Origin of the sequence: Solibacillus sp. FSL H8-0538, assembly GCF_038003525.1 — a bacterium.
GTDB lineage: Bacteria > Bacillota > Bacilli > Bacillales_A > Planococcaceae > JBBOPI01.
Genome location: NZ_JBBOPI010000001.1, coordinates 1326102 through 1383772 on the forward strand (window position 1 = coordinate 1326102; position 57671 = coordinate 1383772).

Genomic DNA, 57671 nt, shown 5'->3' on the forward strand with positions numbered 1-57671 from the left:
ACAGAAATGGTTTCCGAGACAGACCGCATACAAGCGCTACTCATTGGAATCGGCATTAATGTTAATCAACAAATGAGTGATTTTCCAGACGAGCTACAATCGATTGCGACGTCGATTGCAATTGAAGAGGGCGAGAAAATTGACCGTGCACAGTTTGTTGCGAATGTACTAGAATTTCTAGAGCAATATAGCGATCATTACATAAAGCACGGTTTTGGTTTAATTAAAGAATTATGGGAAAATGCTTCCGGTACAATCGGCAAGCAAGTGAAGGCGACGACGCTTCGTGAAGTTGTTGAAGGAGTAGCGGTCGGGATTACGGAAGATGGTGTTTTAGAAATCCGTTTGCCGAATGGAGAAATTCAAGGTATTTATTCAGCCGATATTGAAATAAAAAAATAATGTTACGAAAATGATTTACTGTACGTTTTCTTCCAAACTTGTTATAGTAGCCGTAGGACAGTATCAACTGTGAACTGTACCTTTTGTAATACAAACTACAACAACATATCTGCCTTGATCTTATATGACAGGGACGGAAGAAAACACGCGTTTAAACCTATCTTCACGTATGACGCTACCCTTCTGTCTAATTTTAGATAGAAGGGTATTTTTTTGTGTATAGAAAAGTACAACATTCCTATATACAAAAGAAAGGACATCAACTCGCACTATAGTGGTGCGAAATGTGTCTTTCTAATGTTTTCTTCTTAAAAAGAGGAGGAGCGTAATGAAAACAACTAGTGATTTTCTCAAAATGAAGAAGCAGGACGAAAAAATTGTCATGATTACTGCCTATGATTATCCAAGCGCAAAATTTTCAGAAGATGCCGGTGTCGACATGATTTTAGTAGGCGATTCTCTTGGCATGGTCGTGCTCGGCTATGATTCAACAATGCCAGTAACAGTGGAGGATATGGTGCATCATAGTAAAGCCGTTCGCCGCGGCGCACCAACTACATTTATTGTGGTGGACATGCCATTTGGTTCTTATCATGGTAATATAAATGACACTTTAAAGACAGCGGTTCACATGATGCAAGCGACGAATGCCAATGCGCTAAAAGTAGAGGGCGCGGGTGAAGTAGTCGACGTTATTAAAAAGCTTACGAATGCTGGAATTCCAGTCGTAGCACACCTTGGTTTATTGCCGCAATCAGCTGGCGTACTTGGGGGCTATAAAGTACAGGGCAAAACAGCGGAGCAGGCTGTACAACTAATTGAGGATGCGAAAGCATGTGAAGAGGCGGGTGCGTGTGCAGTCGTTTTAGAATGTATTCCATACCAGCTAACAGAGGCCGTTTCTCGCGTGTTAACAATTCCTACAATCGGTATTGGAGCAGGAGTTGAAGCAGATGGACAAGTACTTGTATTCCATGATTTATTACAATATGGCAAGCATCATATCCCGAAATTTGTTAAAGGCTTTGCAGAGGTAGGGATTGAAATAGAGCGTGGCATTAACGGTTATACAAAGGCAGTGAAGGCAGGCACATTCCCTAGTGATCCACACCGTTTTACAATGAATGATACTCAGTTGAATCAATTATACGGAGGCGTCAATTAAATGAAGGTAGTCCACACAATAGCTGAATTAAAAGAACTCGTATCAGCGGCGAAAATAGCAGGGAAATCAATTGGTTTTGTGCCAACAATGGGTTATTTACACGAAGGTCACTTAGCATTAGCTACCAATGCAAGCAGGGAAAATGACATTGTGGTGATGAGCATTTTTGTCAACCCAACACAGTTTGGACCAACTGAAGATTTCAGCTCGTACCCACGTGATTTACCGCATGATACTGCACTTGCAGAAACAGTGGGCGTAGATATCATTTTTGCACCGAGTGTCGAGGAAATGTACCCAACTGACGGTGGTATATACATTCGTGCAGGAAGGCAAGCTGAAATTTTATGCGGCGCTACACGTCCAGGGCATTTTGACGGCGTACTGCAAGTTGTAGCAAAGCTCTTTAATTTAGTCCAGCCAAACTATGCGTATTTTGGACAAAAGGATGCACAGCAAGTAGCGATTATTCAAACGATGGTACGTGACTACAACTTCCCACTAGAGCTACGCATTGTACCGATTGTGCGCGAAGAGGACGGCTTAGCAAAATCAAGCCGCAACGTCTATTTATCAGCACAGGACCGTACAGAAGCACCGGCTATTCACGCCGCACTACGCTTAGCTCATGACCAGATGTTAAAAACAGGGAATGTGGGACAGGCGGTGGCGATCGCATCAGCGTATATTGAAGAACATACATCAGGCAGTATTGACTACTTGCAGCTTTTATCCTATCCAGATTTAAGTGCTATTAATGACAAAACGGAACAAGTGCTACTAGCGACTGCAGTTTATATTGGCAAAACACGTTTAATTGATAATGTCATCTTTTCATTAAAAGGGGAAAAAGCATATGTTTAGAATGATGATGAATAGTAAAATCCACCGCGCGCAAGTAACGCAAGCAGATTTAAATTATGTTGGTTCAATTACAATTGATGCAGATTTACTAGATGCAGTAGGGATGCTCCCAAATGAAAAAGTGCATATTGTTAATAATAACAACGGCGCACGCTTTGAGACGTATATTATTGCAGGAGAGCGCGGTTCAGGTGTGATTTGTGTAAACGGTGCAGCAGCCCGCCTTGTACAAAAGGGCGATATTGTCATTATTATTTCTTACGTCTATGTAGACAACAATGAAGTAGCCGACCATCAGCCAACCGTAGCAATTATGGGCGAAAATAATACGATTAAAGATATTATCAGCTACGAGCCAGAAGCAACAGTTATGTAAAAAAAAAGCCGAATTCAGCAGCTTAACGACTGAATTCGGCTTTTCTAATTGTTATGCTGGAATCGCGGGTACTTTTCGTAAGCTGCTCGCAATTAGGACATAAAAAATGATGCTAATCAAAATGAGAAATGTAATGAAGGAAATAAATGTTAAATCATTGAAAACAGTTAGTAGAGATTCATACAAATCAAAAATGACAGTTGCAATTGGTACGAAAACGAGACAGCCAATGTACGAATAGCCGCCGATTGTCCCAAATCTGTAAAACATCATGTTAATGAATAGTCCGAACATTAACGCATTTATTAGCAATACGGCATCTAGTAAAAAGGTTTGCATGAACGGGTGTTCTACATTGAAAAGTAAAATAGGATGGATTAATATCGCATTTTTAATGTTAAGTGAGCTGGATAATAATGTGATTCCTTCGTGGAATAAACCAATAATTAAAGCACCAACAATACTCCATGTTACAAAAAACAATCCAATAATCGCAATATATTGTACTCGATTCACACCAAGTTTTAAAAAATAGGGCATCGTTTTGTTTATCAGTTTAGAAGCCATAATGGAGTAAAAAATATAAACGGGAATAGAAATTGATAATAAGAAATGAATATTTTCACTGAACGCATGGTTTAAAAAGAAAGACAATAAAACAATGCTAGTGATAATGCTCCAGAAAATGATGTTTTGTTTTTTATAGCTAAGAAATAGAACATAAAAACTTCCCTTTACTATATTCATACATACAAACCTTCCTTCTGCTGTTTACTTAAATACACTAGCATGTCGTGCAATGAAACATTTTCGAATTTTAAGTCTGTTTGTTCAATGGATTGCCCGTTTAAATAAATGATTGCTGTCAATTCATTCATAAATGTGTGTTTATAAATGACTTCGAAAGGTTCGATCACTTTTTCCACGTTTTGAGGTGCACCCTTTACGGCAATAACATAGTCATTCCACTCATCAAAGTTCTTTTGCAATAGCAATTTTCCTTCTTGCATAATGAGTACTTCATCAAATAAATTGCTTGCTTCATCAATTAAATGCGTGGATAAAATAAAAAGTCGAGGATATTTAGCCTGCTGACTAATCAAAAGGTCATAAAATAAACTTCTTGCAGCTACATCTAGACCAATATATGGTTCGTCAAAAATTGTAATGGATGTATTACTCGCAAAACCAGTAATGATACCTAGAGCCGAAACCATTCCTTTTGAAAGATTTTTAATTTTATCCTTTTTGTTTAGAGCGAAAAGCTGAATGAGCTCTAATGCTAGCTCCGCATCCCAATTTGGATAAAAGAAGCTACTAGCCTTTAAACTTTGCCCTATCGTCAATTCCTCCTGGAAGTTTCCAGTTTCCGCAACAAAGCATATATCCTTTAAAATACGTGAATTATTAAAGACGTTTTTGCCATTAACAAGGATCTCCCCATTTGTAGCAGGAATGAGCCCAGCTAGTAAATTTAAAAATGTAGTTTTTCCGGCACCATTATGGCCTAAGAAACCGATAATTTTTGGACCTTCAATTTTAAAGGAAATATTTTTTAATGCTCGCTTTTCCTTGTAAGACATACTCACATTTCTCGTTTCGATTATCATACGTTATCCCCTTCGTAACATATTGTTTAATTCTTCTTCCGAGATGCCAAGTCTAGTTGCTTCATTTTTCAATGGTTCAATGTAGTTAAAGAAAAAACTTTCTTTTCTCTCCTCGATCAAAATAGAGCGAGCGTCAGCACTGACAAACATACCAACACCTCGTTTTTTGTAAATTATGCCTTTATCTACTAATTCATTAACCCCTTTGCCTGCAGTAGCAGGGTTTATCTGATATTCCTTGGCAAATTCATTCGTTGACGGGATACGATCTTCAGGCATTAATATTTCATCCAAAATAGCATCCTCAATACGCTCTCGAATTTGCTGGAAAATGGGCTTTTCATTGCTGAGCGATTGATTCACAATACACCTCCTAGTTATTTGGTTAGTTGGTTGTGTAACTAACTGTATAACTATTTCGTTTTTTCGTCAACTATTTTTTGATAATATTTCCATTAGTGGTATTTGATCCTCGGGATAAAAAACCTTTATTTTACATTTTTCTGCGTAGTTTTTCTAAGATATATTTTTCCTTATGCGCCCAACTAAGTCAGTGATATATACTAAAACAGGCAACAGATGATTAGAATAAGGGAGTGTTTTTTTGACAACATTTAAAATTCCAACGATTGATGACGTGGCACGGCAAGAAGCGAGCCGTTACATTGATTCATTAACAAAGCCACAGGGGGGAGTCTTGGTCGCTTAGAAGAACTTGCCATTGCGGTTGCAGGTATGACAGGACAAGTAAAACTTGATTTACAACCTGGTATTTTAATATTTGCAGCAGATCATGGCATTGTTGCTGAAGGGGTTTCGGCTTTTCCACAAGAAGGAACGGTACAAATGGCGTTAAATATGGTCGATGGTGGTGCGGGCATTAACGTGTTCGGTCGTCAAATTGGTGCGGACGTAACTGTTTATGACGAAGGTGTGTTAACGGATTTTGACACAGATGGCGTTGTAAACAAGAAAGTACGTCGGGCAACAGGAAACTTTGTAAAAGAACGTGCAATGACGATTGATGAAGCAAAACAAGCGGTTCTTGTTGGGTACGAAGCGGCTAAGAGAAAGATAGCGTGCGGTGTTGGCTGTTTAATCGTGGAGGAAGTAGGTATTGGTAATACTACACCAAGTAGTGCATGCTTTGCTGCGATGACAAAAATCGATCCGAGTGAGCTTGTTGGACGTGGGACAGGTATTTCGGTCACGCAACTTGTACATAAAGCAGATATTATTCGTGCTGCAATTGGCTTCCATAGTGCTGATGGACAAAATGGTTATGAGCTCCTTAGTCAAGTGGGAGGGTTAGAAATGGGGGCAATGGCAGGTGTGATGATTGATGCTGCTGAAAATCGCGTGCCAATTTCACTGGACGGCTTTATTTGTATGGTTTCTACTTGTATTGCTCGATTACTTGCACCAGGCGTTGAAGAGTATATGATTGTCGGTCACCGCTCTATGGAACCAGGTCATTCAAAAGCAATTGAATTTCTCGGCAAAGATCCACTTGTTGAATTAAACCTACGTCTCGGTGAAGGTACCGGTGCAGCGATTGCCTATCCGATACTTCTAGCAGCCAATGCGATGATTAAGGAAATGGCAACGTTTGAAAGTGCTAACGTTGCGAAGAAGACTGAAATTTAATGAAGCGCTACAACAAATAAATATAGAAAGAAGTCTGTCCAAATGGTTCAGACTTCTTTTTTTTAATCATATGATGTGTTAGTAGTTCCAGTTGCCAATTTGAAGTTATGACGGACGGTTGAGGACATTATTCAGTATACCAAAAACGAATATGAGAAAAGTGTTTGACCAGGCTTTATCATTCCATATTAGGAGGGATTGTTTAATGAAAAACTTGATTCATATGATCATAACAGCAGCAATTTTAGTCTTTATTTATTACGTAACACATGGTCAACTAGATTTAAATGTACTGCTATTTATTGCAATTATTATGTTGATTCTGATTGTGTCGAGTGTACTCGCGACAAAAATGCATCCGCAACATGCAGAGAAACTTGGACTCATAATAAGCTTTTCTATCATCGTATTGTTTGGGCCCTGTTTTGCAGTATATGGAGCATTAGGTGACCTGGCGGAGCCTTTAACAAGCGAGGTGTTTATGCGCTGTATATTAATGTTTTCAATAGCGCCGATTATATGGTTAGCTGCAGTTATTCTTTCTTACCGTCATTATTTTATTCAACATTAGAATTATTACAAATATTTCTGGATTTAGCATGGATGTTTGGGAAAGGATGAAAAATTATCAACAGTATTGAAATGTTTTTGTCACATTCACAGGGATAAGATTGATTAGTATAATAAAATTTGCTAAAAAAGTACTGGAATATCATGAATAGCTCAGTTAATTTATTAATGTAAAATAACATTGGGAAATGTTTCAAATGTAATTTGTTATATATATAATTGTAATAGTTTTGAAATATTAGAAGTGTACAATTAAACCTAGGTAATAAAGTTGCGGTTTATACTGCGAAAACTAGGAGGATTGTACTCATATGATGTTAAAAAAGGTTTTGGCTTTAGCAAGTGCAATAACATTTAGTTGTGTACTGTTTGTCAATACAACTTTTGCTGCAACCCATACAGTAAAATCCGGTGAAACACTTGAAAAAATTTCTGAGAAATACGAAACGACAGTGGATGTACTACTTGACTTAAATGATTTAAAAAGTACGGAAGAAGCAGAGTTAGGATTGGTACTACAGCTCCCAAGTCATATTAAAAATAAACCAGCCGTTCAGATTGACGAAGAAGAAGAACTAGATGTAGTAAAAACGTTCAAAGTATCTGCATCCGCGTACACAGCATATTGTACCGGATGTTCAGGATTTTCAAGAACGGGCATTAACCTACGAAAAGATCCAGGTATTAAAGTCATTTCTGTAGATCCGAAAGTCATTCCACTAGGTACAAAGGTTTGGGTGGAAGGCTACGGTATTGCGATTGCTGGGGATACAGGTGGCTCAATTAAAGGCAATAAAATCGATATTCTTGTTGCAGATAAAGCAACAGCCTACAAATGGGGACGCCGAACAGTGACGGTGAAGATTTTAAAATAATTTGCTAGGCAGCTTAAGGGCTGTGCCAAAGGTGGTAATATAACCTTTTGGCACAGCCTTTATTATTGTCTATGGAAGTCAATTTCTTATAAACGTCAAAAGGTAGAATGAAAGCATCATTCTCTCATTTAACACCGATCATTTTCTTGTATACTAAAAGGAACGAATTACAGGTGGTGTTTCCAAATGAGTGCAACCCAAACATCCCTTGAGCCTATAAATCGCACTTAAGAATCCAAGAAGTATAGTAAAGGAGAGAACATGATGACAAATTCCGTATTATGTATTGGCGAGCTGCTAGTTGATTTTTTCAGTATGGAAGTGGATGTAGATTTAAATAAAGCGCAGCACTTTGAAAAACAAGCAGGTGGTGCCCCTGCGAATGTGTGCGCGGCAATTGTGAAACTTGGAGGTAGAGCTGTTTTTGCTGGGAAAGTAGGCAATGATGCATTTGGTCATTTTTTAGAGCAAACACTAGTGGATGCAGGGGTAGGTATAGACTTTCTTGTGAAGGATGGCGAAGTTCCAACAACACTCGCTTTTGTATCAAGAGTAGCAGGGGGTGAGCGCGACTTCTTATTTAATCGCGGTGCGGATGCACAGTTCACACGCGCAGATGTGGATGAAACAACTTTCATTCAGTACAAACTTGTTCATTTCGGTTCGGCAACGGCACTATTGAGCGATCCATTTTATTCGGCATATACGCATTTTTACGAGCAATTTCATGCGCAGGGCTCATTTTTATCATTTGATCCCAATTACCGTGAAGATTTATGGAAGGGGCACCGTACGGAATTTATTGAGAGGTGCCAGCCATTTTTACAGCGTGCTCAATTTGTGAAGGTAAGCGAGGAGGAACTGGAGATTTTAACAGGTCAATCATCGCTCTCAGTAGGTGTCGCGCGAATGCATGATTTAGGCGTTAAGTGGCTTGCCGTGACATGTGGAGAGGCGGGTACGTATTTCTCAGACGGGGATACGCTCGTGCAAATACCTTCTATTAAAATAGTGTCCATTGATTCCACCGGTGCGGGGGATGCGTTTGTTGGGGCGATGCTCTGTCAGTTTGCGCAACAAGCGGAGCCAGGAGCAGTGAAGCAGGAAAAGTTACTAAAAATGGTGGCGTTTGCGAATCGAGTTGGCGCTAAAGTTTGTGAAAAAGTTGGTGCCATCACCGCGCTCCCAGAACTAGCAGATGTGCTAGAATAGACTGGATAGGAGGGTTAACTATATGAAAATAGCTTTATTACTAGGTGCCATTTTTGCTTTATTTGCTGTCGCGCTCGGGGCATTTGGCGCACACGCACTGAAAGACAAATTTGCAGAACCACGCTATGCGGAAACATGGGAAACGGCTGTCCGTTATCAAATGTATCATGGGCTCGCATTATTATGTGTTGGAATTATGGATGATGTATTTGGTGGGATGGTAGGCCTTACATGGGCAACATACTTACTAGCAGCAGGTGTCATCGTATTCTCAGGTAGCTTGTATGTGCTGTCAATCACAGGCATTCGTAAGCTTGGTGCTATTACTCCAATTGGTGGGGTTCTATTACTTGCTGGCTGGGGTTGTGTCATTGCAGCCATTTTATAAATAAGAAAATGTTTACTGTAAATGGTCTTTATATAGTACATTTTAATTTGCAAATCATTCATTGCGTTCCATAATTTTACATGATATCGTGAAACTGAGGTGAAAGTTGAATGAAACAATTTGATGTAGCAATAATCGGCGCGGGTCCAGGGGGCTATGTGGCAGCCATTCATGCGGCTAAAAGAGGGATGAGCGTAGCGCTTGTAGAAAAGGGAAAGGTAGGCGGCGCATGTTATAATGTCGGCTGTATTCCGTCTAAAATTATGCTTGAACATAGTAAGCTTGTTCAGGAAATCCAGCGCGGCAAGGACTGGGGCATTACTGTTCCCCTGGTAAACATTGATTTCCCGAAATTAATGAAACGTAAAGATATTGTCGTACAGCAGTTATTAGCTAATATTGAAGGTTTTATTGAAAGTGCAAAAATTACGATGTACCGTGGTGAGGCAAGCGTATCAGCTGATCGGATCGTGTACGTTGGTGAGGAAGCGTTTGAAGCGAAAAATGTTATACTCGCAACAGGAAGTCGACCTTTTGTACCGCCATTTAAAGGGATTGAAACGGCTACCTATTTTACGACGGATACTTTTTTTGATATCGCACAATTACCAAAGCAGCTAACAATTATTGGTGGTGGAGTTATTGCGATTGAAATGGCGTTTAGTTTAGCACCACTGGGAACAAAAGTTACTGTGTTAAACCATAGCGCGGACATTTTGCAAACCGAAGAAGCAGATGCACGCCCAATCATTAGAGAAAAAATGGCGAAACTAGGGATTGAGCTTGTATTAGACTTTAGTTTTGAAGCAATTAAGGGCCATGAAATACATACATCAAAAGGCGTTTATACATACGAAAATTTATTATTTGCAACAGGGCGCCGTCCGAACGTGGAAATCGCGGAAAGTTTAGGCCTTGCGATGGACGGACGTTTAATTGCAGTGAATGAGCATTACGAAACGAGTATTCCCGGGATTTATGCAATTGGGGACTTAGTTGGCGGCTACCAGCTAGCACACTCTGCCTCGGCGGAAGGCAAGCATGCAATCGATTCGATGCTAGGGGAGCACCCTATACCTGTCAATCAAACCAACATCCCACGCTGCGTCTATACAAATCCTGAAATTGCAACATTCGGCTTACTTGAGCATGAAGTGTCAGAAGAAGCCATCGTCACAAAAATAGCACTCCCAACAAATCCGAAAGCATTGATGGAAGGCAATACAGAAGGCTTTATAAAGCTGATTACTGCAACATTAGGCGGCCGAATTTTAGGTGCCTGCGTAGTTGGAGATGGGGCAACGGAAATTCTGAATTCTATGCTAGCGGTGAAGGTGGCAGGTGGAACTGCGAAGGATTTAGAAGGTATGATTTTCCCACATCCGACTGTGAGTGAGCATATTGGTGATGTTGCTGGGGCGGTGTTTGGATTGGGGATCCATTTTTAAATAAATCTAAGAGTATAACATAATATTGAATATTTAGTATGCATGGAATAATGCTTAGAGTTGTATTTTTATCTGTCATCGTAATTATTTTTTTCAAAGTGCCATTTCTAACCCAAAACTCTAATTTCTACTATACTCAACTAGTAATTTTATCAAAAGGACGTGTCGATATGTCAGACGAACAGCGCTTAATTGCGCTTGAAAAAGAAGTGGAAGATGTGTTGTTTCGGCTAATGGAGTTAGAGGTAATAGAAGAGATTGCAGAGATGAGCTTTGTATTTGCGGGGTTACTTGCATCACTGCAGGAGCATGAGCTAATTAGCTTTAAGCTTGATATGTTAGTAAATCCGGAAAATTGTTACCCAGAAACAAAATTGTTACTTGAAAGTTTGCACGAGGTGAAGGAGCGTTATTATCGTCGCCGTAAGTTGTTAACACACCGAGATATTTTGAAAATTTGGTTGCGTAAAAATAGTCGTTACAAATCGGAGTTTTTACCGACGATGTTTTAATATAAAACGTTGCGAATTATGTATTCGTAGCGCACAAAGGCTTGGTTCTCGTTAAACAGAGCCAAGCCTTTGTGAATTATTTAGATGATGTTTTTTGTAAAAATGCTTTAGTCCGTTCATGTTGTGGATTGTCGAATAATTCGTCGGGATGATTTGCTTCGATAATTTCGCCGCCATCCATAAAGACGACTTTATTCGCAACTTCTTGAGCAAAGCCCATTTCATGTGTAACGACGATCATTGTCATATGTTCTTCAGCGAGGTCCTTCATTACTTTTAACACTTCGCCTGTTAGCTCCGGATCGAGTGCAGAGGTGGGTTCATCGAATAATAAAATTTGCGGGTTCATCATAAGTGCTCGCGCAATGGCTACACGTTGTTTTTGACCGCCAGATAGATTGGCAGGGTAGACATGCGCCTTGTCTGTTAAGCCTACTTTTTGTAAGAGATCTTGACTGCGTTTTTGAATCGCTTCAGCAGATTCGGTTTTAAGTAAAGTTGGTGAGATTTCTAAGTTTTCCTTCACCGTTAAATGAGGAAACAGATTGAAATGCTGGAATACCATGCCCATTTTTGCGGTAATTTTTTTTACCTCTTGTGGCTTTGCGTACACACCATCTTTTACTAAATAATCGCCCTCAACAAGGATGCTCCCGCCGTTAATTTGTTCTAAATGAACTAAGCTGCGTAGCATTGTACTTTTTCCTGAACCAGAAGGCCCAATGACGGCAACTACATCATTTTTTTCAATATTAAATGAAATTTGTTTCAATACTTGTAATTGATCGAACGATTTTTTCAAATTCGATATTTCGATAAGAGCCATCGTATGCACCTCTTTTATTCAAATTTAAAGCGTCTTTCCAACCATTTAAAGAAGATCGTTAACAGCAGCGTCATGACTAAATATATAGCACCAGCGATGAAATATGGAACGATTGTAAAGTCACGGTTTACGGCTGTTTGCGCGAAATGGAGCAATTCAGGAACGGCAACTGCATAAAGAAGGGCTGTATCTTTAATCAGTGTCACGGATTCATTCGATATAGCAGGAAGCGCCACTCGGAACATTTGTGGCAAAATAATGCGCGTTATCGTTTGCCATTTAGTTAAGCCTAACACTTGTGCAGCTTCGTATTGACCTTTATCAACCGAGAGCAAGCCACCACGGAAAATCTCAGCAAAATACGCTGCATAATTTAATGAGAAGCCTAAGCATGCTGCTACAAAACGGTCCAATACTAAATATTCACCAATGCCCGGAATCATCGGTAATCCGAAACAAATGACTAATAATTGTAATAAGAGCGGCGTCCCACGCATGACGTAAATATATGTATGCGCTGACCAAGAGAGCGCTTTAAAGCGACTTTTTACAGCGAGTGTCAATAAAAATCCGAATGGAATCGAGATAAGAATCGCAATAATGAACAATAGAACGGTCATTTTGGCGCCTTCAAGCATCGGTAAAACCATTGTATTAAAATAGTCGGACATCAACGTTTCCCTCCCAAAAAGATAAGTGTTTCATTAGAAAAGACACAACTCGCCCAAAATAGGCGAGTTGATGTTCTTTCTTATGTGGTTAAGATATTTATATTTTCATAACCATCGAGGAAACTCTTATGTGTGCAAGTATTTGATTTGTTTATTAAGGGTCTTTACCAAAACATGTCCTTTACTTTAAAAGAAAGTGTACTACTTTAAAGACACATGGAACGGAAGGCGGCGACTCCTACGGGAAAAGCGTGAGCCTTGAGACCCCGCACGAAGCGTTTAGGAACGAAGGGCTAAGAACGCCACGTCCTGTGGCAACGCCTTCGTGACCAACATCGTGTTGGCCCGAGGAGGCTTAAGCCACGCCCGTGGAAAGCGACCGCCTGGAGTGGAATGTGCTATCAAGTTCAGATTTTGGTGTAGAGCCTTTATTTTAAAACTTTATTTTCGCCGAACCATTTTTTAGAAATTTCGGCTGCTGTACCGTCTTCATTCATTTTATCTAAAGCAGCTTGTAATTTTTCGAGTAATGCTTCATTACCTTTTTTCACACCAATACCATATTGTTCAGGTGCTAATGACTCATCAAGAATTTTAAATGTATCTTGCTCTTGCGTCATATAGTATTCTCCGACAACTTCGTCAATAATCACTGCTTGAACGCGGCCTGTTTTTAAATCCGTTAAAGCTAATACATTATCTGAGAATTCTATTACTTTTTTTACTTCGCTATGAATCGGATTTGCATTTAGTGCATCCACAGCTGAAGAAAGTGCTTGAACGCCAATTTCCGTACCTGCTAAATCACTTAATGAAGTAAGTGTTGAATCTTTTAATGTCATGACAACTTGTGAGTTTTCTAAGTATGGTTTTGTAAATAATACTTTTTCTTTACGCTCATCCGTAATTGTGTAACCATTCCAAATTAAATCGATACGGCCACTACTTAATTCTGTTTCTTTCGTTTTCCAATCAATTGGTTGGAAAGTTACTTCTACGCCCATATGTTCAGCTGCAGCGCGTGCATAGTCAATGTCGAAGCCAACGATTTCATTTTTTTCATCACGGAAGCCCAGTGGTGCAAATTTATCATCAATACCGATGATAATAGTGTCCTTTTCGGCTACGTCATCCGTTGAAGTTGACGTTCCGCAAGCTGTTAAGACAGTGAGTAATGCTGTAAATGCAAAAAGTAATGTTACAATACGTTTCATTTTTATTATCCCCTTTGTATATGTATTTTTCTGCGAATTCCCTTTAGTGTGCTAAATCACTAATACGTTAAAGAGTATCATCGCAAGTTTATTATGTCAATGGGAGATATGATAAGAATTAGGGGATAGTATACTTTGAAGTTGGCACTGCAAAACATGCTTCTCTCTAAATAACTAGAGCGAAGCATGTTCGTTATTCATTAATGTCATAAATTAAAACGTCAAATAATTGTTCATTGACATAAAGTAAAATCGCCCATTGTCCGGGCTGTAGTATTTTCACATGAGAAGGGGCATGTGCATCAGCTCCATTTACTGGTCCGCTTAGGCCGATTGTCCAGCCATCTGTTAATATGGGGTGGACTATTTGTAAATCTTTATGAACTCCAACAACTGTTAGCTTTGTATCTAGGTTTTGCTCGATCCCCCAAACATGCCACATCCACTTTTGTGTTGTTAAACTTGGCGCGTCTACACCGATCACACCTGACTTATTTTCATTGCCGATAATTCCAGCCTCTCCAAATTTCATTGCTTTTTTATCCCAGTCTATTGCCTCGAAGTCACTTGGTTGAACATAAGCGGGAATATTTTCAGGTAACGAGATTTCTGATGGTGCAGTTTCATTTGGTGTACAGCTAACTAGAAAAATCAGTAGGAGTAATAAAGCGGTTGGTATCCATTTTATCTTCATGCAAATCCTCCTCTTAGATTGTTATTATGTCTTGCATTCTATTTGAATACTGAAATTATTAATGCAGATGTTTTTTTTTCATAAATGCTGTAATTGGAGAAATTAACCTACAACTTATTTGAAATTAAGCGTCAATGGCACTTATTTGCGGATAAGTCGTATATTAAATTCGTCAATTCTCGTTTTTCAAAAAAAAAAATGATTTAATAAAATTCGTGAAATAAAAAGAGATGGACCGTAGCAATCCATCCCTTCATTTTATTTCTGTTAAGGAAATTATAAAATACCGCCATGTGGATAACTTACAAAAAAGTAAATGCAACGTCTAGGCTAAAGCGCCAGCCCCTCGAGGTCGCGGTCTGCCCTCTGGCGAAAGTGGTGGAGCGTTTACTTTCGCTTCGGGCTCGCAAGCAGCTGTCGGGGCTAAGCAGGCACTTTAGCGCTTTTGTTCATAGTTTAAAACGGCTTGCCGCAGCATTTAGTTGGGTTGCTACGTCTTTTAATTCGTGCATCATCTTGACGATTTTATGCATTTCTTGTACTTGCTCGTCGGCACTAGCCGTTACTTCTTCTGCGGAAGCTGCGGATTGTTCCGAAATGGCTGCGACCGTTTGCATGCCGGTCATGACAGATTCTTTTTGTTCAAGCATGATGACTAGTTTATCCATTAAACCTGAGAGCTGCTGCTGAATTAATTTAGCTTGGAGCGATTGTTCATGGAACGCTGATTCTGTACTTGTTACCGAATCATTTTGCAATGCCAACAGCAGACTGTTTTTCTGTACGATGACAGCCGTTTGTTCCGCTTCTTGTAAAATACTCGTCACTGTATGCTGCACGGTTTCAGTTTCACGGTGGGATTGTTCTGCAAGCTTGCGAACTTCATCTGCGACAACTGCAAAGCCTTTGCCATGTTCGCCAGCACGAGCAGCTTCAATCGATGCGTTAAGCGCAAGTAAATTTGTTTGTGCTGTAATGCCTTGGATTGAACTCATCACCTGATCAATATTGGCAATTTTTTGTGCTAGGTTTTTCATCTGTTGTTCTAATTGTGCATTTACATCATTCGTATTATTGCTATGTTCTCGTAGCTTAGTGACTTCTGCCATACCTGATTGTGCTTGTTCCCCAGTTGCTTTTACTTGTACCATCATATCTTTAGATAGAAGAGAAAGCTCGTCAATCCGGTCGCCTAATAGTGATAGGTGCATATTCGATTGCTCAATTTCCTCGGCTTGACTTAGCGCACCCTTGGCAATTTCGTCAATTGCCGTTGAAATTTCTGCACTACTTTGTGACATTTCTTCCATTACGCGGTTCATTGTTTCGGCCTGTGCGTCTACCTGGGTAGAGGAAGCACTGACATCTGAGACAACCTCATGCATCTGGCTACGCATCGCATTATAGGCTAAGCCAACTGCACCAATTTCATCATTTTGTAATTTATTCGCATCCACCGAAATCGTTAAGGCTCCTTGCGCTGCCTGCTGTAATGCATGCTGTACATTTTTCAGCGGCTTTAAATTACGGTAAATAGAGAAATAGGTAACCGCTGCTAGTATTAAGCCAATTAAAATACTAGCGGATAAAGACATTTTTAAAATTGTAAAAAACGTTGTTAATATTGTTGATTTCGGTAAGAGTGTTTCAATAATCCAGTTGTCTTCACTAGTACCTAATTGAATCGGTAGGAACACAGAGTACGCATCTTCATCAAACGTTGTGGAATGTGCATAGGAGGACCAAGATTCACCACGTTGAATTGTTTCATTAATGCCGTCCCAGTCTGTTGTAATTTCCGTAATACTTTTCATAATATTATTTGCATCGTGGCTATCCGAAACGATAGACCCCCCAGATGAAATAACACGCTGAATGGCTGTTTCTGGAGTGTTTTCATGAACAATTGGATCTAAAAAATCGAGTGAAAAATCAGCAATACTCACGCCGATAAACAAATTGTCTACTATAATCGGCATCGCTACTGATACCATGGAAATTGTGTGGCCATTTAGCTCATAATCATACGGCTCTATTATATACGTTTGGCCTTTCGCTTTAGGCTCTAAATACCATTCGCCAGCTGCGGCATCTTCGATAAAGTCAGCGTGGATGTCAACGTTTACACGATTTATATAAGTGGCATACATTAAATCTTCTCCAATATATTGCCTGTCTGCTTCGGTTACAGAGGAGAAATTGCGACTATCTAAAATAACCGCGTAGCCTAAAATCTCTTCATTTGATTCCAGTGCCTGCGTTTTATAATCCAAAATCGTTGCGCCCTTTAATTGGTTTTGTTTATATAAGGAAGCAAGAAGGTCTCGATCTGCCTGTAACGAACTGATTGTCTCATTGAACTTTTCTTGAATGAGTAGAGCACTGTTTTTTGATAAAGCCTCAACGTATTGCTGCTGATCTTTTTTGCTAATGTCATACACGTACTGATTAGTGATGATGTTAAATAGAGTGAATAATACCAAAAACACACCAATTGTTATTAAAGATAAACGTAAAACTAAACTTCGTTGCTTTTTCATATAGAGCACCACCTATTCTGTATTGAAAGTTAATGTAATAGATATTTCAAAATGTCTATTTAAAAAGAATAATATGTAAAAAATATAGCATTTTAGTCCGAAAATGTAAATAATACGAAAATTCATAGATGATAAGTGTTGTCTAAAATCTACTTGCAAAAACCACATCTTATATGTATAATGAAGTTTAGGTGCCAAAACCTTCGTAGAGCTTCGGCTTTACAACAAAAGCTTCCGCTAACAGCACGGATTCGCTGGGAAGCTTTTGCAGCGAGCAGGGAGATGAGCCCCTGCTCTTTTTTATGGTTATGTTTAATAACCGTGTTGATATTGTGGAATTAAACTTCAGTAGTGAAAACATATTACAATCGTGCCTAGTACGCTTGGATTAGCTAGTTACACAACAGGAGCCTTTAATAGACCCTTTTTTAAAGAGAAGTTAAACAAGTTCGTTCAATTACATATAATTTATAAACGAAATCCCCAAGCTGCGACAAATGGCTCGGGGATTTTTTATATGGAAAGACACAACTCGCCCTAATTTGGGCGAGTTGTGTTTTTCTAATTATTCTAACGAAAACTCTAATTCTTTCGGTGGCTCACCTTTTTTATTCATGAGGCGCATGCGAATTGGTTCAATTTTTAAAATGACCATCTGCTCTCTTTCTTTGAAAACTAGGCTAGCGAAGAAATCCATTAATTTTAGTTTCAATGCCGCATCATCAAATTCAGTTACTTTGCCTTCAATTTCAACAAAAGCATCACCAAAGCCTTCATTTTCATAGCCATATAAAATATGTGTATATGGATTTGCTAATAATTCGTCCACCTTATCAGAGTTTTTATCTGTTACGGTATACAGCACGAAATCTTTATTTTTGAATGTCATATACCGGCTAAACGGCTTCCCATTACTCACTGTCGCCATTGTTCCAATATGGGAGTTATTGAGGACTTCTAAAATTTCTTTTTTTACCGATTCCATTTCGATCATCCTTTCGATGTAACATGCGTTTATCTATTTCCTAACAGATGAAAAATTAAACGGAATATTGTCTACATGTTTTGCATGACCGGATAACGAAAAATATGATAAAATGCCGTTATAATTAATTGAACTGTGAGTTGAGCGCAATGATGGAAAGTCAGAAATATGCAATAGTTGATTTAGAAACGACAGGGCACTCGCCGTCAAATGGTGATCGGATGATTCAAATCGCTATTGTCATTATGAAAAATTGGTGTATTGAAAAGACTTTTACAACATTCATTCACCCAGGAAAACCAATTCCTTTGCTTATTCAAGATTTAACGAATATTACGGATGTTGATGTTGCGGACGCCCATCCATTTGAGGTGCATGCTGAATATATTTATGAGCTGCTTCAAGATGCGGTATTTGTTGCACATAATACCGATTTTGATGTGACCTTCTTACAGTCGGAGTTTATACGTGCCGGTTTACCGAAGTGGCATGGTAAAAAAATTGATACAGTTGAACTAGCGAAAATATTATTTCCGATGTCTCTGAGCTATAAACTTAGTGATTTAGCGAGCGATTTAAATATTCCGCTTGAAAGCGCGCACCGTGCGGATGATGATGCCAAAGCGACGGCTCTTTTATTGAAGAAATGCTGGGAAGAGCTACTTAACTTACCCCAGCTTACTTTAGAGCAACTGCATAAACGTTCATTCCGTTTGAAAACAAATTTATCGCAGCTGTTTTTTGAAGCCCTTCATGAAAAACGCAAAAAAGTAGGGGATTCGAAGGACCATGTGTATTTTAATAAACTGGCAATCCAAAAAATGGCACCAACACCGAGTTCAAGTGTGCCCGAATACCATTATCCAGAGACGAATGCGGAAAAAATGGAGCTTTTGTCTTGTGCGCTACCAAATTATGAAGAGCGCCCACAGCAATTTCATATGATGGATACCATTTGGCGTAGTTTTAATAATAAAACGGAGCAAGTTATTGAGGCGTCAACGGGGATTGGGAAAACTTTGGCCTACTTGCTGCCTTCGATTTACTATGCCAAAACAAAAGGTAAAAAGGTTGGTATTAGTACATATACATCACATTTACTCGACCAACTATTGTATAACGAAATACCGAAGCTAGAAGCGGTATTAGGTGAAAAAGTGAAAGTTGCACTACTGAAAGGAATGAATCATTACGTGGATGTCACGCGCTTTGAGCATATGTTAAAAGTGCCAGATGATTCGTATGATGAGACATTAACGGTTCTGCAAGTGTTAATTTGGCTTTCTAAAACGAAAACAGGGGACTTAGATGAGCTCAATGTAACAGGTGGGGGACAATTACTATTAGATAAAATTCGTAAAATTGAAGTGCCGAAAACGAAGATGCCGCTGTATGATTTTTACGCGCGTGCGTTGCAAAATAGTCGTCAGGCGGATGTTATTATTACCAATCATGCAATGCTACTCGCTGATTTAGTACGCCATGAACAAATTTTTGATAATATCGGCGGATGGATCATTGATGAGGCGCATCAATTTGTGCAAGCTGCTATTCAGCGCGATGAAAAAATCTTCTCCTACACAAACTGGAAGTATTTATTCGGGCAAATTGGGAATTACACAGATGAACAGTTATTTTATTCCTTACAGCGCGCGGCATTAAAAAAACAACGTGTAGCGAAACAAACATTGCTACTGCTTGAAAAACGCTTCATGCAAATGACGACACAGTTTGATGGCGCAATTAATCTACTCGTTTCGGATATCCAACAAGCTCTGAAAAACATGAATAAGCACGACTTGAAACCAACGATTTTCCTACAAGATTTAGACATTGATTTTAAACGCATTGGGCAAGTTTCAGCGGCGATTCAAAATTGGATTGATTTGGCAGAAGAGGTAGCGGTTCAGTTTGAGGGTGGTGTTGACGAGTTAGCACCAGAACACCAGTATTTACTGGAGCAATGGCAATACTGGATTCGCGAGTTTAAGTTAAAGGCATCGGAATGGGATGAGGTATTCCTTATTCAGCATCAGCATTATTCAGCCTGGATTGAAGTAGATCGCCGCAGTATTCCTGCTAGTATTCAGCTCTTTAAAAAGCCAATTAATGTGACGACAGTGATTCAGCAATTATTTGACCCAATTCGAGAACATGCATCGATTATTTGGACATCTGGTACGCTAACAGTGCCAAATAATGAGCGTTTCATTACGGACCAGCTCGGTATAGACCTTACTGTTCCAATCGAAGTGTTGCAGGCGTCACCAAGTTATTATAGCGGTGCGCAAGCCTATGTGGTAACAGATATGCCGGATATTCAAGCCGTATCCCAGACGGATTATATTGAGGCAGTAGCACATGCCATCACGCGCACCGTTCGTACAACAGAAGGGCGCTGCTTTGTCCTATTTACATCGCAAGACATGCTGCGTAAAACGGTGGATCTCATCCAAGAAAGCGAGCTACTCAGAGACTATATGTTATTTGCACAAGGTGTGACAGCAGGAAGTCGCATGCGTTTACTGAAATCCTTTCAAAAGTTTAATCATTCCGTGTTGTTCGGGACAAATAGCTTCTGGGAAGGGGTAGATGTACCGGGTGACGGACTTTCAGCAGTTATTGTTGTGCGTTTACCGTTTTCATCACCTGATGAGCCGACATTTAAGTCTCGGGCGCATTTTTTACAATCAAATGGCCGTAATTCATTTGCGGAATTATCATTACCTGAAGCGATTATACGCTTTAAGCAGGGCTTCGGTCGTTTGATTCGTTCAAGCGAAGATAAAGGGGTATTCATCGTGCTTGACCGACGAATTGATACAAAATCATATGGTGGGGAGTTTATTCGTGCATTACCCCCGATTTCTATACAAAAACTACCCCTCACATCTATGGTACAAGAGCTCGGAACTTGGTATAATGAAAAACGATGAGGAAAGAAAGCAGGTTGACAATTATGAAACAAAATTTTTACAAAAGCGCAGTTAACGGCAACCATCCGTTACAATCTGTGAAATTACAGGTGAACGAATGAAAAACTGGCTTATTTTTGGTGCTGTATTTATTTTATCTTTGTCACTTGTCATTTCAGTTTTAGTACTCTGGAAAGCCGATGCTCCATTCAACGATATGGAACAACAAGCAGAACAGCTAGCACTTGATACAAAGGCGCTTGCTGTTGTTTCAGAATCCTACATTTACAATGGTAATAAGCCGTACACTACCGTATTCGGGGTAGACGAATATGGTAAGGAAAAAGCAATTTTCGTCCCAATCAGTTTAGAAGAGAATTCGATGCAGGAAGTATTTTTGCAGGACGGTATTACAAAAGAACAAGCATTAACCGTTTTAAGTAATGAAACGTCCGTAAAAGAAATACTTCATACAAAATTAGGCTTTGAAGAGGCGGGCGCGGTATGGGAAATTACTTATACTAACGAAGCTGAAAAACTTAATTATGTCTATATTTTGTTTGAAGACGGACAATGGTGGAAACGCATTTTGAACTTGTAGAGGAGAATAATTCAATGAAACAATTATTAGCTAACCGTGTAAAAACTTTAACACCATCTTCAACGCTGGCGATTACAGCAAAAGCGAAGGAACTAAAAGAGCAAGGCATTGACGTAATTGGTCTTGGAGCAGGCGAACCTGACTTCAATACACCGCAAAACATTTTAGATGCTGCCGCAATCTCAATGAATAAAGGATTTACAAAATACACTCCAGCAGGCGGTCTTCCTATATTAAAGCAAGCGATTATTGACAAGCTTTCACGTGACAATAACCTTACATACAAAGCAAACGAAATTATCGTTGGTGTAGGTGCAAAACACGTGCTTTATACGCTTTTCCAAGTAATCTTAAATGAAGGTGACGAAGTAATTATTCCGATTCCGTATTGGGTTTCTTATCCTGAGCAAGTAAAATTAGCGGGCGGTGTACCTGTTTATGTGGAAGGTACAGCTGAACAAGGTTACAAAATTACAGCTGAGCAATTAGCAAACGCTGTAACAGATAAAACAAAAGCAGTTATTATTAACTCACCATCTAATCCATCTGGTATGATTTACTCGAAAGATGAATTAGCGGAGTTAGCTAAAGTTGCCGAAGATAAAGATATTCTAATCATTTCTGATGAAATTTATGAAAAGCTTGTATACAATGGAGTAGAACATTTCTCAATTGCGCAACTTTCAGAGCAGGTTAAAGCACGTACAATCGTTGTCAACGGTGTGGCAAAATCGCACTCAATGACTGGTTGGCGTATTGGGTATGCAGCAGGGAACGCATCAATTGTAAACGCGATGACGGACTTAGCATCCCACTCTACTTCAAATTCAACAACAACTGCACAATATGCAACAGTTGAGGCATATAACGGCTCTCAGGAGACAGTAGAGGTTATGCGTCAAGCATTTGAATCACGTTTAGAAGTAATTTTCCCTAAAGTTGCAGCAATCCCAGGATTCAAAGTATTAAAGCCTCAAGGTGCTTTCTACTTACTTCCGGATGTATCAGAAGCAGCTGCTAAAACAGGCTACGCATCAGTAGATGACTTTGCAAGCGCGTTATTAACGGAAGCAAATGTTGCAGTAATTCCAGGTTCAGGCTTTGGTGCACCAGCAACAATGCGTTTATCGTATGCAACATCATTAGAATTATTAGAAGAGGCAGTTCGTCGCATCGACACATTTGTAAAATCAAAATGGCAAGACTAAGACGTACTGTGCTCTAGATTTTGGAGGGCAATATGAAAAAAATTACGATTCAAGATATGCCTATGCATATCGGCGAAACAGTGAAACTAGGTGCTTGGTTAGCGAACAAACGCTCAAGCGGCAAAATTGCTTTCCTACAATTACGTGACGGTTCTGGCTTTGTGCAGGGCGTTGTTGTAAAAGAGGAAGTAGGCGAAGAGCTTTTTACAGTAGCAAAAGGCATGACACAAGAAACTTCAATGTATGTGATTGGCGAAGTAAAAGCTGACGAGCGTTCAACGTTTGGTTGCGAGCTTAGTGTAACGGGAATTGAAGTCATTCACGCGGCTATAGATTTCCCAATCACACCGAAAGAACATGGTACAGAGTTCTTAATGGACAACCGTCATTTATGGTTACGTTCTCGTAAACAACATGCGGTAATGAAAGTACGTAACGAAATTATTCGTGCAACGTATGAATTCTTCAACGACAATGGATTTACAAAAATGGATCCTCCAATTTTAACGGGTTCAGCTCCAGAAGGTACTTCAGAGCTATTCGCGACAAAATACTTCGATGAAGATGCCTACCTTTCTCAATCAGGTCAGCTATATATGGAAGCAGCTGCCATGGCATTAGGAAAAGTATTTTCATTCGGACCAACATTCCGTGCTGAAAAATCGAAAACTCGCCGTCACTTAATCGAGTTCTGGATGATCGAGCCAGAAATGGCTTTCGTTGAATTTGAAGAAAACCTAGAAGTACAAGAGCAATATGTGTCGCATATCGTTCAATCTGTACTAAAAAACTGCAAGCTGGAATTAGAACGTCTTGGTCGTGATACTTCAAAACTTGAGAACATTACAGCACCTTTCCCGCGCATTTCTTATGACGATGCGATCAAATTCCTTCACGAGCAAGGTTTTGACGATATTCAGTGGGGGGACGATTTCGGTGCACCACATGAAACGGCGATTGCCAACACATATGACAAGCCGGTGTTCATTACTTGCTATCCAGTAGGGATCAAACCATTCTACATGCAGCCACATCCAGACCGTGATGATGTTGTCCTTTGTGCAGACTTAATTGCGCCAGAAGGTTACGGCGAAATCATTGGTGGTTCTGAGCGTATTCATGACTATGATTTATTAAAATCACGTCTTAATGAACACGGTCTATCAATGGATGCCTATGCATGGTATTTAGAATTGCGTAAACAAGGTTCAGTACCTCACTCAGGCTTCGGTCTTGGTTTAGAGCGTACAGTAGCGTGGATTTCAGGAACAGAACACATCCGTGAAACAATCCCGTTCCCACGTCTGCTTAATCGTCTTTATCCATAGGAAGTAACCTAAGTTCGCCACATCGTGTGGCAAGCGTACCGGTCCAACATCCTATTGGCCTAAAAATTCATAATTAATTGCACTCTAAGGGGTTGCCCGAATTCATTTTCGGGACAGCCCCTTCATTACCTTATTTTAGTCAAAGGGGGATTCTAAATGAATACTGCATATAATCGAATCCGCGTTTGGACTGAGCAGGGGAATGTTACGATTCCTCAGCTTTTTTTTCAGTTTTATCGACAATTAAATGTTGCTGATGATGAAGCAATAATTGTGTTACATTTATTAGCATTTCATGCAGAAGGTGTAGAATTTCCGACACCTGACGATTTAGTAAACCGTACTCATTTTCAACCGAATGCCATTTCATTAATGCTGCAGCGTTTAATGCAAAAGGGCTTGCTTGAAATTACTCAAGGGGTAGATGCGGCTGGTAAACTAAATGAAAAATTTTCGCTCTATCCGTTATGGGAACGCATTTTAGATCATATAGAAGCATCACAACAAAAAGTTGCACAAATAGGTGAGAAAAATGAAGAGGCGGCAATTTTCGGCTTATTTGAACAGGAATTTGGTCGATTACTGTCACCAATTGAAATCGAAACGATTGGAATGTGGATTGATGTAGATCGCCATTCTGTTGAAATTATTAAAGCGGCACTTAAAGAAGCGGTATTGGCAGGGAAAGTGTCATTGCGTTACATTGACCGAATATTATTTGAATGGAAAAAGAAAAATATTACGTCTATTAAGCAAATTGAGCAGCATACTGAGCAGTTCCGTCAACGGTCAACCGTTACACACCAGCCCCAACAGCCACCTGTACAAGATATTGCTACGAAAAAAGTGTCATTCTATAATTGGCTAGAAGAGAGAGAATAGGAGGGCGAGCCTTGCTAACAAAAAAACAATGGAAGCATTTCTTAGATGAAATGGACCGCATGTTTCCAGAGGCACATTGTGAGCTCGTACATGATAATCCGTTTGAGCTAACAATTGCGACCCTTTTATCTGCCCAATGTACAGATGTTCTAGTGAATAAAGTAACGAAAACATTATTTCAAAAATATAAAACACCGCATGATTATTTAGCTGTCCCGTTAGAGGAATTACAGCAAGATATTCGTTCAATCGGATTGTACCGCAATAAGGCGAAAAATATACAGTTGCTGTGCATGAAGCTATTAACAGAGTTTCAAGGTGAAATTCCAGCAAATCGTGAAGCATTAGTATCGCTACCTGGCGTAGGACGTAAAACAGCGAACGTTGTACTATCTGTTGCTTTTGATATACCAGCTATGGCAGTAGATACACATGTAGAGCGCGTATCAAAACGTCTCGGTCTATGTCGCTGGAAAGATTCAGTACTAGAAGTAGAAGAGACGATTATGAAGAAAACACCGATTGAGAAATGGTCAAAAGCGCATCACCAAATCATTTTCTTCGGTCGTTATCATTGTAAGGCGCAAAATCCAGGCTGCGGTGAATGTCCGCTCTTAAGTGATTGTCGAGAAGGGCAAAAGCGCTTAAAGAAAGGACTGGTCAAAGCATGATTGAAGTAAAGAAGGAAGTCATTTCAAAAGAGGCAGTAGACGCATGGATTACTGTGTGGGAAGAGCTTCGTGAAAACATTCATGCGGCTCACGAAGCGCGTGATGGTTCGGCGAAGCCTTTGATGGAGAAAGGTATTGAACAGTTTGTAACATTTTTACTGCAAGCATCTCACACAGACATTGCACTTCAGGAGCATGCGATTTACGAACTATTGCCGATTAATGGGATGGAACGTTTAAGTTTTATCAAAATGAAGCCAGGTCAATACGCTTGTTATCGCCAATTAGATGAGTTATATAAAGAAACGAAAAAACGCTGTGCGAGACTTCGTTTAAAAGCTTAAGAAATTCATACGGTTTTAACCACAAAAAATCCAGTGGCTGCAGAGAAGGTTATTCTCGCAGCTACTGGATTTTTTTTATTCATTATTTGGTTCTTGTTCTTCTTCTCCACTATTTGGCTCATTTGGAACTGTTGGTGGCTGAACACCATTACCATTTCCATTGCTGTTACCGTTACCGTTGCCATTATTAGTATCTGATCCATTACCATTTTGGCCGTTGTTTTCACCTGGATTTGTTCCGTTATTATCGCCTGGATCCGTCCAGTCATTTTGATCGTCCTCAACTGGCTCTTGTGGCTCGGGTTCTTCGACAATGCCTTCAATGTAAATCGACACCGATCCTGGTTCACTTCTTGTTTCACCAGAAAGTGCGACAATAGAGAAGGAATAATTCTTACCAGGCTGGATATTTGGTATTTGTACTGACGTTGCCCCTGTCGTCGCAATAACTGTAGGTGGCTCACCTTCAACGGTCATAGTTACTTCATATGTGATAGATGGGGTGTCAGCTGCTTCCTCAGTAGCATCTGGAATTGTATGTTCCCAAGTTAAATCAATTAAGTTCGCTACGTCATTGTAGCTAGCCTTTACATTAAACGGTGGGTCAAGTACTAAAGCCTCATATTCATTTGATACTTCAGTTGGCTGTGTACCTTTAACAAATAGTTCCGTTTGTCGCAGTTCAGCAGGTGTGTATTCACTCGCTAGCTTTAATGGGCTTGTTCCTACTTCAATCGTTGCTGATACGACTGAGCTTGGTTGTTTAAAAGTACCAGCTGGGTTATAAGCGTTTAAATCGGTCATTATTGATTTAAATAAAGTTTGTGGTAAACGTCGCTCCGGCCATGTTGTAATGGCATCTTTACGTTGCGAATACCCACTCCAAATGGCAATTGAATAATTCGTTGTATAGCCCGTAAACCATGAATCCGGTACAGCGCTACTACTTAAATTATGTTTTGCAAATTCATCTGCAGAGTAGTTCGTTGTTCCTGTTTTACCTGCGATATCAACGCCTGAAACCATGGCAGTTGGAGCAGATGCATTTGCTTTATTACTTACAACATCACGTAAAATATCCGTGACCATATAAGCTGTATAATCACTCATCGCTAAAGTTGTTTCTTTTTTATATGATTTCGATGTAGTACCGTCACGGAACACAATTTTTGAAATCGAATGTGGGTCATTGTAGCCACCGTTATTACCAAATGCCGCATACGATGCTGCCATTTGTATAGGCGAAATATTAATATTACCACCACCGATTGCATCAGATTCTACCACGTAATCTGTCTCAATACCAAGTTTTGAAATGAATTTTTGTGCGTAATCGGTGCCTACTGCTTGTAATGTTTTTACAGCAGGAACGTTACGAGATGTATATAATGCTTCACGAATCGTCATCGAACCGTTGTACTTTCCGTCCCAGTTAGTAATAACCTGTTTCGAGTTGGAATACGTCATTTCTTTATCGACAATCGTTTCTCCTGTTGACCATTTTAAATTTTCAATGGCAGGACCGTAATCAATTAATGGCTTCATCGTTGAACCAGGTGCACGTGTTGTTAAGTCATAGGCAAAGTTATAGTCAAAATTGCCGGAATAATTACGTCCACCACCGATTGCACGAATTTCCCCCGTCGTTGTATCGAGGACAGAAACGCCAGATTCGATCTTTTCAGTAGGGAAGTTGGCATCATTATTCATGATGTTTTCAACTATTTGCTGTGCTTTAGGATCGAGAGTTGTGTACACTTTAATGCCTTCTGAAATTAAATCACGATCGCCTTTCGCTTCGAGCTCAGATAGTACAACGTCTAGGAAGGCAGGGTAGTTAGTTGTATGATTCGCAATACGATGCTCCTCAGAGAGTATACCTTCTGACACAGCCACTGCCTTCGCTTCTGTCGCTTGTGCTTCACTAATTTTTTCGTGCTGTACCATTAGAGATAATACGATGTTTCGACGTTTCTCCGCACGCTCTGGATGTTTGAAAGGGTTGTAATTATTTGGACTTTGTGGCATCCCTGCTAGTAGGGCCATTTCGTCTAAATTGAGCTCACTTAATTCTTTCCCGTAGAAATATTCCGCTGCTGTACCGAAACCGTAAACCCTTCCGGACATTAGTATTTTATTAAAGTACATTTCGAAAATTTCTTCTTTTGAATATTGTCGTTCGAGCTTAATGGCAAGCCATGCTTCTTGTGCTTTACGTTCGAGCTTCTTTTCATTTGTAAAGAATGAGTTTTTTACTACTTGTTGTGTGATGGTACTTGCTCCCTGTGCCCCGAAGCCTTCACGGAAGTTCGCAATAACGGCTGAACCTAAACGCCAAATATCCACACCGAAATGATCGAAAAAGCGAGAATCTTCTGTCGCGATTATGGCATCGATCATTGGCTGCGGAATGTCTTTGTATGCCACGTATTTGCGATTTTCAACGCCAATCGAGGCAAATAGTTCTCCGTTAATATCATAAAATTCTGATGAAACAGGATCTTTTAATAATTCTTCATCTAATTCAGGCGCATTGCTCGCGTAATACGTAAATAACCCGACCCCGCTTAAAAAGCCGAGAACCCCCAGTAATACAATCGTCAAGAATATACGCTTGATCCATTTTTTTGTAGGTGTTTTTGTTTTTTTTCTTTGTAATTCACGCTCGCGCTTTATTTCTTCACGAGTTCGTTTTTTTTCAGTCACGATTAAATCTCCTCACTTTCACAAACGGTTTTGTTTGCGATGAACTTTTTTACTGCTGATAAATAATCTAGCCGCGGATTGTAGCCCGTTTTTACTTCAACAGTTTGTTGTTCAAAAATTGTTAGTGGAATCGATTTTCGACCACCTTCCTCCATTTGCTGCCATGCAGATTCAATCACCTCAAAAGGGACGATAAAATCACGCATCAGTGCAGAGAAGCGGATGATGAAAAAAGTAATTCCTTTTTGCATCTTTACGGATTTCATATGTGTTACTTGGTGTAAATGGATGTTTTTCAAAGGAAATGCCGTTTTACTTTCGGTTTCTTTCGCTTCAAAGTCAATATAGTAGCCGTTCCATACACCGTTGTAATCCGTCGTAGAAGGCGTTCGGAAATAGGCTTCTCGAATGACCGCCGCACTTCGTGATGGATACTCTACTTTGACGATTTGCACAGGAACAGGTTTCTTATGAATGTTTGCCAAATTTTTCTGTAAATAAAATGCATTTGTTTCATTTAAATCATCTTCTAGGCTTTTACCACGATTACTATACGAAAAATCCTTGTCTTTTTTCTTTGATTTTGATGCGGCAGGCGTTTCGGTCGGTGTCGCTTTATACAGTTTGCCATTTGGATAACGAATCGCCATGAAATCACCCTCCTAAATATGTGTGTAGCTCGTTACTAGTTTATCACAAAAAAATCGCGTTTTTTCAGTCCTTTTATCATTCTTTGACTAGTTTTGACGACCGTAAAGGAATTTCTACTTTTCTACTGAATAGTACCGAAGAAAAGGAGGAATGAAATGACTAGGATTGCTGCATTAATTAATCAGCTTGACGTTGCCACGGAGTTGCTTCACTTACAAATACAAACTGAACAGGCGAGGCTAACACATCGCTACCAATCACAACTTGTGAGAGCGCATCAGAAAGTAAGCTTAGCAGAAAAGTGTTTTCAAGTAAAGAATAGGTGTTCGCCTATTGGTAGTGAAAAGTGCTAGAGTTTGGTACACTAAACTGTACTATTGAAATTATTTAGGGGTGCCATGTATGCAATTAACTGAACAGACAACAATACTATTAACAGAATGCGATGAAGCGATAAATCGTTTTTATAAAATGCGTGAGCTAGATGCAGTGCCAGATTTTTTCGGACAAGTAAAGCCGTACGCGGATACAGTACATGGCATGCTACATGAATGGCAACAGCAAGCGCATGCTTGGATTCGTGACAACCAGCCGAAATATATGCATATTCCGCAAATAGATCATGCAGTGGATGCAATGGAGCAGTTTACGGTACAGTCCTTTTATAAGGAAACGAGTAAAAAACGCTTCATTCAATCCGTGCAATCGGTCCATTATACATTGTCGACATTTCTACGTTATTTAAAGGAAGGTGAAGGCGATGCTCAGTAAAAAGCGTTCAATTCAGGAATTGTTGCGTGAGTGGCAGTACGATGAAGAACTAAAGCAAAATATCGTCCACTGGCATACACTTAACGCTCAGCCTGCGCGTTATGCGGCATTGCCTGACAACCTTCATCCTTCTATTAAAAGGGCTCTGACGTTTCGCGGAATTGATCAATTGTATACACATCAGCGCGCGGCATTTGATTATGCCGTGTCAGGACATTCCTTTACAGCGGTGACACCTACTGCTTCAGGAAAGTCGTATTGCTATCATTTACCTGTTTTACAGCAAATACTTGAAGACCCTTCTAGCCGTGCGATTTATTTATTTCCGACGAAGGCTTTGGCGCAAGACCAAAAAACGGATTTAAATGAATTAATTGTAAGTATGGAAGAAGATATTTTAAGTTATACATATGATGGTGATACAGCGCCTGGAATTCGGCAAAAAATTCGAAAAGCGGGCCATATTGTTATGACAAATCCGGATATGCTACATTCAGGCATTTTACCGCATCATACCAAGTGGGTTTCTTTATTTGAAAACCTAAAATATATTGTTATAGATGAATTGCATACGTATAAAGGAGTGTTCGGTTCCCATGTTGCCCATGTTATTCGCAGACTAAAGCGAATTTGTGCGTTTTATGGTAGCAACCCTACATTTATTTGTACGTCGGCTACAATAAAAAATCCACTAGAGTTAGCGGAAAGCTTAACGAATACGAAGCACGCGCTCATAACCCAATCTGGCGCGCCGATTGGTAAGAAGACGTTTCTTTTTTACAACCCTCCGATTGTCCACCCGACTTTTGGAGTCCGTCGTAGTGCAGTGTTAGAGGTCCGCGATTTATCGAAGCGTTTATTTGAAGCGGGTATTCAGACGATTGTTTTTGCAAAATCGCGTGTACGTGTGGAGATGCTCGTGACGTACTTAAAAACGTTAACGGCGAAAAAAATACAGGATGAATCCATTCAAGGCTATCGCGGTGGTTATTTGCCGAGCGAACGTCGAGAAATTGAAAAGGGTTTACGAGACGGCACGATTCAGATTGTCGTTAGTACGAATGCACTGGAGCTTGGCGTAGATATTGGCCAGTTGCAAGCTTGCATAATGACAGGGTATCCGGGAAATATTGCAAGTGCTTGGCAACAAGCTGGTCGGGCAGGTCGTCGTCAGGACGAAGCGCTCATTATTTATGTCGCACAGTCGATAGCGCTCGATCAATATGTCGTTCAGCATCCGACGTATTTACTCGGCAGTAAGCCAGAAGAAGCACGAATTAATCCAGAGAATATATTAATTTTGATGGACCATTTAAAATGCGCTGCGTTTGAACTGCCTTTTTCCATGAGGGATGATTACAGTGAATACGAAATTCAAGAGCTGCTTCAATATTTAGAGGAAGAAGGCGTGCTCGTGAAAACCAGTACACAGTGGCACTGGATGAGTGACCGCTTCCCAGCACATGAAATTAGCCTACGCTCAGCTGCTCAAGAAAATGTCGTCATCATAGATATTTCTGTTCCAGCCCATACGAAGGTGATTGGAGAAATGGATACGTACAGTGCGATGACGCTGCTACATGAGGAAGCTATCTATTTACACCAGGGCACTCAGTTCCAAGTAGAAAAACTCGACTGGGAGGAAAAAAAAGCTTTCGTTCGTGAAGTGGATGTTGATTACTTTACGGATGCTAATTTAGCGGTGGAGCTAAAGGTACTAAGTGAGGATAAGCATGCTGACTATGAATCAGCAACAGTAAGCTACGGTGATGTAAGTCTGCTTGCCATTCCAACGATTTTCAAAAAGATTCGTTTTAATACACATGATAATATTGGCTCAGGTCCTATTAACCTTCCGCCGATGGAAATGCATACGAATGCAACATGGATGAGTTTTACATTACCAGATAACTGGTCAGAGGAAATGTTGACGGATGCATTATCAGGAGCCGCATATGCGATGGAAAGTTTTATCCCGTTGTTTATTCATTGTGACCGCAGCGATGTGTCCGTGGTCCCACAAGTAAAGGCTGTGCATAATGAAAAACCGACTCTTTTCATTTATGATAGTTATCCTGGTGGTATCGGCTTAAGTGAGCGAGTCTATGATATTTTATTATCTTTACTTGAGCGTACAATCGAGCATGTGAATGCTTGTCCGTGTCCAAATGGTTGCCCGTCTTGTATCGGGGCCCAAGATAGCCTGAATAATGGAAAAAAACAAGTGCTGAATGTGCTGTCGATATTAAAAAATGAAATGATGTGATGAAATGTCATATGAAAATAAAATTTTACAAATGAAAAAGATGCTTGGCAAGAAGTCGGAAAAGGTAGAGGAAAAGCAAACCTTTCAAAAACCTACTAAGCCGTCGTACTGTGAGAAGTGGCAGCAGGCAGGTTTAGAACTTGTGGAGAATGATTTTGGTGTGCTTTTTAAGCGCGTTGTACACTATCCGCTTAATTTTAAACATGGCCATTATGAGATTAGTCAATTTTATGAAGCAATTGAACGATGGGCACTTCTAGAAGATGGGCACCCGTACGCCTTGGATTCTAACGAAACGCTTGTGTTTTTTGATACGGAAACGACTGGCTTAAAAGGTGTAGGGACCCATATTTTTTTACTCGGCTTACTGGAAGCATTTGATGATGAGTTTGTGTTAACTCAGTATGTTCTCGCGGATCCATCAAACGAGGCGGCGATGTTATTTGAGTCTAAATTTTGGCAGCGTATTATGACGATTATTACCTATAATGGTAAAAGCTTTGATTGGCCGATGCTTGAAACGCGTTGGACATTAAATCAGCAGTTAATCCCAAAGCTGCGTCAGCAGCGTCAAGTTGATTTATTACATAGTACGAAGCGTTTGTGGAAGGATGATTTAGAGCGTATGAAGCTGACGCAAGTGGAAGAGAGAAAACTTGGCTTCTACCGAGACGGTGATATACCGGGTCACTTAGCGCCAATTATTTATTTTGACGCGGTAAAAAGTGGCAATGCTGAAACTCTTATGAAGGTGCTGCAGCATAATGAATGGGATTTACTTTCACTTATTACGCTATATGTCCATTCAACGAATTTATTATTGGATGAGCTTGGTGAGGAATCGGCTGCAACGTATACGAATATTGGGAAATGGTATGGGGATCTTAAACAAAAGCAGGTAAGTGCCCGCGTACTCGCGAATGTGACGGAGAAATTTGATGTTGAGGAAACAGGGCTTGCCCATTTTTTTTTAGCCTATGAACAAAAACGAGGCCGCGATTATTTGAATGCAGCTCAGTCTTTTGAAAACGCGTTACAGGGAATACCTTCGCGTAAGCAAGCTCAAGCGTATGAACAGCTAGCAATCATTTATGAGCATCAACTAAAGGATGTTGAAAAAGCGTATGAATATGCTTGTAAAGGACAAACTGTTACTAAGGGAATTAATTATGTGAAACAACAGCATAAGCAGCGTCAGCTAAATTGTTGGGAAAAACGCATGAAACGAATTGAAAATAAAATTCATTTCCCAGGCAAGCGCAAATAACGACAAATTTTTAAAAAGCAGGTGTTCTTGTTACACGATTCAAGCCTGTCCTATGCTATAATGAGAGCACTTATGTAGTGGAATGGAAGGGCGATGAACATGAATACTAAATTAACAGCTGACTATATTTTAGAAAAAGAGTTCAAAAAGAGCATGAAGGGCTATAATGTAGATGAGGTTGATCAGTTTTTAGATTTAATTCGAGAGGACTATGATCAATTCGAATCAAAGTTGGCAGCACTTCAAGAAGAGAATGAACGCTTAAAGGCAGAGCTCGGAAACAGTTCTAGAAGGTCTTCGGCACCACCTGTAACAAATAATACAAACTTTGATATCTTAAAACGTTTATCAAATCTAGAAAAACATGTATTTGGCAACAAGCTTTATGAATAAGTAAAGCGAACATGTTATTGTAATTTTATTATATTTTTAGTATAATAGCTATACCATCAAAAATTCGAGTAATCGCTGCAACGCTAGACGTTGTAGAGGAAAGTCCATGCTCACACGGCTCTGAGATGACCGTAGTGTTCGTGCTTACTGAAAAAATAAGGTAAGGCAGCCTTGAGCTGACGGCGGAAGGAATACCTAAGTCCTTGTGATATGGTAGAAACTTCCTGAAAGTGCCACAGTGACGATGCTTGCTTGGAAACATGCAAGGTGGAACGAGGTAAACCCCACGAGTGAGAAACCCAAATTATGGTAGGGGCACTCTCCTGAAGGAATTAAACGGATGGAGGGACGGGAATTTTTTTCCGTAGATAGATGATTACTGCCTGGTCGTACGAGGCGCAAGCCGTTTGAGTACTCAGGAACAAAACATGGCTTACTGAATTTATTGGTGCTTTTTTTACACATAAAAAGGCTCTCCATTTCTTGTGGAGAGCCTTTCTTTTAGAGATAAGGGTGAAAACGTTGAGCGGAAAACTTGCTAGTTTGCATTTAGATAAGTACGAGTCGCTATCACATTATCCAGACAATTTAATTGTTAAAATCTTCGAAAACGTTACAGAAGGCATCATGATAACCGATAAACAAAAGAAGATAATTGGAGTAAATCCAGCCTTTGAATTTGTAACTGGTTATAAACGCGAAGAAGTTGTGGGGAAAGACCCATCGATCTTGCAATCTGGAGTGCATGATTTGAATTTTTATTTAGGAATGTGGAAAGGTCTACATGAGCACGGGATCTGGCAAGGGGAAATCTGGAACCGTCGTAAAACAGGAGATCTTTATCCGGAATGGTTAACGATTATGGCTGTGAAAGATAATGAAGAAAATATTACGAATTACTGTGGTATTTTTTCGGACCTATCCGAACGTAAAATCGTAGAGGACGAGCTGGAGAAGCGAGCACTGCGTGATTCATTAACCGATGTGTGTAATCGTTTTGCATTTTTAGAACGAATGAACGCATTATTAGAGTCAAGCGTAGGCATGTCAAAGCCTGTTTACCATGCTGTGTTTTTCTTAGATTTAGACCGCTTTAAACATGTAAATGATATGTTAGGTCATTCAACTGGTGATTTATTGCTTGTGGAAATAGCGAAACGTATTAAGTCGCTATTGAAAAATAAAGATATTTTAGCGCGTTACGGCGGGGATGAATTCGTTATTACGTTAACGAATATTGTGCATCCACGCGAGGCAGCGAAATTTGCCGAGCAGGTCATTCGTATCATTGAAAAACCAATTAAAATTAATGAGCAGGAAATTTTTGTGTCAACGAGTATGGGCATTAGTATTTATCCAAACGACGGACATACGACAGAGGAACTTGTGAATCGTGCAGATAAAGCGATGACATTTTCTAAAGAGAATGGTCGTAATGGCTTTGCTTTTTATTTTGATGATTTAAATACGGATACGAAGCGCGTATTATTATTAGATACAGAAATCCGTAAAGCAATTGATAATAGGGATTTCACACTATATTACCAACCAAAAATATGTGTTAAAACGAACACGATTATTGGTGTAGAGGCGTTAGTACGTTGGACAAATGACAAGCTAGGCTTTGTATCGCCTGCAGAATTCATTCCATATGCTGAAGAAACAGGGTTAATAATTCCGCTGAGCGAAATTATTTTTCAACTTGCTTGTGATGGACATACTGTACTGGCGAGCGAAGGGTATAATAAATTACCAATCGCTATTAACGTATCGAGTATTCACTTCCAACAGCAAAGCTTCTTAGAATCAATTCAGAAAATACTTGAAAAAAATAATGCTTCAGCTCAAAACTTTGAAATTGAAGTAACGGAGCGCACTGTAATGAACAGCGCTTCCGAAACAATTAGTAAGCTTGTAAAATTAAAACAACTAGGATTCAAATTATCAATTGACGACTTTGGGACAGGCTATTCGTCACTAAGCTATTTAGTGCGTTTCCCGCTCGATGTTTTAAAAATTGACCGCAGCTTCATTCAACATATTTGTTCGCTTGATGACAAGCAAGCAATTGTTGATGCAATCATTCAAATGGCGCATCGCTTGAAAATGAAAGTTGTTGCGGAAGGTGCAGAAAGTGCACAGCAAGTAGAACTTTTACGTACAATGGGCTGTGATTATATTCAAGGCTACTACTATAGTAAGCCGTTACCGATGAACGAGTTGCTCGAGTTTATACAGTTTTGGGAAATCGAACATCAAGGAAGGGTTTAAACTATGACAAAATTTCAACTAGTAGCAACAGCTGCAATGGGCTTAGAGGCAATTGTTGCAGAAGAAGTACAGGCATTAGGCTATGAAACACGCGTCGATAACGGCAAAGTGTATTTTGAGGGAGACGAAATGGCGATCGCGCGCTGTAACTTATGGTTACGTGTAGCTGACCGTGTAAAAATTGTGGTCGCACAATTCCCAGCACATACATTCGACCAATTATTCGAAAGTGTAAAAGCGATTGAATGGGAACGTTATTTACAGGTAGATGCAGCATTCCCTGTGTCAGGTAAATCGGTAAAATCAAAACTATTCAGTGTTCCAGACTGCCAAGCGATTACAAAGAAAGCAATTGTGGAGCGCATGAAGTTCCACTATAAACGTCTAGGCTTCTTAGATGAGTCTGGTGCAACATATAAAATTGAAATATCTATTTTAAAAGATGTTGCGACATTAACGATAGATACATCAGGTGTAGGACTTCATAAACGAGGGTATCGTCAAGTACAAGGGGATGCACCGCTAAAAGAAACATTAGCAGCGGCACTTGTTAAAATCTCTAAATGGAATCCGAATCGTCCATTTGTAGATCCTTTCTGTGGTTCAGGTACTATTGCACTTGAAGCAGCAATGATTGGGCAAAATATCGCACCTGGCTATAACCGTGAGTTCATCTCTGAAGAGTGGCCATGGATGAAACAAGCTATTTGGGAGCAAGCGCGTAACGAAGCAGATGAAGCAGCAGATTATGATCAAGAGTTAACAATAATTGGTTCTGATATTGACCATCGCATGGTGAGCATTGCACAGGAAAATGCACTTGAAGCAGGTTTCGGTGACATAATTACATTCAAACAAATGCAAGCAAGAGACTTTACAACAACGTTAACAGACGGTGTAGTTGTCACGAACCCTCCATACGGTGAACGTATCGGTGAAGTAGAAGTAATTGAACAAGTGATCCGTGACTTTGGTCAGGTAATGAACAATTATCCAACCTGGTCCGTATATATGCTATCTTCAATGGAAAACTTCGAAGAATTATACGGTAGAAAAACGACGAAAAAGCGTAAGCTATTCAACGGCTTTATCCGTACAGACCTTTATCAATACTGGGGTCAAAAATCGAGAAGAGAAGATTAATTTTTAAAAAGGCTGTTCTAAAAATGATAATTTATCATATTTAGTGCAGTCTTTTTCAACATTTTCTTAATTATTTCCATTTATTATTTCGACTTTTTGTATATAAGAATAAGATGGAAAGTATGTAACAACTAGGACTAACTATGTTTTTACTCCATTTTGCAAAATGACGTAAATGGTGTATTTTAAATATACTGGATAAGGATGTTTTAATACATATGTTTGAACTGCAAAAGAAAAATTGCCGCAAACCTGAGGCGTCTGTTAAATCAATGCGAAGTAGAAGTGAGTTCTAAAACGCAGTCGAACTTCCATTAAATGATTTTTTCTAGAGTGTTGTCAATAAAGTGGTTAATATTTTGATTTTACAAGCGTATAATCATTTGAAAAGTGAAATTTCAGCTGATAAAGCACTAGGGAAGTGTCAACTATTTACAGAAACCTACTATCCAGATTATGTGTAAAAGGCTCCTAGAGATGATTAATTTACGTAAGCGATGGATATCCTATTATCAATTTGGGTATACAATAGGTAGCAATAATTATGCTACAGTGAAATTAATTATGTGAAATGGACAAATTAGTAGGTTTTGTGGGAATTTCATAGTATACTGATAGGTACGAATAAAATAAAATTTTGAAAAAGATGAAACGTTTTAAATGGGTGGCTATCTTTTTATTAAGTGATGGAAGGAGTAAGCTACTCCTTCCTTTTCATTGCGGGGGGAACGAATTTGAGACAATCTTTACCATTTGAGTTATCAAAGGATCGTTCATTTTTCGAGTCATTAGGTGACTGGATGGGCGACGTTTTATATGATGAATTACCTGAAAAGGGCTTTGAATGCCGCGATGAACAAATTTTCATGGCGTACCAAATTGAACAAGCATTAAAAGAAAAAAATGTGCTGTTTGCAGAAGCGGGTGTAGGGACAGGGAAAACAATCGCCTACTTATTACCAGCCGTATCATTTGCTCGTTATACCGGCAAACCCGCGTTAATTGCATGTGCCGATGAAACTTTAATCGATCAGCTCGTAAAAGAGGGCGGCGATGTGCATAAATTACGTGATCACTTAGGTCTGAATATTGACGTACGTTTAGCCAAATCACGTGATCAATATCTTTGCTTAAAACGCTTTGAAGAAGCAGAAAAAACAGAAACAGAAGAGTGGATTGACGATATCGCCTTCTCAATTCCGGATGGCGTATACGCGCAAGGCTCAATGATTGTGGTGAAGCCTTACGGAGATCGTTCAGACTATTCAACTGTAAGAGATGAAGACTGGCAAAAAGTAAATTACAACGCCGTTATGCAATGTGCAGTTTGTGACTTACGTAACCGTTGTGGTCAAACATTGCACCGCGCGCATTACCGTAAATCAACAGACTTGATTATTTGCTCTCAGGACTTTTTAATGGAGCATTTAGCTACAAAAGAATCACGGGAACGTGAAGGGCAATTGCCGCTTTTACCTGAAGTTTCAATGGTTGTACTTGATGAAGGTCACTTACTAGAATACGCGGCGCAAAAGGCACTCACTTACAAAGTTCAAAGTTACACAATTGTAAAGTTGCTTGAACGTTTAATGGTTGATGGTGTGCGCGAGCGTACATTATATGCTATGGAACGTCTGCAAGACCATCACGAGCTGTTTTTTGACCAGTTACGGGATGATGTCGTTGCGTCAGAGGATGATCGCAAGCGAATTAATAAGTCAGACAGGTTAATTACGATTGGCAAGCAACTAGTTATCGATGTGGAGCAGTTGCTCGAAGAATTCGTATTTGAATCGGAACTTTATATGATTCCGGAATATGAATTAAATATGGCTGAAGAATTTTTAGAGCATTATGTAGCATCAATTCGCATCTTTACTGCGCAAGGTGATGCAGTGGACTGGCTTGAGGAAACGGACGGAGAAGAAACACTAGTTATCATGCCGCGCCTTATTACAGACGTACTAGCGGAAACATTATTTGCGAAAAAGATGCCAACTGTATTCTCATCTGCCACTTTATCAGTAAATAAGGATTTCTCTTATATCGCGTATAGCCTAGGTATTAAAAATTACCAAAGCTTTAGCGTTCCTTCACCGTTTGATTATGATGAAGTAATGAAAATTTACTTGCATGAATTACCGCAAGAAGAGAAAGCTGCGAAAGTAGAGCAGTTGTTACGTGATAATAAAAAGACATTAATATTATTTAAATCGAAGCAAGCGATGAACCAGTTCAAATCGCATCTTAGCATGATGGCACGTATAAAAGTTGCCTTTGAAGGAGACCGCGAATTGTCAGCAATCGTGCGTGATTTCCAAGATGATACTGTGCAAACATTGTGCTCGTATCATTTATGGGAAGGATTAGACTTACCAGAGGAAGCATTAACGCGCGTAATCATTTATGATCTACCATTCCCTCCACATGACCCACTATTTGATGCGAAGCGTGCCTTTGCAGAAGATGCGTTTGAAGAGGTAGAATTACCGTTCATGCAACTGCGTTTACAGCAAGGTATGGGCCGTTTAATCCGTACTTCAAATGACTACGGTGATATTCATATTTTATTAAATGAAGAGGAAGCTCGTGTGAAATCTGAATTCGAAGCGATTTTACCAGTACAGCCTCAAGCATAACGAAGGGCGCTCGCAATTTGCGGGCGCTTTTTGTATTGGATAGATAACGCGGGGAATTAGATAGATATAATGGCAAATTTAATAGATAAATTTCCTATTTAAATAGATAAAACCGTAGTTAAGATAGTTAACATCTCAGACTAACAAAAATAATGAGATTTTTTTCGCAATAATTGAGTCAAATGGCAAACTTATCCGTCTATATCATTAAGGAGGTGCAGCATGGCGTTTCAATTCGAACGAAACTTTATATTACATAATAAAGCAATATTCCACTATATTTATTTTCTTGTTGGGAACAAGGAGACAGCAGAGGATTTGACGCAGGAAACCTTTTTAAAGGCGATACAAGGGGGGAAGTCATTTCGCGGGGATGCAGAAATGAAGACATGGCTCACGAAAATTGCGCGCAATACGGTGTATGACCACTTTCGCCGTAGAAAGGTTATTCGATTTATACCATTTCTAAAAAGCCATGAGGAAATTGACCATACCTACGAACCGGAAAGCTGGCTTTTACATAAGGCGGAGGACTACAGACTTTACGCGGCACTTGGCCAATTGAAATTTGAGTTCCGGGATGCAATTGTACTACGCAAAATTGAAGGGTACTCTATTAAAGAAACGGCAAAAATCCTCGAGTACAGTGAAGCAAAAGTGAAAAACTGTACCGAGCGCGGCATGAAGGCACTTCGCGAATTATTAGGGGGTGAATCCGATGAATTTAGATGAGCGATTAGCGAAAATTTCCCGCATTGAACGAACAACAAGGGAAGAACAACTACTGTATGGCAACTTAGCACATAGCGAAAACCGTAAAAAACGCACTCAGCTGTGGACATATCGAATCGTACTCGCAGCTGCAATGGTTGTTATTTTATTTTTCATTAAGGACCTATATACACAAACGAGTCAGTCGGAGCAATCTGCATCAGCAACGAGTGAAATCGAAAAAATGACTGTTCTATATAATTTGAAGCCAAATAATCACTTGAATTTACAATCTGTTTTTTACACTGCAAAGCGTTCGACAACTGAAGAGGGCTATATAAAAGCGATTACGAGTGTCCTTGCTAAGGCGGATGTAGAGCCTTGGAATGAACCGCTCGTCGATAGCTATGGCGTATATGATATTTTAGCCAATTATGAAAACGGGCAAACGAGTTATTTAAAGCTTTCTACTGCGGGCTCCACGGCATATTTACTTGATGTAGACGCGAACGTACGTTATCCATTAACTAATAAGCAAACTCTAAAAATGAATAAAATAATTTTAGATATTAGTCACTTAAAAAAAGATCAATCGTGGAAATTAACAGCGTTTATTATACTTGGCATTATTTTAGTACTTAACTACTTTTTCATTGAACGCAAGCAGGTTGTGCGAGATGAACAGGGGAACAAGTATACACGTCCTTTTTTAACCAATTTATTTTTCACGTCAATTTTTATTGTGCCACTTGTTTGGATGGATAGTATTATTGGAGCAAAACATTTAGGGATTATTGTATTAGTTTTAATTATTAGCCTAACGCTTGGCGAACATTATGACATACAATCAGGAGTCAAAACCGCAAGTTGGCGAAGGTTCAGTATTACTATAGTTACCGTTGTCGTAGCATTCGTCATTATGATTATCTGATTACCACATGGATTTCAAAATGAAACGGACTCCTGGATTAGGGAGTCCGTTTCGTTTTGGATGGAGATTTTTAAATCGATGTCCTAAATTATTAAATACTACGAAAAAGACAAAAAACCTCCCCGTCTCTAATAAGAGAGGGGAGGATGATTATATTACCAAGGACTATAGCCTTTTGAACCAAGTGGAGAATTTGAAATAATATCAATTAAAGGCATTGAGTAAGCGAATAAAATTAATGCTACTAAAATAACGCCCCATACTTTAAAGTTTTCTAAAATCGCAGGTGTTTTTTCTGCGCCAGGAGCAAGCTCTGCTACTGGGAATTCTTCTTCACCTTTTGGCGCAAAGAATGCTAATTGAATAATCATATACGTAATGAGGATAATCGCTAAGAATAAGATTGTACCACCAACTGCTTGAGCGATTTGGTAAGAGATCCAGTCATACGCTTGTTCAGAGCCGCCGTAAGTTGAGAAGTCAGAACGACGTGGCGCGCCAAGTAATCCGGCAATATGCATCGACCCAGACATGATTAACATACCAGTTGTCCAGAGTACCCCAATATAAATCCCTAATTTATTTAATACTGGCGTTAATACACGACCAGTTAAGTGTGGTATTAACCAGAATGCTACACCGAAGAATGTTAATACGACTGTTGTTGCCACTGTTAAATGGAAGTGACCTGTTACCCAAATGGTATTGTGTATTAATTGGTTCATTTGATAAGAAGCATTGACGATACCGCCTGCACCACCAGGAATGAACGTTACCATCCCGATAAATGGAAGTAAGAAGCGAGAATCACCCCATGGTAATTTTTTAAACCAACCAAGAACGCCTTTTCCACCTAGTTCACGTCCACGTAATTCAAATGTTGCGAACAAGGAGAATGCCGTCATTAACGATGGAATGATTACAAAGAATGTTAAAACAACTTGGGTAAACTTCCAGAAACCATCAATACCTGGCTCTGTTAATTGGTGATGAATCCCAACTGGTACAGAGAAAATTAAGAATAGCATAAATGATAAGCGTGCAAGTGAATCTGAGAAAATTTTTGCACCGATAATTTTTGGTACGATTGCATACCATGCCATATATGCAGGTAATAACCAGAAGTATACAAGGGCATGTCCGAAATACCAGAACAATGTACGAGAAAGTAATACATCGACACGTTCGATTAACCCTAGAGACCAAGGAAGTAATTGGACTAATACTTCAACAGCTACCCCAAGTGTGGCAGTAATCCATAACACACTGTTTACAACGGCCATGAATGTAAGAAGTGGAGATGTCTCACCTTTATTCGCTTTACGCCACTCTACAAATTTCATAATTTGCGGTGCACATAATAACCAAGAGCCAACTACGACTAATGTTAAACCTAAATAAAAAATCCAGTGAGCCTTTAAAGGCGCATAGAATGTATAAAGAACAGTTGCTTTATTTAATAAAACCATTGTTGCAGCTGCTGCCGTACCGATTGTCATTAACCAGAAACCAATCCAGCCCATTAATCGTTGTTTATCTGTAAGAGGACCAGCTGTGCGGCTTACTGCTGCAATTTGGAACCCCATAATAAAGAATGTAGTTAATATAAGACCAAGTAACACACCATGTACCGTTAAAACTTGATAATAACCAATTTTAATGCCGCCTGGGATTGTAAATTCACCCGAACGAACTAAAACCTGTAATAAACCTGCGAGACCACCGAGTAAAAGAGCAATGAATGCGACATACATATTGGCCATAGCGAGCTTTGCATCTTTTGGAGCTACCTTTTTAATAACTGCTGTCGGTTGCATTTTTGTCTTGGTAGTACCTAGTTTGACCTCTTTAGGAGCTTCATTTTTAACGATTGTCGACGATTGCATTTTCATCCACCACCTTTAACATAGAGTGCATCATTGAATGTCCAGTACCGCAATATTCATTACATACAACTAAATATTCACCGGCTTGGTTGACGACTGTTACATATTCAGAAATATAGCCTGGCTCCAACATAAGATTAATATTTGTACCTGCAACCTGGAAACCATGAATTGCGTCTTTTGTTGTAGCAATAAATTTTACTTTTGAGCCAAGTGGAACTTCAATTACAGCGGGGTTGTAGTTGAACATAGAAGCTACTAAGACAACCTCGTAATCCCACTCTTTCCCTTCTACTTTGTGAACACCTGGATTATCAAAAGGTGCAATTTCATCCACTTTTTCATAATTAATCGTTTGTTTCGATTCGTTTGGGTGTGCGCCGTTATGGAATGCGCCAATTCCTAAAATAATTAGGAATGCTACTAAAGTTCCACAACCAAATACAAGCCACCATTTCTCATATTTATGTATGTGCATTGTTGTCTCTCCCTTCTACAATCCTTGTTTTTTAAAAACGATCCATAAATAGGCTGAAGCAATAAGCCCAAACTAAAATAATAATCGCGCCTATAGCAAAAGTCATATAAAGAGTGCCTTTCAAATTTTCTTCAGCTTTCTTCTTTTTTGCCATATTTCTCCCTCCTATTTGTAGATATTTCGTGTTTCATATTTCTTATTTTAATCATATAAAAAAATGTTTTGATAGGATGTGATAAAACTCACAGTTATTTCTGATTTTGTGAAATAAATGTGAAGAAATTTTTTTTAATATAGCAAAAAAAGCACGTAATCGAATATGATTACGTGCTTAAAACTTATTAGTTATTCTTCTTCATCAATTGTCAATAAAATCGTAATAGATCCAGCGCCCTCAATTGTTGCTGGTAAACGGAATGCCTTATGAAATCCATATAATTTTGTATTACCTACCATTACTGTTGGAGGTGTGATATCAAGATTAAGTTCATTTTGCCCTGCGTGGGTACATAGGTTGCCGGCAATCATATTACCGAACTCACCCGTAAATGACTCTAGCATCTCGCCTTCTAGTGGCATACCAAACATGGCTGAACCTACTGCTCCAAATGTTTCAGGAGTACCATCGATAATAATACGACCTTTTAGATCGCCAACAATACCGATAAGGACACCTATTTGCTGTTGAATGTAAGGCTCTGAAGTAATAGAAGGAGACTGTACATCAATATTCATAGGCAAAATTGTTTTTAATGCATAAATAGTTCCATTTAATATAGTTTGTATATGTTTTGAAGTACTCATCTATAACGCATCCTTTTTTCGACTTTTTTTCCATCTTACCATGTGCCAACTAAGTGTGTACATAGAAAATGAGGATGTATATTGACGATTGGTGTGTTGATTCGCTATAATGAAAGTGATAATTGTTATCAATGAAAATAGGTGGTGCTAATAATGGTTTATGTATTTGTTGGTCTGACAGTTATTTTATACGTAACAGTTGGTTCATACGTAATGAAAAATACGGTGAAATAATATAATAAATATGAAGTTTGCAGAAAACTCCAACGGTAAACACTTAGGCATCATACAATATTACTGTGTGTTTTTAATGAGGAAAGCGCTATTTTCATTGTTAATAAGTTAAATGAACTAGTATATAGTACAACCATTTTATAAACCCTCTTCTAAAAAAAGTTGAGCTATTCTTATTCGATTCCCCATTAAGACTTTACTTGGGCTAAGTGTCCTCATTAAGTTCGCTAGCCCCATTCCAATATAATGACTAAACACCTCAAACATTTGGCAAAAGACATTAAGTTGTTGCTCTGCTATGCCTTCAAGATTAAATTTCCAACTCTAGTACACTAAATAATTGTATCAACTCCCTCAAGTACAGCTACTAATACAAATTCCTATTCGACGTCCACAAGCACATAATAGCTGCTTAGATTGAAGCATATAGCTTATGTTTCTTGCATAACTAGTCAAATTCGGGTAATATTTACCCATTATTGACTAGGGGTGAATTTATTTGGGATCAACACAGCAGAGTCTTGTTTTTTTAGAGCATTTGCTAAAATATTCGTTTGACGAAATTTTTATCGCTGATGCAGAAGGAACTATTTTGTATACAAGTGAAAATACGAAAGATTTTTTTGGGATGAGATCTGAAGAAATCGTCCAACAAAACGCTTTTGTACTCGAAGAAAAAGGGATTCTATCTCCCTCGGTTATTTGCAAAGTATTGAGAACGAAAAAAGTAGAAATGGTCATTCAAAATTCAGTGATGGGGCGAAAGCTCGTTGTTACTGGCTTTCCAATTATCGAACAGGGGTCAATCATTGGAGTCATCAGCTTTACAAGGGATATTACTGAGTTGGAATATTTAAAGAGAACGAATGAAAATGTCGCTACGCAAATGCGATTTTATGAACAAGAAATTGAGATGCTTAAAAAGGAACAAGATGGGAAGGGCTTAAATTTATCAGGGAAAATGCGAGATATCTTCGTCATCATAGAAAAGATTTGCGATTTGGACGTCTCGGTCTTATTGGAAGGTGAATCTGGCGTAGGTAAAAACTATGTAGCTCGTAAAATTCATCAGCTTTCCAATCGAAAACAAGAGCCTTTTATCGAAGTAAACTGTGGTGCGATTCCAGAAGCATTGATTGAATCAGAGCTTTTTGGTTACGAGGATGGAGCATTTACCGGTGCCAAAAAAGGTGGTAGGCAAGGACATTTTGAGGCGGCAGGCAAGGGAACGATTTTGTTGGACGAAATTGCAGAGCTACCGCTAAATTTGCAAGTAAAATTGTTATCGGTTTTGCAAAATAGAACGATTCAACGGGTAGGCAGCAACGAGCCAATCAACATGAAATGCCGAGTTATTTGTGCGACAAATAAAGATTTGCAACAACTCGTTGTAGAGAAAAAATTTCGTGAGGATCTATTTTACCGCATTAACGTTATTAAAATCGAAGTACCTCCTTTACGTGAAAGACGCGAGGAAATACCGGTGTTAGCAACAGAAATTACAGAGGAATTAAATTTGAAGCATCATCTTCAAAAAGAGTTATCAGCCAACTTAATTTCATGGATGTATTTACAAGACTGGCCAGGAAATATTCGTGAATTGCGTAATTATATCGAAAGAATCTTAATTACCTCCAATGAAGATCTCGTTGATATACAAGCTGCTGATAATCCAGTGTCATCAATTGAAGAGCTTACACTCGCCGACTTTTTAGCGAAAGTTGAAGGCGCTTATATTATGAAGATGTTTAAAAAATATCCGAGTAGTGTCAAGCTTGCAAAAAAATTGGGTATAAGCCAATCGACAGCAAATAGAAAAATAAATCAATTCGTAACTAAAGACTATAGTCGAACATGACTATAGTTTTTTTGCATTTTCTACAAAATCCTAACAAATTTAAAATAATTAGTGGTGCTACCAAAAATAAATTTACTTGAGAAGTTGGTATATTTCGCCTGTTTATGTGGATTTCATTTTTATACATAGTTTATATTTTAGAATATTTAGAAAATATGGCACGTTTTTTGCTAGTAGTAAGCAGAGTAGTTAAAGCACGTTCAAGAGCAATTACTACGCTTACATTATTAACAAAGGGGAGAATACAAAATGAAAAATCCAGAAGAAAAACAATTTTTAAATTTACCTTACACAGGAATTTGTTCTTTCGGGAAATATCCAATTTGTACAGACTTAGAACAATTGGATGCAGACGTAGCTGTAATTGGCGTTCCTTATGATATGGGAGCTCAGTGGAAATCCGGTGCGAGAATGGGGCCGCGTGGTATTCGTGAAGGTTCTACATTATATAGCTTCGGTTTAGGTGGGGCGTACGATATTGAAAAAGATATTATGTATTTAGGTCCTGATTATAAAGTGTATGACTGTGGCGATGTGGATATGGTTCATGGAGATTTAGAACAAAGCTTTGATAATGTTGAAGTGGCAATCCGCAAAATAGTTGAAAAAGGGGCAATTCCAGTTGTCATGGGTGGAGACCACTCTATTTCCATTCCAGTTGGCCGTGCATTAGATAACATTGGCAAATTCCACGTTATTCAAATTGACGCGCATTTAGACTGGGCAGATCACCGCTCAGGACAACGGTTTGGTCACGGAAGTGCACTTCGTCGTTTAGCAGAAATGGATCATGTTGATCAAATGTTCCAGTTTGGAATTCGTGGCATTAGTAGCAGTAAAAAAGAAGATGTTGATGCAGCAAAAGAATATGGCAGTGTCATTTTATCTCCAAGACAAATACGTAAAATGGGTATCGAAGAAGTGATTGCTTTAATTCCAGAAGGAGAAAACTATTATGTAACAATTGATATTGATGGTTTGGATCCTTCCATTGCTCCGGGAACTGGAACTCCTTCACCAGGTGGATTTTTATATGATGAAGTAAATGAGCTGTTGGATGGGATTGCGAAACGAGGAAATGTCATCGGCTTCGACTTAGTAGAAGTTTCACCTCCTTACGATTTAAGCGGAATTACAAGTCAAGTTGGTGCGCGTTTAATGCTCGACTTTATCAGCTTTATTTTAAAAGAACGCGATGAAAAGTAATAAGTAAATAAAGGGAGGGTTTCTTCCCTTTATTTCTTTAAGTGACACTATAATATTTGGTGAGTTTTTACACAATTTGCTACGTTTTGAAGAGATTTCTGATATATTAAAATTACGTAAGAATTAATAGAGTTCTATATTAATGGGTTACACGATACGAAGACGGTTACGAATACGACAATGGTAAACAAGCGGAGATTTCAGTGTTATTATAAGCCATTCATACCGTTCAAACAGATTGATGAGATGAACAAAAGGGCAACCTATAATATTTCATTCAGAACCTGAACGATATGATATTTTTAGTTAATAAAGTCAGAAAATTCTTTTAAAAGAAGGTGTCGAAGGGGGGAAAAGCTATGCAAGCTAAAACAGCTGGTGCGAATAGGATGATTATTGGAATCGTTTTAGCTGTATTAACATTTTGGTTGTTTGCTCAATCAATGGTTAATATTATTCCTGCTGTTCAAGAGGATTTAGGTGTTTCGTTAGGAACATTAAATATTGCAATTAGTTTAACATCATTATTTTCAGGGCTTTTTATTGTTGCCGCTGGAGGAATTTCAGATAAAATAGGGCGAAAAAAATCAACTTATATTGGTTTGATTTTTAGTATCGTTGGCTGCTTGCTTATTATCGTTTCTCAAAATGCAACTTTGCTAATTATTGGGCGTATTGTGCAAGGGCTTTCGGCTGCATGTATTATGCCGGCAACCATCGCCCTTGTAAAATCTTCATTTAAAGATGAAGATCGTCAGCGCGCACTCAGTTATTGGTCGTTTGGTTCTTGGGGTGGCGGTGGTTCTACTGCACTTATTGGAGGTGCGATCGCTACATATTTTGGATGGAGATGGATTTTTGTTGTCTCTATTGGAGTTGCACTTCTAGCGATGTATCTACTAAAAGAAATTCCAGAAAGTAAGGCAGAAGAAGCATCGAAACAAAAGTTTGATTTCGTAGGATTCGTATTATTCGTCTTTATCATGCTTGTGATTAATATGATTGTAACGCGCGGACAAGATTTTGGTTGGACAAGTCCATTAACGTTAGGCTTAATTGGAGGAGCAATTGCCTTGATTATTACGTTCTTTCTTGTCGAACGTCGCAAAACGAATCAATTTATCGATTTTTCATTGTTTAAAACACAAGCATATTCCGGTGCAGTAGTTTCAAACTTTATGCAAAATGGAATTGCAGCAACTGTTGTCGTTGCAAATACGTATGTTCAGTTAGCTCGTGGTTTTACGTCATTCCAAACAGGTTTGCTAACGGTCGGAAACGTCATTGCTGTCGTCGTCATGATTCGTGTAGGGGAAAAAATGTTGCAAAAGATGGGTGCTCGCAAGCCGATGATTGCATCCGTATTCATTTCAACAATTGGGATAAGTATGACGGCGCTTACCTTCTTACCAGATGTCGCATACATTATCGTTGTATTTGTCGGTTTCTTAATTGCGGGAATTGGGATTGGAATGTATGCAACACCTTCAACAGATACGGCGGTTGTTAATATAGCAGATGACAAAGTAGGCGTCGCATCTGGAATTTATAAAATGTCGAGCTCTCTCGGATTTTCATTCGGTATTGCGATTTCAACAGCAGTTTATGGTGTCATGGTTTCAGTTACAAACATGCATATTGCTGCTACAGCAGGAATAATGATCAACTTATTATTTGCGATTCCAGCATTGCTCTATATTCATAAAACAATCAAACCAGAAGAAGGACTTGTACATGAGCCAACTTCGTCAAAAGTAGTACATGCACAGTAAACAATCGATTAGGTTTTTTTTAAAATTACTGGTCAGTTGATTTTGAGCGTAATTTTATCGGTTGTTCGAGTAAAATATTAACAAATACGTAAGATGTGAAGAAGGATTTATCCAATTTTATCTTTGAACATAAAAAAACAAGAGGTCGTTATTAAGAACTACGCTCAATTTTTTGGCAGTTCATAAGAAAACGGTTGTGTTACGATGAGATGGTTCCGGTAGTATGCCGGAGCCATCTTTTTTAAATCTCTTTGCCTACTTTCTAATTCGCAAAGATTATTACATACGGTTTTTCAGTTATTAAAATTCTAAACCCCGAATAGGTTTAGAGTCCACTATTCGGAGGCGGTTCACTTTAAATGCCATTTTCATTTAATAGGTGTTAGTGAACAATGTTTTTATAAAGTAGACGCTCGCTATTGTATTTTCATTATGCATAGTTTTTTATGTTCGACTACGACTAACATTAATCGTAGTAAGAACAGTATTTGAATTTATGCAGATGAATGGAGTCTTGTTTAGATGCCCACTTGAATTTCGTTTACTAAGGAGAAACCGTCAGCAACTCAAATAACTTTTGTAGTGTAATTTATCTCAGTATCATTAGCTGTAACATTTTCTTTTGTAGCCGTTGTAGGGAGATTTCCTATAAAGACAAAAGTTAATACTACATGGGTTTATCATAGCGAGGCATATCCTGTCTTCGTATAAATTTGCATGGCTTATACTGCTTGCATTTGTCTTTGCAAGGCTCAGGCTTTTTACACTTATCGTTGCAAGGCTCAGGCTTTTTGCACTTATCGTTGCTAGGCTCAGGCTTTTTGCACTTATCGTTGCAAGGCTCAGGTTGTTTGCATTTATCGTTGCACGGACAGTGATGTTTGCATTTGTCGTTGCACGGACAGTGATGTTTGCATTTATCGTTGCACGGACAGTGATGTTTGCATTTATCGTTGCACGGACAGTGATGTTTGCATTTGTCGTTGCACGGACAGTGATGTTTGCATTTGTCGTTGCACGGACAGTGATGTTTGCATTTATCGTTGCACGGACAGTGATGTTTGCATTTGTCGTTGCACGGACAGTGATGTTTGCATATATCATTGCACGGACAGTGATGTTTGCATTTATCGTTGCACGGACAAGGTTGTTTGCATTTGTCGTTGCACGGACAGTGATGTTTGCATTTATCGTTGCACGGACAGTGATGTTTGCATTTGTCGTAGCACGGATCAGCGTGTTTACATTTATCGTTGCATGGACAAGGCTGCTTGCATGTGTCTTTGCAAGGCTCAGGTTGTTTGCATTTGTCATTGCACGGACAATGGTGTGTGCATTTCTCGTGGCACGGACAGTGATGTTTGCATTTATCTTTGTAAAGCTCATGGTGCTCACATTTATTACAACATGATCTCTCGTGTTGACAGTTATCATGGCAAGATTCATGATAATAGTATTTATGAGACTCCTTATCTTCAAGATGCTCTATTAGTTCTGAGAATGTTTGTGGTTCCATCCCGAATGAATCAGTAGATTTTTTCTGCTTTTTATATTCATTCTGGTTTTGTTGGTATTTAAAATTCATCTTCTCACCTCCCTCTACAACATATTATTCTCTCGACAGATTGAGAGGATGGACAAATAGCCAATTGACTATTAAATGTTTAACTATTTATAAGGAAGAATGAGAGCCCAATTATCAATTCGCCTATAAATGATAGGGGGTAGAAAATAAAAAAAGCTACACTTAAAGTAATTTTTTCTGCATGGGGAAATTTAAATGCTCAATGACTATCGGAAGTGAGCTACCTTTATAAAGCAACTAAAAAAATCGCCTAAAATTGGGTATGAGTATATATGAAAATAATTGGCGTATGTACAGAATTGTATATTGCTACATTATTAAAAAGGGAGTGATAAATGTGACAAAAAAACAACCGGATAACATTGTAGGTACAGGCCGTAGATTAGACAACCCCGATTTGGTGGATACAGAAAATGAAAGTCTTTTTGATATGCATGAGGATATGCAAACAGTCGATGCAATTCCTATAGAAGAACTTAATGAAAAAGTTAAAGACGAGAAAAATAAAGACCATACAAAATCAACTTCAGCAACGGATAAACTATATCCGAATAGTCTTGCATATAAAAACGAAGAGTTGTAGTATACAAAGACACAAAAAAAACACAGACAAAAATGAAATTAAATGTATTTCATTGTATAAATTGAGCTCTCAGATGAATCCAAGTGGGTAAGTACCCATATTATCGATTGGAATGGCCTCTGAAAGCTCTTTTTATTTTGGTTAAAAAAAATATGGCCGTATCTAATTAGTTAAATTAAACCCCAGTAGGTTCAATATCACTTTCGCTCTGAATAGCTAGCGTGCGTCCGACGTAGGAGCAAATGAATAATCTAAATATATTCTGATGCTGTAATGAATTGTTTGCTGGGTGCAATTCTTTATGTTTTCTATAACATCCCAGTTCGCACATTTTTTCGGATGTAAGAACAGTAAATTCAACTTGAAAGAATAAATAATAAGCAACTGGTTTCCATGAGGAGCCAGTTTTTTGTTTTTATGCAATGGAACATAGGTAGTGACAACTTACTGCTACCGTGTCAGCCGCTTGGCACGGTTGCGGTAGCAAATAAAACAACGTAGCGTTTAACAGCGCTTTTATTTTTTGGAGAAATCTCATTTTGCAAAAACGTCGTCATATTCCTTAGTCCTACATATTATAGCGAGAAAGGTGTCGAATATAGATTTTTGTAATTGTTCTAGTGTTAACAAATTACTTAATCGGACTATGGAGGAGTTGGAAGGACGTTGAGCGGGAGTAAGCAATTTTTATGCGAATCGCTATGTGAAATAAAAGAACTCCAGGATTTGATAATTAATTTCCATTCTAAATATTATGGACAATTACTCGTCAAAATAGTTGGTACTGATACCATTCCTTTTTTCTTATTAACGAACAACGGTGTTCACTTAAGTTTAATCGATCCAGTACAGCAGTTTGAAACAAAATATTTTCGAATTGAATCTATTGATAGAGAACTTTGTCGAGTGACAGTTTCATTGTTACGCTCCTTTGATTTTGAAGGGAATGATACGACTTCGATTGCTGATGTTGTGAGATTAGAAAGAACGTCGACTATAAAAACCGTTGAATTGACCAGTATTTTAGCCATACAGCTTTTAAATCCTAACTTGTTAAAAAGGAAAATTATCATTGAGCCCAAATGGTAATGAAAGACCAGAAAAACTATTAAAATAATTTATACTTAGAGCGTCTGTCCATATGCTAGTTGCACTATCTGAATTTAATAGAGAGAGAATCAAAAAAAGGGAGATTAAATATGACAATTATTGGTATGTTGCATCATCGTTTAGACCCTAAAACCGTTATTAAGTCATATGCATATGCAGCAGTTGCAAGGGCAGAAGGGGTTCAATTTTTTTACTTTACACCTAAGAGCGTTAACTTTGATGATCGTACTATAAAGGGCAAGGTGTATGAAGATGGGCAATGGCAAGAAAGAGTGATGCCCTTTCCAGATGTTATTTACAATGCAGGGAGTCCAGAAAAACTAGCAGTATCTAAAGAAATTATAGCGAAATTGAAAGAGGAAATACCGTTTACAACAAATTCTATAGGGAATAAGTGGAATGTAGTGAATCGCCTAAATGAAGCAAAGGAATTTGCCAACTATTTAATCCCTTCAGAAATAGTAAAAAATGTTGAAGTATTTCATAAGTACATCGCCACTTTTAATAAAGTAGTGTTTAAACCGATTGATGGTAGAAAGGGAAAGGGAATCTATTTCATTTCGAAAAGTGGAAGTTCTTTTGAGGTGAGGAAGGATACTCACAATAGTATTTATTCAAAGCTACAGTTAAATGAATTATTAAATGAGCAGCTTTCTACCGGCACATTTATTATGCAACCATATATTCAATCGATAATGAAATCCGGCCAAGTTTATGATTTTCGTCTTCATGCGCAAAAAAATGGAGAGGGAAAATGGGTTGTGACGACCATCTATCCACGCATTGCGCCAATAGGATCGATTATACCCAATATTAACAATGGTGGTTATACCAATTATTTAGATCCATTTTTGGAGCAGGAATTTAAGGATGAAGCCTATAATATTCGGCGCATGTTAGAGCATTTTACATTATCATTAGCGCAGCATCTAGATGAAATTCAGATGGTACAGTTCGGGGAGGTCATTGACGAAATTGGCATTGATGTAGGATTAGATGAGCATCAAAAGATTTGGGTGTACGAAGTAAACTGGCGTCCGGGTTGTCCTCCAGCATTTTATTTAGAATTAGATGTTGTTGTTCATTCGATTCAATATGCGAAATATTTAGCAGAAAACCAAGGACGTATTAAAAATGAAATTATGGCACGAAAGTACAAAAAACAAAACGGGAAATTAGGTTTACCTATTATCGCCATTACTGGAAGTGCGGGGAAAACGACATCTAAGGCGTTCCTTGCCTCTATTTTATCGAAAAAATGGAATATTTTTGAATCAAAAGACTATTGGAATACGACCGAGCATACTAAAAAACATGCTGCAGAGATTAATGCCTCACATGAAGCAGTTGTCCTCGAATACGGAATGGCCTATCCAGGTATCATTACAAATCACTGTAGCATCATCCAACCGAACATCAGTATCGTAACAAATATCGGTCTCGCTCATGTTGGGAATTTTGATGGGGATATAAAAAAAGTGGCAGAAGCAAAATCAGAGTTAATACATGGAATGAACCAAAAGGGGTTACTCGTAATTAACAAGGATGACGAAAATTCGAAGTATTTATCAACGCAACAATTTAAGGGGGAAACTCTCACAGTCGGTATCCATTCTGTAGCCAACTATAGGGCCTATGATATTCATTATAAAGACAATGGTATGTCCTTTAAGATGAAGCTACAAGGACAGGAAATCGCACTGTTTATTCCCATCTTAGGTGAACATCATGTATACAATGCGCTCAATGCAATTGCTGTTGCCGATTATTTAGGCTTCACTCCACAAGAAATTAAAGCGGGACTAAATTTTAAAAAACCACCAAGAAGGCTCACGTTATATAATTGCCGAGATCAAATTACCGTCATTGATGACACGGTTCACTCGCACCCTCAAGGCGTACGGGCTGCTATAGATGTGCTCACTAACATTGGAAAAAAACGAAAAATAGCTATTATTGGGCAGATGCGAGAGTTAGGGGACTTACGAGAAGAAGAATATCGTAAAGTTGGCGCATACATTTATGAACAAGGGATCGATCTCTTAATTACCTATGGATTTCGGACAGAAGAAATAGGTGCAGAAGCAATGGCAAAAGGGTTAAACCAATCCAATATTTATCATTTTATCAATAAGGAAGAAATGCATGCACTACTAGGGGAAATCGTGAAGCAAGGCGACACAATCCTAGTAAAGGGAGCAAGTAAAACGAATATGTTTGAAACAATTAAATTTCTTGATCAAACATTTAAAGCATAACAAAAATCCGAGTAACTGCCCATTGAATAAGGGCAATTACTCGGATTTTTTATTATCATTAAGTTACGTCTTTTCTTGAAGAAAGGGTATTTTCTTCAATTTAGAGAGTATGCAATAACGTCGGTCACAAAAAATATTCCATAAGTATTGAAGTAACTACTTTTGGAATATGCATTAACTTCAGCTAGATTATTCGACCTTTAAATGGAACTGTATTTCCTTTACAGCGATATTGGCGTTGTTTTTGGCTTCTGCTAATGTGGCTCCTTCTGCAATGACATATGCATAGCGATGGCCCATAGATAATGGCGGGGTGAGCAAGGTTCCTCTTTTTGGCTTCACATATACATCCACAACACCTTCAGAATTAGTAGCTCTGTTTTTTCCAATCACCTTTTCCAAAATCCCTTTTCTATTTACAATAGCGTATTTTGTAAAGACGAACTTTCTGTGCCTAGGCTCAACATTTGGTTGTTCACCTAAAAATAATTTCAGCGTTTCTTCCACTAAACTGAATCCGAATGCAGCGAGAATCATACTATTCATGGCACCTCCAGAGATTCTAGGATTGATCTCAATGAGCTTCCAACCTTGTTTTGTCAAACGAAGCTCTAGATGCAGCGTACCATTTTCGATGCCAAATGCGCTGACGATCGAATTGAGCACTGCCTCAATACTTGTTTGAATATCCATTGGGACTTCCGCAAGCACACCATAACCGGTAATAATAAAACGTTTACCCTTCGTAATTTCTTGTTCAATAATGCCGATAATATGTGGCTGCTGTTTATAGACAAGTGCTTCTACTAAGTATTGTGGACCTTCAATATACTCCTCAATCATAATTGTTTCACCGGGGCTTTTGCTTTGGAGAAATCTGAGATGCTTTTCTAGCTGCATTTTATTTGTAGCTAATAGTACGTCTTTAGAACCGGTTGATTTTGGAGATTTTACAATGAGTGGAAATACCTTGTTAAAAGTAACTAATTCGTTTGGCTTGATGAGGTAGAATTTCGGCGAATAAGGTTGATCCTTTAGGAAATTCCTTGTTTCCTCTTTATCCTCCATCATTTCAATGGCTTTTGATGACGAATAGTTTTGACAAAATTCATCACATAAAATGGAGGCAATATGAACAAAGGGATCTACAAAACTAACAATGGTTTTAATCACTAATCCGTTTCCGCATAAACTACGAATCTCCGCTTTCATTGCTTCTATATTCGAAGTGTCAATCAAAATCATTTTATGAATATCTGGATATGCTTTTCTCTGCTGTAATTGCTTTTCGTTGTTTGTGAAAAGCACTGTCAAGTAGCCCAATTTTTCAGCTGCTCTTGTTGCTTCACGGCTTGACCCCGATTTGTTAGTACCGATAAATATAATTGCTTTCAACTATGTCACTCCTCTAATTGATACTTCCGTTCTTACTACATATTCTATAGGTATGATAATAAATAGTTTTCATCTGGTTATGTATCACGTCTTTATCCAATCATCTTTTGTCAAGGTACATATGATAGATAATGAAGGAGTGTGAATTGAAATTAAGCCTATCACGGTAAAAAATTTAGCAGTTATTGTTTCAGGTGAATGGATGCAAGGTTCAGATAATGAAATGATCCAGTACGGCGCCTATCGTCTAAAACAGGTTAAAAATTCAAATACAGCTCTTTTTACAAGTAAGCGAATAATTAACTGGAAAAAGCTTGAACCATTTACTCCTCTCGTGCTTGTAACAGACTGGCCTTATAGACAAAAAGAGATTCCTAAAGGTGTAATCACCATTAAAGTAGCTAATGTAGAAGAAGCGTACTGGAAATTTGTGCACTTCTACCGTTATCAATTTCAAATACCCGTTGTGGCCATCACAGGAACTTCTGGAAAAACGACGACGAAAGAGATGATTAAACATATTCTATCTTTTGAAAAAAAAGTGACGGCAACAATTCTTAGCAGTAATTCTAGAACGGCTTTTTTGCAATATTTACTCAGCATAGAAGATGATACTGAAGTAGCCATTTTCGAAACAGCTGTCGGCTCACCTGGGGATATAAGTAATGCAGGTAATTACTTCAAACCGACAATCGGGATTATCACAAATATCGGGGCACACCATTTAAATTATTGCAAAACTCTAGACGGTTATATCCAGGCAAAGGGCGAGATGGTGCAAGCTATTGATCCTAAAGGTACATTA

At 38.8% G+C, this 57671-nt stretch carries 51 protein-coding genes, 1 other RNA gene and 1 pseudogene (2 of these 53 cut by a window edge); 37 read left to right on the forward strand and 16 right to left on the reverse strand.

The window, feature by feature from the left end:
- The 4 genes from MHH87_RS06240 to panD form a co-directional block, all read left to right on the forward strand.
- Nucleotides 1–402: the end of a biotin--[acetyl-CoA-carboxylase] ligase gene (locus MHH87_RS06240; protein WP_340748464.1), read on the forward strand. It extends 585 nt beyond the left edge of the window; only the last 402 of its 987 coding nucleotides appear in the window; its start codon lies beyond the left edge, outside the window; the stop codon is at nucleotides 400–402.
- Nucleotides 403–730: 328 nt separating this feature from the next.
- Nucleotides 731–1567 (forward strand): 3-methyl-2-oxobutanoate hydroxymethyltransferase, encoded by an 837-nt coding sequence (gene panB, locus MHH87_RS06245; RefSeq protein ID WP_340748465.1) that lies wholly within the window; start codon nucleotides 731–733, stop codon nucleotides 1565–1567.
- Nucleotides 1568–2431: a pantoate--beta-alanine ligase gene (panC, locus tag MHH87_RS06250; protein ID WP_340748466.1), complete on the forward strand. Its 864-nt coding sequence runs from the start codon at nucleotides 1568–1570 to the stop codon at nucleotides 2429–2431. It begins immediately after the preceding gene.
- A complete protein-coding gene (gene panD, locus MHH87_RS06255; protein ID WP_340748467.1) occupies nucleotides 2424–2807 on the forward strand; it encodes an aspartate 1-decarboxylase in 384 nt (127 codons plus the stop codon). The genes panC and panD overlap by 8 nt, the downstream gene beginning before the upstream one ends.
- Before the next feature lie 51 nt (nucleotides 2808–2858).
- On the opposite strand, the gene MHH87_RS06260 is transcribed toward panD, so the two are convergent.
- Genes MHH87_RS06260 through MHH87_RS06270 form a run of 3 tightly spaced genes read right to left on the reverse strand, consistent with a single transcriptional unit; the run spans nucleotide 2859 to nucleotide 4780 of the window.
- A complete protein-coding gene (locus MHH87_RS06260) occupies nucleotides 2859–3554 on the reverse strand; it encodes a hypothetical protein (protein WP_340748468.1) in 696 nt (231 codons plus the stop codon).
- A complete protein-coding gene (locus MHH87_RS06265) occupies nucleotides 3551–4417 on the reverse strand; it encodes an ABC transporter ATP-binding protein (protein ID WP_340748469.1) in 867 nt (288 codons plus the stop codon). The genes MHH87_RS06260 and MHH87_RS06265 overlap by 4 nt, the downstream gene beginning before the upstream one ends.
- Before the next feature lie 3 nt (nucleotides 4418–4420).
- Nucleotides 4421–4780 (reverse strand): GntR family transcriptional regulator, encoded by a 360-nt coding sequence (locus MHH87_RS06270; RefSeq protein WP_340748470.1) that lies wholly within the window; start codon nucleotides 4778–4780, stop codon nucleotides 4421–4423.
- A gap of 241 nt (nucleotides 4781–5021) precedes the next feature.
- Between MHH87_RS06270 and cobT the strand changes: the two are divergent.
- The 7 genes and pseudogenes from cobT to MHH87_RS06305 all read left to right on the forward strand — a co-directional run bounded on the left by cobT (nucleotide 5022) and on the right by MHH87_RS06305 (nucleotide 11069).
- Nucleotides 5022–6064: pseudogene (gene cobT, locus MHH87_RS06275) on the forward strand (nicotinate-nucleotide--dimethylbenzimidazole phosphoribosyltransferase).
- Nucleotides 6065–6269: 205 nt separating this feature from the next.
- Nucleotides 6270–6635, forward strand: a complete 366-nt coding sequence (locus MHH87_RS06280; protein ID WP_340748471.1) for a hypothetical protein — start codon at nucleotides 6270–6272, stop codon at nucleotides 6633–6635.
- Nucleotides 6636–6945: 310 nt separating this feature from the next.
- Nucleotides 6946–7509: a 3D domain-containing protein gene (locus tag MHH87_RS06285; RefSeq protein WP_340748472.1), complete on the forward strand. Its 564-nt coding sequence runs from the start codon at nucleotides 6946–6948 to the stop codon at nucleotides 7507–7509.
- 261 nt (nucleotides 7510–7770) lie between these two features.
- On the forward strand, nucleotides 7771–8721 hold the full coding sequence (locus tag MHH87_RS06290) for a carbohydrate kinase family protein (RefSeq protein WP_340748473.1): 951 nt from the start codon (nucleotides 7771–7773) through the stop codon (nucleotides 8719–8721).
- Nucleotides 8722–8743: 22 nt separating this feature from the next.
- Nucleotides 8744–9109, forward strand: a complete 366-nt coding sequence (locus tag MHH87_RS06295; RefSeq protein ID WP_340748474.1) for a DUF423 domain-containing protein — start codon at nucleotides 8744–8746, stop codon at nucleotides 9107–9109.
- A gap of 110 nt (nucleotides 9110–9219) precedes the next feature.
- Nucleotides 9220–10557: a dihydrolipoyl dehydrogenase gene (lpdA, locus tag MHH87_RS06300; protein ID WP_340748475.1), complete on the forward strand. Its 1338-nt coding sequence runs from the start codon at nucleotides 9220–9222 to the stop codon at nucleotides 10555–10557.
- Between the two features lie 170 nt (nucleotides 10558–10727).
- Entirely contained in the window at nucleotides 10728–11069 is a 342-nt protein-coding gene (locus MHH87_RS06305) for a hypothetical protein (protein WP_340748476.1), read from the forward strand.
- A 76-nt stretch (nucleotides 11070–11145) separates the two neighbouring features.
- On the opposite strand, the gene MHH87_RS06310 is transcribed toward MHH87_RS06305, so the two are convergent.
- The 6 genes from MHH87_RS06310 to MHH87_RS06335 form a co-directional block, all read right to left on the reverse strand.
- Nucleotides 11146–11895, reverse strand: coding sequence for an amino acid ABC transporter ATP-binding protein (locus MHH87_RS06310; RefSeq protein WP_340748477.1), 750 nt, complete (start codon nucleotides 11893–11895; stop codon nucleotides 11146–11148).
- Between the two features lie 14 nt (nucleotides 11896–11909).
- Complete coding sequence (locus MHH87_RS06315) at nucleotides 11910–12566, reverse strand: amino acid ABC transporter permease (protein ID WP_340748478.1); 657 nt, start codon at nucleotides 12564–12566, stop codon at nucleotides 11910–11912.
- Nucleotides 12567–12994: 428 nt separating this feature from the next.
- On the reverse strand, nucleotides 12995–13780 hold the full coding sequence (locus MHH87_RS06320) for an amino acid ABC transporter substrate-binding protein (RefSeq protein WP_340748479.1): 786 nt from the start codon (nucleotides 13778–13780) through the stop codon (nucleotides 12995–12997).
- Nucleotides 13781–13973: 193 nt separating this feature from the next.
- Complete coding sequence (locus tag MHH87_RS06325) at nucleotides 13974–14474, reverse strand: hypothetical protein (protein WP_340748480.1); 501 nt, start codon at nucleotides 14472–14474, stop codon at nucleotides 13974–13976.
- A gap of 449 nt (nucleotides 14475–14923) precedes the next feature.
- Nucleotides 14924–17014, reverse strand: a complete 2091-nt coding sequence (locus MHH87_RS06330) for a methyl-accepting chemotaxis protein (protein ID WP_340748481.1) — start codon at nucleotides 17012–17014, stop codon at nucleotides 14924–14926.
- Nucleotides 17015–17579: 565 nt separating this feature from the next.
- A complete protein-coding gene (locus MHH87_RS06335) occupies nucleotides 17580–17999 on the reverse strand; it encodes a pyridoxamine 5'-phosphate oxidase family protein (protein ID WP_340748482.1) in 420 nt (139 codons plus the stop codon).
- A gap of 149 nt (nucleotides 18000–18148) precedes the next feature.
- Between MHH87_RS06335 and dinG the strand changes: the two genes are divergently transcribed.
- The 7 genes from dinG to MHH87_RS06370 all read left to right on the forward strand — a co-directional run bounded on the left by dinG (nucleotide 18149) and on the right by MHH87_RS06370 (nucleotide 25948).
- A complete protein-coding gene (dinG, locus tag MHH87_RS06340; protein WP_340748483.1) occupies nucleotides 18149–20935 on the forward strand; it encodes an ATP-dependent DNA helicase DinG in 2787 nt (928 codons plus the stop codon).
- A gap of 97 nt (nucleotides 20936–21032) precedes the next feature.
- On the forward strand, nucleotides 21033–21515 hold the full coding sequence (locus MHH87_RS06345) for a cell wall elongation regulator TseB-like domain-containing protein (RefSeq protein ID WP_340748484.1): 483 nt from the start codon (nucleotides 21033–21035) through the stop codon (nucleotides 21513–21515).
- 14 nt (nucleotides 21516–21529) lie between these two features.
- Nucleotides 21530–22723 carry a pyridoxal phosphate-dependent aminotransferase gene (locus MHH87_RS06350; RefSeq protein WP_340748485.1) on the forward strand — a complete coding sequence of 398 codons (1194 nt, stop codon included), beginning with the start codon at nucleotides 21530–21532 and terminating at the stop codon, nucleotides 22721–22723.
- 32 nt (nucleotides 22724–22755) lie between these two features.
- Nucleotides 22756–24051 (forward strand): asparagine--tRNA ligase, encoded by a 1296-nt coding sequence (gene asnS / locus MHH87_RS06355; RefSeq protein WP_340748486.1) that lies wholly within the window; start codon nucleotides 22756–22758, stop codon nucleotides 24049–24051.
- A 156-nt stretch (nucleotides 24052–24207) separates the two neighbouring features.
- Nucleotides 24208–24933 carry a DnaD domain-containing protein gene (locus tag MHH87_RS06360; protein ID WP_340748487.1) on the forward strand — a complete coding sequence of 242 codons (726 nt, stop codon included), beginning with the start codon at nucleotides 24208–24210 and terminating at the stop codon, nucleotides 24931–24933.
- An 11-nt stretch (nucleotides 24934–24944) separates the two neighbouring features.
- Nucleotides 24945–25604, forward strand: a complete 660-nt coding sequence (gene nth, locus MHH87_RS06365; RefSeq protein ID WP_340748488.1) for an endonuclease III — start codon at nucleotides 24945–24947, stop codon at nucleotides 25602–25604.
- The gene (locus MHH87_RS06370; RefSeq protein ID WP_340748489.1) at nucleotides 25601–25948 is read left to right on the forward strand and encodes a YpoC family protein; all 348 of its coding nucleotides are present in this window, start codon (nucleotides 25601–25603) and stop codon (nucleotides 25946–25948) included. The genes nth and MHH87_RS06370 overlap by 4 nt, the downstream gene beginning before the upstream one ends.
- Before the next feature lie 75 nt (nucleotides 25949–26023).
- Here the strand turns inward: MHH87_RS06370 and MHH87_RS06375 are convergent, their stop codons facing one another.
- Both MHH87_RS06375 and recU read right to left on the reverse strand, forming a co-directional pair.
- Entirely contained in the window at nucleotides 26024–28654 is a 2631-nt protein-coding gene (locus tag MHH87_RS06375) for a PBP1A family penicillin-binding protein (protein WP_340748490.1), read from the reverse strand.
- Between the two features lie 2 nt (nucleotides 28655–28656).
- Nucleotides 28657–29304, reverse strand: a complete 648-nt coding sequence (gene recU, locus MHH87_RS06380) for a Holliday junction resolvase RecU (protein WP_340748491.1) — start codon at nucleotides 29302–29304, stop codon at nucleotides 28657–28659.
- 156 nt (nucleotides 29305–29460) lie between these two features.
- On the opposite strand from recU, the gene MHH87_RS06385 reads away from it, so the two are divergent.
- The 11 genes from MHH87_RS06385 (at nucleotide 29461) to MHH87_RS06435 (ending at nucleotide 41697) form a co-directional block, all read left to right on the forward strand.
- Nucleotides 29461–29658 (forward strand): endonuclease, encoded by a 198-nt coding sequence (locus MHH87_RS06385; protein ID WP_340748492.1) that lies wholly within the window; start codon nucleotides 29461–29463, stop codon nucleotides 29656–29658.
- Between the two features lie 49 nt (nucleotides 29659–29707).
- Nucleotides 29708–30076, forward strand: a complete 369-nt coding sequence (locus tag MHH87_RS06390) for a YppE family protein (protein ID WP_340748493.1) — start codon at nucleotides 29708–29710, stop codon at nucleotides 30074–30076.
- Nucleotides 30066–32342, forward strand: coding sequence for a DEAD/DEAH box helicase (locus tag MHH87_RS06395; protein WP_340748494.1), 2277 nt, complete (start codon nucleotides 30066–30068; stop codon nucleotides 32340–32342). The genes MHH87_RS06390 and MHH87_RS06395 overlap by 11 nt, the downstream gene beginning before the upstream one ends.
- A gap of 4 nt (nucleotides 32343–32346) precedes the next feature.
- A complete protein-coding gene (locus MHH87_RS06400) occupies nucleotides 32347–33609 on the forward strand; it encodes a ribonuclease H-like domain-containing protein (RefSeq protein WP_340748495.1) in 1263 nt (420 codons plus the stop codon).
- Nucleotides 33610–33708: 99 nt separating this feature from the next.
- Nucleotides 33709–34002, forward strand: a complete 294-nt coding sequence (gene gpsB, locus MHH87_RS06405; RefSeq protein WP_340748496.1) for a cell division regulator GpsB — start codon at nucleotides 33709–33711, stop codon at nucleotides 34000–34002.
- Between the two features lie 60 nt (nucleotides 34003–34062).
- Nucleotides 34063–34443: RNase P RNA component class B (gene rnpB, locus MHH87_RS06410), an RNA gene on the forward strand.
- An 81-nt stretch (nucleotides 34444–34524) separates the two neighbouring features.
- Nucleotides 34525–36273 carry a putative bifunctional diguanylate cyclase/phosphodiesterase gene (locus tag MHH87_RS06415; RefSeq protein ID WP_340748497.1) on the forward strand — a complete coding sequence of 583 codons (1749 nt, stop codon included), beginning with the start codon at nucleotides 34525–34527 and terminating at the stop codon, nucleotides 36271–36273.
- A 3-nt stretch (nucleotides 36274–36276) separates the two neighbouring features.
- Nucleotides 36277–37416 carry a THUMP domain-containing class I SAM-dependent RNA methyltransferase gene (locus tag MHH87_RS06420; RefSeq protein ID WP_340748498.1) on the forward strand — a complete coding sequence of 380 codons (1140 nt, stop codon included), beginning with the start codon at nucleotides 36277–36279 and terminating at the stop codon, nucleotides 37414–37416.
- A 734-nt stretch (nucleotides 37417–38150) separates the two neighbouring features.
- Nucleotides 38151–40055 carry an ATP-dependent DNA helicase gene (locus tag MHH87_RS06425; RefSeq protein ID WP_340748499.1) on the forward strand — a complete coding sequence of 635 codons (1905 nt, stop codon included), beginning with the start codon at nucleotides 38151–38153 and terminating at the stop codon, nucleotides 40053–40055.
- A 222-nt stretch (nucleotides 40056–40277) separates the two neighbouring features.
- Nucleotides 40278–40787 carry an RNA polymerase sigma factor gene (locus MHH87_RS06430; protein WP_340748500.1) on the forward strand — a complete coding sequence of 170 codons (510 nt, stop codon included), beginning with the start codon at nucleotides 40278–40280 and terminating at the stop codon, nucleotides 40785–40787.
- On the forward strand, nucleotides 40774–41697 hold the full coding sequence (locus MHH87_RS06435; RefSeq protein ID WP_340748501.1) for a hypothetical protein: 924 nt from the start codon (nucleotides 40774–40776) through the stop codon (nucleotides 41695–41697). The genes MHH87_RS06430 and MHH87_RS06435 overlap by 14 nt, the downstream gene beginning before the upstream one ends.
- A gap of 155 nt (nucleotides 41698–41852) precedes the next feature.
- On the opposite strand, the gene MHH87_RS06440 is transcribed toward MHH87_RS06435, so the two are convergent.
- The 4 genes from MHH87_RS06440 to MHH87_RS06455 form a co-directional block, all read right to left on the reverse strand.
- Nucleotides 41853–43514 (reverse strand): b(o/a)3-type cytochrome-c oxidase subunit 1, encoded by a 1662-nt coding sequence (locus MHH87_RS06440; protein WP_340750909.1) that lies wholly within the window; start codon nucleotides 43512–43514, stop codon nucleotides 41853–41855.
- A gap of 46 nt (nucleotides 43515–43560) precedes the next feature.
- Nucleotides 43561–44061 (reverse strand): cytochrome B5, encoded by a 501-nt coding sequence (locus MHH87_RS06445; RefSeq protein WP_340748502.1) that lies wholly within the window; start codon nucleotides 44059–44061, stop codon nucleotides 43561–43563.
- 31 nt (nucleotides 44062–44092) lie between these two features.
- Complete coding sequence (locus MHH87_RS06450; RefSeq protein ID WP_340748503.1) at nucleotides 44093–44215, reverse strand: hypothetical protein; 123 nt, start codon at nucleotides 44213–44215, stop codon at nucleotides 44093–44095.
- Nucleotides 44216–44406: 191 nt separating this feature from the next.
- Nucleotides 44407–44865 (reverse strand): chemotaxis protein CheX, encoded by a 459-nt coding sequence (locus MHH87_RS06455; RefSeq protein WP_340748504.1) that lies wholly within the window; start codon nucleotides 44863–44865, stop codon nucleotides 44407–44409.
- A 733-nt stretch (nucleotides 44866–45598) separates the two neighbouring features.
- Here MHH87_RS06455 and MHH87_RS06460 point away from each other — a divergent pair.
- The 7 genes from MHH87_RS06460 to MHH87_RS06490 all read left to right on the forward strand — a co-directional run bounded on the left by MHH87_RS06460 (nucleotide 45599) and on the right by MHH87_RS06490 (nucleotide 55471).
- Nucleotides 45599–46957, forward strand: coding sequence for a sigma-54 interaction domain-containing protein (locus tag MHH87_RS06460; RefSeq protein ID WP_340748505.1), 1359 nt, complete (start codon nucleotides 45599–45601; stop codon nucleotides 46955–46957).
- Between the two features lie 249 nt (nucleotides 46958–47206).
- Nucleotides 47207–48163 carry an agmatinase gene (gene speB, locus MHH87_RS06465; RefSeq protein WP_340748506.1) on the forward strand — a complete coding sequence of 319 codons (957 nt, stop codon included), beginning with the start codon at nucleotides 47207–47209 and terminating at the stop codon, nucleotides 48161–48163.
- 359 nt (nucleotides 48164–48522) lie between these two features.
- A complete protein-coding gene (locus tag MHH87_RS06470; protein WP_340748507.1) occupies nucleotides 48523–49935 on the forward strand; it encodes an MFS transporter in 1413 nt (470 codons plus the stop codon).
- Nucleotides 49936–50782: 847 nt separating this feature from the next.
- Nucleotides 50783–51346, forward strand: a complete 564-nt coding sequence (locus tag MHH87_RS06475; RefSeq protein WP_340748508.1) for a hypothetical protein — start codon at nucleotides 50783–50785, stop codon at nucleotides 51344–51346.
- Between the two features lie 511 nt (nucleotides 51347–51857).
- Entirely contained in the window at nucleotides 51858–52103 is a 246-nt protein-coding gene (locus MHH87_RS06480; protein ID WP_340748509.1) for a hypothetical protein, read from the forward strand.
- Between the two features lie 666 nt (nucleotides 52104–52769).
- The gene (locus MHH87_RS06485; RefSeq protein ID WP_340748510.1) at nucleotides 52770–53192 is read left to right on the forward strand and encodes a hypothetical protein; all 423 of its coding nucleotides are present in this window, start codon (nucleotides 52770–52772) and stop codon (nucleotides 53190–53192) included.
- A gap of 110 nt (nucleotides 53193–53302) precedes the next feature.
- A complete protein-coding gene (locus MHH87_RS06490) occupies nucleotides 53303–55471 on the forward strand; it encodes a YheC/YheD family protein (RefSeq protein ID WP_340748511.1) in 2169 nt (722 codons plus the stop codon).
- A 189-nt stretch (nucleotides 55472–55660) separates the two neighbouring features.
- Here the strand turns inward: MHH87_RS06490 and MHH87_RS06495 are convergent, their stop codons facing one another.
- Nucleotides 55661–56866, reverse strand: a complete 1206-nt coding sequence (locus MHH87_RS06495) for an ATP-grasp domain-containing protein (RefSeq protein ID WP_340748512.1) — start codon at nucleotides 56864–56866, stop codon at nucleotides 55661–55663.
- Nucleotides 56867–57068: 202 nt separating this feature from the next.
- Here MHH87_RS06495 and MHH87_RS06500 point away from each other — a divergent pair, with 202 nt between their 5' ends.
- Nucleotides 57069–57671, forward strand: partial view of a UDP-N-acetylmuramoyl-tripeptide--D-alanyl-D-alanine ligase gene (locus MHH87_RS06500; RefSeq protein WP_340748513.1) — the 5' portion only. 738 nt of this gene lie beyond the right edge of the window; 603 of the gene's 1341 nt are visible here — the first part of the coding sequence; the start codon lies at nucleotides 57069–57071; its stop codon lies off the right edge, out of view.

Coding starts and splice junctions, on each gene's coding strand:
- panD (WP_340748467.1), top strand. CDS start 2,424: ATGTTTAGAATGATGATGAATAGTAAAATCCACCGCGCGCAAGTAACG.
- dinG (WP_340748483.1), top strand. CDS start 18,149: ATGATGGAAAGTCAGAAATATGCAATAGTTGATTTAGAAACGACAGGG.
- MHH87_RS06325 (WP_340748480.1), bottom strand. CDS start 14,474: ATGAAGATAAAATGGATACCAACCGCTTTATTACTCCTACTGATTTTT.
- gpsB (WP_340748496.1), top strand. CDS start 33,709: ATGAATACTAAATTAACAGCTGACTATATTTTAGAAAAAGAGTTCAAA.
- speB (WP_340748506.1), top strand. CDS start 47,207: ATGAAAAATCCAGAAGAAAAACAATTTTTAAATTTACCTTACACAGGA.
- MHH87_RS06285 (WP_340748472.1), top strand. CDS start 6,946: ATGATGTTAAAAAAGGTTTTGGCTTTAGCAAGTGCAATAACATTTAGT.
- MHH87_RS06450 (WP_340748503.1), bottom strand. CDS start 44,215: ATGGCAAAAAAGAAGAAAGCTGAAGAAAATTTGAAAGGCACTCTTTAT.
- MHH87_RS06290 (WP_340748473.1), top strand. CDS start 7,771: ATGATGACAAATTCCGTATTATGTATTGGCGAGCTGCTAGTTGATTTT.
- lpdA (WP_340748475.1), top strand. CDS start 9,220: ATGAAACAATTTGATGTAGCAATAATCGGCGCGGGTCCAGGGGGCTAT.
- MHH87_RS06310 (WP_340748477.1), bottom strand. CDS start 11,895: ATGGCTCTTATCGAAATATCGAATTTGAAAAAATCGTTCGATCAATTA.
- panC (WP_340748466.1), top strand. CDS start 1,568: ATGAAGGTAGTCCACACAATAGCTGAATTAAAAGAACTCGTATCAGCG.
- panB (WP_340748465.1), top strand. CDS start 731: ATGAAAACAACTAGTGATTTTCTCAAAATGAAGAAGCAGGACGAAAAA.
- MHH87_RS06295 (WP_340748474.1), top strand. CDS start 8,744: ATGAAAATAGCTTTATTACTAGGTGCCATTTTTGCTTTATTTGCTGTC.
- MHH87_RS06330 (WP_340748481.1), bottom strand. CDS start 17,014: ATGAAAAAGCAACGAAGTTTAGTTTTACGTTTATCTTTAATAACAATT.
- MHH87_RS06470 (WP_340748507.1), top strand. CDS start 48,523: ATGCAAGCTAAAACAGCTGGTGCGAATAGGATGATTATTGGAATCGTT.
- recU (WP_340748491.1), bottom strand. CDS start 29,304: ATGGCGATTCGTTATCCAAATGGCAAACTGTATAAAGCGACACCGACC.
- MHH87_RS06350 (WP_340748485.1), top strand. CDS start 21,530: ATGAAACAATTATTAGCTAACCGTGTAAAAACTTTAACACCATCTTCA.
- MHH87_RS06315 (WP_340748478.1), bottom strand. CDS start 12,566: ATGTCCGACTATTTTAATACAATGGTTTTACCGATGCTTGAAGGCGCC.
- MHH87_RS06445 (WP_340748502.1), bottom strand. CDS start 44,061: ATGCACATACATAAATATGAGAAATGGTGGCTTGTATTTGGTTGTGGA.
- MHH87_RS06385 (WP_340748492.1), top strand. CDS start 29,461: ATGACTAGGATTGCTGCATTAATTAATCAGCTTGACGTTGCCACGGAG.
- MHH87_RS06400 (WP_340748495.1), top strand. CDS start 32,347: ATGTCATATGAAAATAAAATTTTACAAATGAAAAAGATGCTTGGCAAG.
- MHH87_RS06335 (WP_340748482.1), bottom strand. CDS start 17,999: ATGGAATCGGTAAAAAAAGAAATTTTAGAAGTCCTCAATAACTCCCAT.
- MHH87_RS06360 (WP_340748487.1), top strand. CDS start 24,208: ATGAATACTGCATATAATCGAATCCGCGTTTGGACTGAGCAGGGGAAT.
- MHH87_RS06370 (WP_340748489.1), top strand. CDS start 25,601: ATGATTGAAGTAAAGAAGGAAGTCATTTCAAAAGAGGCAGTAGACGCA.
- asnS (WP_340748486.1), top strand. CDS start 22,756: ATGAAAAAAATTACGATTCAAGATATGCCTATGCATATCGGCGAAACA.
- MHH87_RS06440 (WP_340750909.1), bottom strand. CDS start 43,514: ATGCAACCGACAGCAGTTATTAAAAAGGTAGCTCCAAAAGATGCAAAG.
- MHH87_RS06390 (WP_340748493.1), top strand. CDS start 29,708: ATGCAATTAACTGAACAGACAACAATACTATTAACAGAATGCGATGAA.
- MHH87_RS06320 (WP_340748479.1), bottom strand. CDS start 13,780: ATGAAACGTATTGTAACATTACTTTTTGCATTTACAGCATTACTCACT.
- MHH87_RS06420 (WP_340748498.1), top strand. CDS start 36,277: ATGACAAAATTTCAACTAGTAGCAACAGCTGCAATGGGCTTAGAGGCA.
- MHH87_RS06345 (WP_340748484.1), top strand. CDS start 21,033: ATGAAAAACTGGCTTATTTTTGGTGCTGTATTTATTTTATCTTTGTCA.
- MHH87_RS06435 (WP_340748501.1), top strand. CDS start 40,774: ATGAATTTAGATGAGCGATTAGCGAAAATTTCCCGCATTGAACGAACA.
- MHH87_RS06395 (WP_340748494.1), top strand. CDS start 30,066: ATGCTCAGTAAAAAGCGTTCAATTCAGGAATTGTTGCGTGAGTGGCAG.
- MHH87_RS06265 (WP_340748469.1), bottom strand. CDS start 4,417: ATGATAATCGAAACGAGAAATGTGAGTATGTCTTACAAGGAAAAGCGA.
- MHH87_RS06305 (WP_340748476.1), top strand. CDS start 10,728: ATGTCAGACGAACAGCGCTTAATTGCGCTTGAAAAAGAAGTGGAAGAT.
- MHH87_RS06430 (WP_340748500.1), top strand. CDS start 40,278: ATGGCGTTTCAATTCGAACGAAACTTTATATTACATAATAAAGCAATA.
- MHH87_RS06490 (WP_340748511.1), top strand. CDS start 53,303: ATGACAATTATTGGTATGTTGCATCATCGTTTAGACCCTAAAACCGTT.
- MHH87_RS06260 (WP_340748468.1), bottom strand. CDS start 3,554: ATGAATATAGTAAAGGGAAGTTTTTATGTTCTATTTCTTAGCTATAAA.
- MHH87_RS06280 (WP_340748471.1), top strand. CDS start 6,270: ATGAAAAACTTGATTCATATGATCATAACAGCAGCAATTTTAGTCTTT.
- MHH87_RS06455 (WP_340748504.1), bottom strand. CDS start 44,865: ATGAGTACTTCAAAACATATACAAACTATATTAAATGGAACTATTTAT.